The organism is Janthinobacterium sp. PSPC1-1, assembly GCF_049897625.1.
Taxonomy (GTDB): domain Bacteria; phylum Pseudomonadota; class Gammaproteobacteria; order Burkholderiales; family Burkholderiaceae_D; genus Janthinobacterium; species Janthinobacterium tructae.
This window is the reverse complement of sequence record NZ_JAFCWP010000001.1, coordinates 284,519-342,189: the sequence shown is the minus strand read 5'-3', so window position 1 is coordinate 342,189 and position 57,671 is coordinate 284,519. Positions and strand designations below refer to the sequence as shown.

The 57,671-nt window shown below is 63.7% G+C and carries 37 protein-coding genes (1 of these 37 cut by a window edge); 15 read left to right on the top strand and 22 right to left on the bottom strand.

Going from position 1 to position 57,671, the window contains the following annotated elements:
- The 8 genes from ACP7EG_RS01510 to ACP7EG_RS01475 form a co-directional block, all read right to left on the bottom strand.
- Positions 1 to 967 carry the 5' portion of a ligase-associated DNA damage response exonuclease gene (locus ACP7EG_RS01510; RefSeq protein ID WP_426086143.1) on the bottom strand. The gene continues 65 nt to the left of window position 1, outside the view, so the window shows 967 of its 1,032 coding nt (coding positions 1-967); its start codon is at positions 965 to 967; its stop codon lies off the left edge, out of view.
- A gap of 86 nt (positions 968 to 1,053) precedes the next feature.
- Complete coding sequence (locus tag ACP7EG_RS01505; protein WP_426086142.1) at positions 1,054 to 2,724, bottom strand: RecQ family ATP-dependent DNA helicase; 1,671 nt, start codon at positions 2,722 to 2,724, stop codon at positions 1,054 to 1,056.
- Between the two features lie 127 nt (positions 2,725 to 2,851).
- Positions 2,852 to 3,250 (bottom strand): MAPEG family protein, encoded by a 399-nt coding sequence (locus ACP7EG_RS01500; protein ID WP_099762835.1) that lies wholly within the window; start codon positions 3,248 to 3,250, stop codon positions 2,852 to 2,854.
- A gap of 47 nt (positions 3,251 to 3,297) precedes the next feature.
- Positions 3,298 to 6,714, bottom strand: coding sequence for a PAS domain S-box protein (locus ACP7EG_RS01495; protein WP_426086141.1), 3,417 nt, complete (start codon positions 6,712 to 6,714; stop codon positions 3,298 to 3,300).
- Positions 6,711 to 7,835 (bottom strand): hybrid sensor histidine kinase/response regulator, encoded by a 1,125-nt coding sequence (locus ACP7EG_RS01490; protein ID WP_426086140.1) that lies wholly within the window; start codon positions 7,833 to 7,835, stop codon positions 6,711 to 6,713. The genes ACP7EG_RS01495 and ACP7EG_RS01490 overlap by 4 nt, the downstream gene beginning before the upstream one ends.
- A gap of 106 nt (positions 7,836 to 7,941) precedes the next feature.
- Positions 7,942 to 8,550, bottom strand: a complete 609-nt coding sequence (locus ACP7EG_RS01485) for a chemotaxis protein CheB (protein ID WP_426086139.1) — start codon at positions 8,548 to 8,550, stop codon at positions 7,942 to 7,944.
- A 1-nt stretch (position 8,551) separates the two neighbouring features.
- Entirely contained in the window at positions 8,552 to 9,397 is an 846-nt protein-coding gene (locus ACP7EG_RS01480; protein ID WP_426086138.1) for a CheR family methyltransferase, read from the bottom strand.
- Positions 9,398 to 9,527: 130 nt separating this feature from the next.
- Positions 9,528 to 10,520, bottom strand: coding sequence for an aldo/keto reductase (locus ACP7EG_RS01475; protein WP_426086137.1), 993 nt, complete (start codon positions 10,518 to 10,520; stop codon positions 9,528 to 9,530).
- Positions 10,521 to 10,605: 85 nt separating this feature from the next.
- Between ACP7EG_RS01475 and ACP7EG_RS01470 the strand changes: the two genes are divergently transcribed.
- Together ACP7EG_RS01470 and ACP7EG_RS01465 are read left to right on the top strand one after the other, a co-directional pair.
- Positions 10,606 to 11,496, top strand: coding sequence for a LysR family transcriptional regulator (locus tag ACP7EG_RS01470; RefSeq protein WP_426086136.1), 891 nt, complete (start codon positions 10,606 to 10,608; stop codon positions 11,494 to 11,496).
- Between the two features lie 68 nt (positions 11,497 to 11,564).
- On the top strand, positions 11,565 to 12,074 hold the full coding sequence (locus tag ACP7EG_RS01465; RefSeq protein WP_426087118.1) for a GAF domain-containing protein: 510 nt from the start codon (positions 11,565 to 11,567) through the stop codon (positions 12,072 to 12,074).
- A gap of 4 nt (positions 12,075 to 12,078) precedes the next feature.
- On the opposite strand, the gene ACP7EG_RS01460 is transcribed toward ACP7EG_RS01465, so the two are convergent.
- Both ACP7EG_RS01460 and ACP7EG_RS01455 read right to left on the bottom strand, forming a co-directional pair.
- On the bottom strand, positions 12,079 to 12,666 hold the full coding sequence (locus ACP7EG_RS01460; RefSeq protein WP_426086135.1) for an O-methyltransferase: 588 nt from the start codon (positions 12,664 to 12,666) through the stop codon (positions 12,079 to 12,081).
- A 198-nt stretch (positions 12,667 to 12,864) separates the two neighbouring features.
- Complete coding sequence (locus tag ACP7EG_RS01455) at positions 12,865 to 13,758, bottom strand: DMT family transporter (protein WP_426086134.1); 894 nt, start codon at positions 13,756 to 13,758, stop codon at positions 12,865 to 12,867.
- Positions 13,759 to 13,854: 96 nt separating this feature from the next.
- Between ACP7EG_RS01455 and ACP7EG_RS01450 the strand changes: the two genes are divergently transcribed.
- Both ACP7EG_RS01450 and ACP7EG_RS01445 read left to right on the top strand, forming a co-directional pair.
- Positions 13,855 to 14,634, top strand: coding sequence for an AraC family transcriptional regulator (locus tag ACP7EG_RS01450; RefSeq protein WP_426086133.1), 780 nt, complete (start codon positions 13,855 to 13,857; stop codon positions 14,632 to 14,634).
- 81 nt (positions 14,635 to 14,715) lie between these two features.
- Positions 14,716 to 17,184, top strand: coding sequence for a hypothetical protein (locus ACP7EG_RS01445; protein ID WP_426086132.1), 2,469 nt, complete (start codon positions 14,716 to 14,718; stop codon positions 17,182 to 17,184).
- Positions 17,185 to 17,321: 137 nt separating this feature from the next.
- Here ACP7EG_RS01445 and ACP7EG_RS01440 read toward each other — a convergent pair whose 3' ends face one another.
- The 4 genes from ACP7EG_RS01440 to ACP7EG_RS01425 are packed head-to-tail and all read right to left on the bottom strand — an operon-like array spanning position 17,322 to position 19,843.
- Positions 17,322 to 17,966 carry an FABP family protein gene (locus ACP7EG_RS01440; RefSeq protein WP_426086130.1) on the bottom strand — a complete coding sequence of 215 codons (645 nt, stop codon included), beginning with the start codon at positions 17,964 to 17,966 and terminating at the stop codon, positions 17,322 to 17,324.
- Positions 17,967 to 18,022: 56 nt separating this feature from the next.
- Positions 18,023 to 18,421, bottom strand: a complete 399-nt coding sequence (locus ACP7EG_RS01435; protein WP_426086129.1) for a hypothetical protein — start codon at positions 18,419 to 18,421, stop codon at positions 18,023 to 18,025.
- 1 nt (position 18,422) lies between these two features.
- On the bottom strand, positions 18,423 to 19,226 hold the full coding sequence (gene map, locus ACP7EG_RS01430) for a type I methionyl aminopeptidase (protein WP_426086128.1): 804 nt from the start codon (positions 19,224 to 19,226) through the stop codon (positions 18,423 to 18,425).
- Positions 19,227 to 19,243: 17 nt separating this feature from the next.
- Complete coding sequence (locus tag ACP7EG_RS01425) at positions 19,244 to 19,843, bottom strand: TetR/AcrR family transcriptional regulator (RefSeq protein WP_426086127.1); 600 nt, start codon at positions 19,841 to 19,843, stop codon at positions 19,244 to 19,246.
- A 122-nt stretch (positions 19,844 to 19,965) separates the two neighbouring features.
- Here ACP7EG_RS01425 and ACP7EG_RS01420 point away from each other — a divergent pair, with 122 nt between their 5' ends.
- A complete protein-coding gene (locus ACP7EG_RS01420) occupies positions 19,966 to 21,480 on the top strand; it encodes an AMP nucleosidase (protein WP_426086126.1) in 1,515 nt (504 codons plus the stop codon).
- Positions 21,481 to 21,487: 7 nt separating this feature from the next.
- Here ACP7EG_RS01420 and ACP7EG_RS01415 read toward each other — a convergent pair whose 3' ends face one another.
- From ACP7EG_RS01415 to ACP7EG_RS01400, 4 genes are all read right to left on the bottom strand, one after another.
- Positions 21,488 to 21,958, bottom strand: a complete 471-nt coding sequence (locus ACP7EG_RS01415; RefSeq protein WP_426086125.1) for an RES family NAD+ phosphorylase — start codon at positions 21,956 to 21,958, stop codon at positions 21,488 to 21,490.
- Positions 21,955 to 22,431 carry an antitoxin Xre-like helix-turn-helix domain-containing protein gene (locus ACP7EG_RS01410; RefSeq protein WP_426086124.1) on the bottom strand — a complete coding sequence of 159 codons (477 nt, stop codon included), beginning with the start codon at positions 22,429 to 22,431 and terminating at the stop codon, positions 21,955 to 21,957. The genes ACP7EG_RS01415 and ACP7EG_RS01410 overlap by 4 nt, the downstream gene beginning before the upstream one ends.
- 132 nt (positions 22,432 to 22,563) lie before the next feature.
- On the bottom strand, positions 22,564 to 23,034 hold the full coding sequence (locus tag ACP7EG_RS01405; RefSeq protein ID WP_426086123.1) for a DUF1854 domain-containing protein: 471 nt from the start codon (positions 23,032 to 23,034) through the stop codon (positions 22,564 to 22,566).
- 2 nt (positions 23,035 to 23,036) lie between these two features.
- The gene (locus tag ACP7EG_RS01400) at positions 23,037 to 25,319 is read right to left on the bottom strand and encodes an ABC transporter ATP-binding protein (protein WP_426086122.1); all 2,283 of its coding nucleotides are present in this window, start codon (positions 25,317 to 25,319) and stop codon (positions 23,037 to 23,039) included.
- Between the two features lie 467 nt (positions 25,320 to 25,786).
- On the opposite strand from ACP7EG_RS01400, the gene cphA (ACP7EG_RS01395) reads away from it, so the two are divergent.
- From cphA (ACP7EG_RS01395) to ACP7EG_RS01380, 4 genes are all read left to right on the top strand, one after another.
- Positions 25,787 to 27,964, top strand: a complete 2,178-nt coding sequence (cphA, locus tag ACP7EG_RS01395) for a cyanophycin synthetase (RefSeq protein ID WP_426086121.1) — start codon at positions 25,787 to 25,789, stop codon at positions 27,962 to 27,964.
- Between the two features lie 79 nt (positions 27,965 to 28,043).
- Positions 28,044 to 30,614, top strand: a complete 2,571-nt coding sequence (cphA, locus tag ACP7EG_RS01390) for a cyanophycin synthetase (protein ID WP_426086120.1) — start codon at positions 28,044 to 28,046, stop codon at positions 30,612 to 30,614.
- 207 nt (positions 30,615 to 30,821) lie between these two features.
- Positions 30,822 to 33,965 (top strand): EAL domain-containing protein, encoded by a 3,144-nt coding sequence (locus tag ACP7EG_RS01385; RefSeq protein WP_426086119.1) that lies wholly within the window; start codon positions 30,822 to 30,824, stop codon positions 33,963 to 33,965.
- A 214-nt stretch (positions 33,966 to 34,179) separates the two neighbouring features.
- Positions 34,180 to 36,846 carry a TonB-dependent receptor gene (locus ACP7EG_RS01380; RefSeq protein ID WP_426086118.1) on the top strand — a complete coding sequence of 889 codons (2,667 nt, stop codon included), beginning with the start codon at positions 34,180 to 34,182 and terminating at the stop codon, positions 36,844 to 36,846.
- A gap of 71 nt (positions 36,847 to 36,917) precedes the next feature.
- Here the strand turns inward: ACP7EG_RS01380 and ACP7EG_RS01375 are convergent, their stop codons facing one another.
- The 3 genes from ACP7EG_RS01375 to ACP7EG_RS01365 form a co-directional block, all read right to left on the bottom strand.
- Positions 36,918 to 37,739, bottom strand: a complete 822-nt coding sequence (locus tag ACP7EG_RS01375) for a sulfotransferase family protein (protein ID WP_426086117.1) — start codon at positions 37,737 to 37,739, stop codon at positions 36,918 to 36,920.
- A 139-nt stretch (positions 37,740 to 37,878) separates the two neighbouring features.
- Entirely contained in the window at positions 37,879 to 48,864 is a 10,986-nt protein-coding gene (locus ACP7EG_RS01370; RefSeq protein ID WP_426086115.1) for a YDG domain-containing protein, read from the bottom strand.
- Positions 48,865 to 49,015: 151 nt separating this feature from the next.
- Positions 49,016 to 50,674 carry a ShlB/FhaC/HecB family hemolysin secretion/activation protein gene (locus tag ACP7EG_RS01365; protein WP_426086114.1) on the bottom strand — a complete coding sequence of 553 codons (1,659 nt, stop codon included), beginning with the start codon at positions 50,672 to 50,674 and terminating at the stop codon, positions 49,016 to 49,018.
- 328 nt (positions 50,675 to 51,002) lie between these two features.
- Here ACP7EG_RS01365 and ACP7EG_RS01360 point away from each other — a divergent pair, with 328 nt between their 5' ends.
- The 3 genes from ACP7EG_RS01360 (at position 51,003) to ACP7EG_RS01350 (ending at position 53,632) form a co-directional block, all read left to right on the top strand.
- The gene (locus ACP7EG_RS01360) at positions 51,003 to 51,287 is read left to right on the top strand and encodes a hypothetical protein (RefSeq protein WP_426086113.1); all 285 of its coding nucleotides are present in this window, start codon (positions 51,003 to 51,005) and stop codon (positions 51,285 to 51,287) included.
- 44 nt (positions 51,288 to 51,331) lie between these two features.
- The gene (locus tag ACP7EG_RS01355) at positions 51,332 to 52,228 is read left to right on the top strand and encodes a MurR/RpiR family transcriptional regulator (RefSeq protein WP_426086112.1); all 897 of its coding nucleotides are present in this window, start codon (positions 51,332 to 51,334) and stop codon (positions 52,226 to 52,228) included.
- A gap of 81 nt (positions 52,229 to 52,309) precedes the next feature.
- Positions 52,310 to 53,632, top strand: coding sequence for an aspartate aminotransferase family protein (locus ACP7EG_RS01350; RefSeq protein ID WP_426086111.1), 1,323 nt, complete (start codon positions 52,310 to 52,312; stop codon positions 53,630 to 53,632).
- Here ACP7EG_RS01350 and ACP7EG_RS01345 read toward each other — a convergent pair.
- Positions 53,629 to 53,892 carry a PAAR domain-containing protein gene (locus ACP7EG_RS01345; RefSeq protein ID WP_099379104.1) on the bottom strand — a complete coding sequence of 88 codons (264 nt, stop codon included), beginning with the start codon at positions 53,890 to 53,892 and terminating at the stop codon, positions 53,629 to 53,631. The genes ACP7EG_RS01350 and ACP7EG_RS01345 overlap by 4 nt on opposite strands.
- A gap of 310 nt (positions 53,893 to 54,202) precedes the next feature.
- Here ACP7EG_RS01345 and ACP7EG_RS01340 point away from each other — a divergent pair, with 310 nt between their 5' ends.
- From ACP7EG_RS01340 to ACP7EG_RS01330, 3 genes are read left to right on the top strand one after another with little or no spacing between them, the layout of a single operon-like run.
- Positions 54,203 to 56,443: a protein kinase domain-containing protein gene (locus tag ACP7EG_RS01340; protein ID WP_426086110.1), complete on the top strand. Its 2,241-nt coding sequence runs from the start codon at positions 54,203 to 54,205 to the stop codon at positions 56,441 to 56,443.
- A complete protein-coding gene (locus tag ACP7EG_RS01335) occupies positions 56,440 to 57,009 on the top strand; it encodes a hypothetical protein (RefSeq protein WP_426086109.1) in 570 nt (189 codons plus the stop codon). Before ACP7EG_RS01340 ends, ACP7EG_RS01335 begins: the two co-directional genes overlap by 4 nt.
- A gap of 7 nt (positions 57,010 to 57,016) precedes the next feature.
- Entirely contained in the window at positions 57,017 to 57,184 is a 168-nt protein-coding gene (locus tag ACP7EG_RS01330; protein WP_426086108.1) for a hypothetical protein, read from the top strand.
- Positions 57,185 to 57,671 lie beyond the last annotated feature (487 nt).

Here is a 57,671-nt window from a genome sequence, read left to right as displayed (position 1 = left end):
CCGTCTCGAAGCCGCCCGCCTGCCAGCCATTCTGCTGCAGCCAGCGCACCATCACGGGTATCGAGCCGTGCGTAACGATGATGCGCTCGGCTTGCGTGGCCGTGATGGCTTGCATCAGGCCGGACCAGTCGGCGTGGTCGGACAGCACGAACCCCCGGTCCACGCCACGCCGCCTGCGCGCGCCACGCAGCAGCATCCAGCCGCTGGCGAACGCATCGCTGTAGTCGCCGAAGCGCTTCATCCACGGCGAACCGGCCGCCGATGGGGGGGCGATCACCATGGCCGTCTTCAGGGCCGCCTTCTCCGCCACATCGCCGACCATGACGGTGGCGGGCAAGGCCACGCCGGACTCGCGGTAGACCTGCGTCAAGGCCTGCGCTGCGCCATGGCAGATGATGGGGCCGATGCTGGCATCAAGGCCGGCCAGGATGCGCTGCGCCTTGCCGAAGGCATAGCAGAACAGCACGCTGGTGCGCCCTTCGGCTGCATTCCTGCGCCACCACTGGTTGATGTCGTCAACAATTTCCTGCGGCGGCTGCCAGCGGTAGATGGGCAGGCCGAAGGTCGATTCTGTGATGAAGGTGTCGCAGCGCACGGACTCGAACGGAGCGCAGGTAGGGTCAGGCTGCAGCTTGTAGTCGCCGGACGCCACCCACACTGTGCCACCATATTCCATGCGCACCTGGGCCGAACCGAGCACGTGGCCGGCCGGATGCAGCGACACTTGCACGCCGTGGTGTTCGATGGTCTCGCCATACGCGAGACCCTGGATGGAAACGGGGCCCAGGCGCGCGCGCAGCACTTGCTCGCCGGGAGCGGCGCACAGGTAGTGCCGGTGCCCGACCCGCGCATGGTCGGCATGCGCATGCGTGATGATGGCGCGCTCGACGGGGCGCCACGGGTCGATGTAGAACTGACCCGACACACAGTACAAGCCTTCCTTGCGCACCACCACCATGTCCGCCATGCCCGACTCCTTACGAAAAACCGCGTTGGAATGGGCTGATTCTAGCGCTCTTGCGCTCGTTCACTGTTCGACAGCGCACCATGGGTTCAAGCCGGTGCGACAAACTCGGCCATGAAAGTGCGCGTGGTGTCTTCCGGAAACGCAATCGTGACCTGGTCGCCCGCCACCAACAGCACAGTGCCGATCTGGTAACGGGGCACGCGCACGCGGCTGCCGACGGCGATCTGGGACCCTGGCGCCGGCACATGAGCATGAGCAGGCGCAGGCGGCAACTCGTCCAGGGTAATGGGCGCCGCCAGCGCGGGCGGCGACTGGCAATTATCGCAAGTGCAGCAGCGCGCGAAATCACTGGCATCGCCAAAGTAATCGAGCAGAAGTTTCCAGCGGCACAGGCCGCTTTGCGCATACGCCACCATCTGCTCCAGCGCCTGCTTGTCGCGCTCCTGCTTGTCGACATAGATGTGCGCCAGCTGCGCATATGAGGGCGACTTGGCCGAGGGGGCTTTCAAGCTGTAACCCAGCTTGCGGTCCTGGCGCAGCAGCTTGCCGTCTTTCAAGAGTTTCAGGCACACCTTCAGGTGGCCGTCGGAAAACTCGGGCAGGTGCGCTGCCAGCGCAGCGAACGCAAACGTGGTGGGTAATTCTTGCGCAGCCGTCACGATGGCGGCCAATTCTTCCCCCGTGGGATAGTGCTTGGCCAGGAAAAATTGTTGCACCCGCTTGTCTTCCTGAAAATACAGCAAGGTGCAGTCGGCCGGCAAGCCGTCGCGCCCCGCCCGGCCCGATTCCTGGTAGTACGCTTCCAGATTGGCCGGCACCTGCAAGTGGATCACGAAGCGCGTGTCGGGCTTGTCGATGCCCATGCCAAACGCGTTGGTGGCGACCATGATGCGGCGTTCGCCGTTCATGAACAAGTCCTGGTGGTGCTGGCGATTGCGCGCCGTCAGCTTGCCGTGGTAGCACGTGACGCTCTCGCCCAGTTCCGCCAGCCGCGCCGCCAGGTCCTCGACGGCCTTGACGGTGGCCGCATACACGATGCCCACGCCAGCCGTCTCGCGCAGCAGGCGCAAGACGGTATCGTGTTTTTCTGCGGCATTCGTCACCTGGATCACGCGGTAGCGCAAATTGGCGCGGTAGATGCCCGTATTGATGACGTGCAGCTTGCGCGCTTCCAGTTGCGCGTCGATATCGGCCATCACTTCCCCGGTGGCCGTGGCCGTCAGCGCCAGCACGGGCGGACGGCCCAGCGCGCGCAGAGCGGCGGCGATATCCAGGTAGGCGGGACGGAAGTCGTGGCCCCACTGGGAAATGCAATGGGCTTCATCGATAACCACCAGGCTGGGGGGCGCGCCGGCCAGCAGCGACAGGAAGGCGGGACTGGCCAGGCGTTCCGGTGTGCAAAAGATGATGAGCCTGCCGCGCTGGGCGATGCGGGCGATGGCAGCGTCCTCTTCCGCGCGCGGCAGGCTGCTATTGAGCTGCACGGCCGTGATGCCCAGTGCGTGCAGCTTTTCCAGCTGGTCCTTCATCAGCGAGATCAGCGGCGAGACGACCAGGGTCGCGCCCGCTGACAGGGCGGCGGGCAGCTGGTAGCACAGCGACTTGCCGCTGCCGGTGGGCATGATGGCCAGGGTGTCGCGCCCGGCCAGCACGCTGTCGATGACCTCCTGCTGGCCAGGGCGCAGGCGCGCGATGCCGAATACCGAACGCAGCAGTCGCTGGATCTTGCGCTGGCGGGCGCGGCCAGAATCTTGCACTACAGAAATAGTATTCACCATCGTGGTCCGGTCCCTGACATGCCGGCGCCAGTTGCCAGCTTGTCGCCACTTTACGGCCCGGTCTGTCGCCAGGCCATAGGACGTCTGCTACAGCCCGCGTAGGAATTCAGGAAGCGAACAGGATGGCCCAGAACAGCATCAGCAAGCCGGCAATCGACACGCACCACACGAGCGTACGCACGACGGGCACGCCAAACGCGTACAGGGGCAAATACAGCACGCGGGCAGCCAGGTACAGGGCCGCGCCGTACAGGGTCAGCGCGCTTTCCTGCGCCGTCACGTGGGCGATCAGCACGGCGGCGGCGAACAGGGGCAAGGTTTCGAACAAATTCGCCTGGGCCCGCTGCAAGCGGCCCGTGATCTTGCCCACGGGCGGCCCGTCGCCGTCGCGCGCGCTGACGTTATACGCCGTGCCCGTTTCGCGCGTGCGAAATAGCGCCGGTAGCAGGATTTGCACCAGCGCCAGCACCAAAGTACAGCCCAGCATGGTCAGTTCAGGAGTCATCTTTACCTCTGCGGATGGGATAGGCAAGCCGTGCCGGCGCGTGCCCGTCAGGGTTGGTCGAGTGCTGCTTGTAATTCCGTCAAATCATACGGCTTGCGCAAGACACTGGCGGAAAAGCCCAGTTCATCCATCGATTCCTTGCCATAGCCGGTGGAAAAGATGATGCGCATGCCCGGTTTCTCGCGCAGCACCATGCGTGCCAGCGCGATGCCGGACATGCCGGGCAGGCTGACATCGGTAAACAGGATATCGAAGTCTTGCTCGTTGAGCAATTTCCACGCCGCCTCGCCATCGGACACGCCGCTCACCGTGTGGCCCAGCATGCCCACCAGTTCGCACACCATCAGTTGGGAATCGAGATTGTCTTCCACCACGAGTATCTTCATCGATGTCGGCATGTCCCCCTGCGGTTCGGGCGCATGGCCAGTCAGGTCCAGCCCCGGCGTACCGCTTCCCAGCGCGCTGGCCGCCGTGCTGCCGCTTGCCGGAGAGCCGGCCACCGGCGCGCCGGACCGTTCAAACTGGCGCGCGCGCATTTGCTGCTGGCGGTTGGCCAGCACATGGCGCAGCTTGCGCGCCAGCTCTTCGCGCCGGTACGGCTTGCTGAGCAATTCCACCCCCGCGTCGAGCCTGCCCTCATGCACGATCACATCCTGCGCGTAGCCCGAGGTAAACAACACGGCGATGTCGGGCTGCAATTCGCGCGCCTGACGCGCCATCTCCGTGCTGCTGACGGGGCCCGGCATGATGACATCCGTAAACAGCAAGTCGATCTGCGCGCCACTGTGCAGCACGGCCAGCGCGCTTTCGCCATCTTCGGCTTTCAGCACCGTATAGCCAAGCGCGCCGAGCATGTCGACCACGGTGGTGCGCACGCCCACATCGTCTTCCACCACCAGCACGGTTTCCGTGCCGCCCGTGACGACGCCGCTCAACTCCAGCTCCTCGTCCGCTTCGGCCATCAGGGAACGGGGCAAATAGATTTTGACTCCCGTGCCCACGCCAGGTTCACTGTAGATGCGGATATGGCCGCGGCTTTGCGTGACGAAACCATACGCCATCGACAGACCCAGGCCCGTGCCCGCGCCTTCCGGCTTGGTGGTGAAAAACGGCTCGAACGCACGCTGCAGCACGGGGCCGCTCATGCCGCGGCCCGTGTCCGTCACCGACAGCATCACATACTGCCCGGCCGGCACGTCAACCAGCTTGTGCACATACTGTTCGTCGAGCACGACATTGCCCAGCTCGATGGTCAGCTTGCCCGCGCCATCCATGGCGTCGCGCGCATTGATGGCCAGGTTCAGGATGACGTTCTCGATCTGGCTGCGGTCGACCAGGGTATTCCACAGCCCGCCGCCGCCCACCAGCACGATGTCGATCGCTTCGCCCATGGCGCGCCGCAGCAGCGCATCCATATTGCGCACCACGCGGGCCAGGTCGGCCACCACGGGTTTCAACGGTTGACGCCGCGCAAACGCCAGCAGGTGCGACGACAGCTTGGCGCCCCGCTCGACCGCAGCAATCGCCGTGTCCAGGCGCTGGCGCATCAGGCCATCCGAGCCCGTCAGGTGGTGCAGCAAATGCAAATTGCCGGAAATGATTTGCAGCACGTTGTTGAAGTCGTGCGCGATGCCGCCCGTCAGCTGGCCCACGGCTTCCATCTTTTGCGCCTGGCGCAAGGCGTCTTCCGCCTTGGTGCGCTCACCCACTTCCTGTTCGACACGGTGCTCCAGCGTTTCGTTCAATTCATGCAGCGCCTTTTCCACGCGGCGCCGGTCCGTGATATCGGTCTTGACGGCGATCAGGGAGCGCGTCTGTCCCTGCTCGTCCAGCAGACGGCTGACATTGCTCGACACCCACACCTGCGAGCCGTCGGGCTTCAAATAGCGTTTTTCCAGCGAGAAAGACTCGCCCGTTTCCACCAGGCGCTGGAACAGTACGCTGTTGCCGGGCACATCCGCCGGATGCATGATGTCGTTCATGTTCAGGCTCAGCAGCTCTTCGGACGAGCGGCCCAGCATGCAACACAGGGCCCCGTTGACCCTCTGGAAACGGCCATCGAGGCCCAGCTCGGACAAGCCCACGGAAGCCTGGCCGAAAATGGCCGCCATGCGCTCCTGGCTGGCGGTGAGTTCATCCTCGATCTGGCGCCGCTCCGTCACGTCGAACGAGACGCCCACGTAGCGGCGCTGGCCCGGCACGCGGCCAGCCACCACCTCGCCCTGGCGCGCAATCCAGCGCAGCGCGCCGTCGGCAGGGCGGCGGATGCGGTACTCCACATACTCGAGGGGATTTTGCGCCAGATCCAGCTTGCTGGGTCCGACCTTCTGCAAGTCCCGTTCGTCAACCAGGCTCACCAGCAACTGCTGCGTGACTTCTTCCTCGTCGGCAATGCCCCACAGGCGCCGGAACATGGGCGACACCAGCATCGCACCCGTCTCGGGGAACCATTCGAAGGTGCCGATGCCGCCCGCCTGCTGGGCCAGGCGCAGCCGCTCCTCGCCTTCCATGCGCTCGGTGACATCGATGCCCTCGACGAGGATGCCCGTGACCACGCCCTCGTCATCCTTGATGGGCTGGTACACGAAGTCGATCTGGCGCTGGCCCGTCTGCCCTTCCGCCGTCCGCAAATCCACCTTTACCTGGCGCCCTTCGAAGGGCGCGCCCGTGTGGTAGACCTGGTCGAGCAGTTCGATGAAGCCCTGCGCCTTGACTTCAGGCAAGGCCGATTCCACGGTTTTGCCCAGCAGTTCCAATTCTGAGCGTCCCACCAGGCGCAGATAATGTTCATTCGCCAGCTCGAACACGTGCTGCGGCCCGCGCAGCATGGCCATGAAGCTGGGCGCCTGCTGGAACAGGGCGCGCAGCAGCGCGCGCTCCTCGCCCAGGCGGCGGTTGGCCGCGCGCACGGCCTCGCTCTCCGCCTGCAAGGTGGTGTTGAGTTGGCCAAGCTCGGCCGTGGCCAGCTTCAGCTGGCGCCCCTCTTCCATGCGCGCCGTCAATTCCAGCGCCGTGCACAGCACGCCGTCCACCTGACCGTCGGCGCCATGCACGGGCGTGTAAAACAGGTCGAAACAGACATCCGCGCGCTGTCCGCCGCGCAGCAGCGGCAGGCTGCATTCGCGGTGCACCTGCATCTCGCCGCGCAGTCCCGCTGCGAGGATGCGCGCGTTCCAGTCCCAGATTTCGGGCCAGACGGCGGGCACCGTGCCGCCCAGCGCCGCCGGATGGCGCGCGCCGGCGATCTGGATGTAGTCATCGTTGTAAATCATGACGTGCTGCGGGCCCCACATCAGCACCATCGCCATCGGCGAATTGAGCATGATGTCGACGCTGGTGCGCAAATGGGCGGGCCAGCCTTCGAGTGCGCCCAGGCTGGTGGCGGACCAGTCGCGCTGGCGTATCAGCTCGCCCATGCTGCCGCCGCCGGACGGCCAGGCTGGCGCGCGCATGTCGCCGCTCATGTGGCCAGTCCCGCTTGCACGCGCACCTGGCACTGGCGCGGAATGCGCACCGTCGCCAGCGTGCCCTGCGTGGCCGTCGAACTGATCTCGACCGTGCCGCCGTGGGCCTTGACGAACATGTTCACCGTGTACAGGCCCAGTCCCAGGCCCTGCCCCGTCCGGCGCTTCTCGCCCGCTTGCTGAAACGGTTCGAACAGGGTCGGCAGCAAGGCGGCGGGAATCACGCCACGGTTGGCGATGCGCAACTCAATGCTGTCGGCGGCGCGCCCGTCGAGGGCCAGCTGCACCGGCGTGCCCGCCTCGCCATGCGTGATGGCATTGCACAAGAGATTCGAGATGACTTGCGACAGCAAGCCCGCATCGCATTGCCCGTGCAGCTCGCCAACACTGCTGACTTCGACCAACGGGGCCTGGCCGGCCGTCTCGCATTCCTCGACGATGGCGCGCGCCAGCGCCAGGTAGTCATGCGTGCTGCTGCGTAACTCCATCGTGCCGGAACGGATGCGCGCCAGGTCCAGCAACTGGTCGACCATGCGCGCCATGCGCTTGGCGCTGCTTTCGATGCGCTGCGCCGTGACGATCACCTTCGGGTGGTCGCTCATCATCGGCAACAGCATGGCGCCGTTCATCACCACCGACAGGGGCGTGCGCAAGTCGTGGCCCAGCACGGCCGTGAACAGTTCGTTGAGGTGCAGCGCATGCTTGAGTTCATCGAGCTGGGCCGACAGTTCACGCTTTTGCTGGAACAGCTGCACCAGCACCGCCACCTTGCTTTGCAAGGCTTTCACGTCGATGGGCTTGTACAGGAAATCGACCGCGCCCGCCTCGTAGCCACGGAAGCTGTAGCTCGGCTCGCGCGACGCGGCCGTGAGAAAAATCAGGGGGATGCCGCGCGTGCGTTCGCTGCCGCGCATCAGTTCGGCCAATTCAAAACCGTCCATCTGCGGCATTTGCACGTCGATCAGGGCGAGTGCCACTTCATGCGTCAACAGCAGTTCCAGCGCTTGCGCGCCCGAACTTGCTTTCAGGATGACAATACCGGGCCGTGCCAGCACGGCTTCGGCGGCAATCAGGTTTTGTGCGATGTCGTCAACGACGAGGATATGGATAGGTGCGGTCACGGAGTCATCTTCAGGCATCGCAACGGCAAGATGCCATCGTGTTTCGATATGGACATAAACATTGTTTCAATTTTCACATATATTACACGCACTGCCCCACTCCCATTCACTTGTGTTCGCCATCACCGAGCAAGGCCAGGCTGGCGGCCATCTGCGGCAAATCGAGCACGCGGTCGGCGCCGGCCAGCTTGAGCGCGGCGGCCGGCATGATGCCACAACTGGCCCGTTGCGGGTCTTGCACCCAGGCGCCGCCGCCCAGCTGCCGCACGCGCGCCAGTCCCGCCGCACCATCGGCCGAGGCGCCCGTCAGGATGATGGCCAGCATGGCGCGCCGGTAAGTGTAGGCTGCCGTTTCCAGCAAGACATCGATGGACGGGCGCGAAAAATACACGGGTTCTTCCTGCGACAGGGAAAAACAGCCATCGGGTTCGATTTGCAGGTGGTAATCGGGCGGGGCAAAATACACGGTGCCGCCCTGCAGCGGTTCCTTATCCTGCGCTTCGCGCAAGGGCAGCGCGCAGCGCGCCGCATACAGCTGCGGCAACTGGCTGGAGCGGCCCGGCGCCAGGTGCAGCACCACCACCACGGTGGCGCGGCAGGTGGCAGGCAAGGCGCGCAGCACGGTGCCCAGCGCTTCCACGCCGCCGGCCGAGGCGCCGATGGCGATCAGGCGCAGGCCGGCGGGCGGCGGTGCCACGTCGCTGGTCGGCAGCATGTCAGGCACGCTGGAAGATGCGTTCAGCCGGGCTCAGCTCGTTGAAGCTGGCCGCATGGCGGCTGAAATGCAGGCTTTCCTTCATGCCCAGGCCCAGGAAGCCTCGGTTCACCAGCGCTTCGTGGAACAGGCCCAGGCTGCGGTCTTGCAAGTCTTTATTGAAGTAAATCATGACGTTACGGCAGGAAACCATGTGCACCTCCGAAAACACGCTGTCCGTCGCCAGGCTATGGTCGGCGAAGACGAACTGGCGCCGCAGGCGCCGGTCAAAGATGGCGCCCTTGTAGGCAGCCGTGTAATAGTCGGACAGCGAGCGCTTGCCGCCCGCCAGCTGGTAGTTTTCGCTGAACTGGGCGATGCGCTCGACCGAATAGATGCCCGCTTCGGCGGCGACCAGCGCCTCGACATTGATGTCGGTCGCATAAATCATGCTGCGTTCCAGCAAGCCTTCCTCTTCCAGCAGGATGGCCAGCGACCACACCTCTTCGCCGCTGCTGCAACCGGCCACCCAGATCTTGATGGAGGGATAGGTGTGCAGGACGGGCACGACTTTTTCGCGCAAGGCGCGGAAATATGCGGGATCGCGGAACATCTCGCTCACCTGCACCGTAAAGAATTGCAACATCTGCGCGAACATGGCCGGCTCGTGCAAGATGCGGTCCTGCAATTGCGACAGGCTGGCGCAGCCAAAGCGCTGCATGGCCTGGCGCATGCGCCGGCGCAGGGACGCCACGGAATAATCGCGGAAATCGTGCTGATAACGCAGCAGTATTCCCTCAAGTAATAACTTCAGTTCGATATCGAAAATATCATCATCTAGCAATTTGACATCCACCCTTCTATCCATGCAGCATTCCCCCGGCCCCGCACCACTTCGCGGGTGCATGGGGCCAGCCGAAATGCTAGCAGATCGCCGGGGATTATCGCGCAGGAAAAGCGCCAGTTAGGTACGCTGGCGTACACTAAGCGCACATTTTTCAGGCATCCACGCCCTTCATGCCCTCCTCCGTATAACGCGCGCCCGCCGCCATGCCCAGGGGAAAGGCGGCGTTCATCGCCGCCAGTTCCGCCCCATTCAGCTGCACGGCCAGCGCGCCGAGGTTGTCGTGCAAATACGCGATGCGCTTGGTGCCGGGAATGGGGATGATGTCGTCGCCTTGCGCCAGCAGCCAGGCCAGCGCCAGCTGGGCCGGTGTGCAGCCTTTTGCGCGCGCGATGTCCCGGACCTGCGCCACGATGGCCTGGTTGCGCGCCAGGTTGTCGGCCGCAAAACGGGGATTGAACTGGCGAAAATCCCCCGTGTCGAGACTGGCCGCATCGGCGATGGCGCCCGTCAGGAAACCGCGCCCCAGCGGGCTGTAGGCAAAGAAACTGGCACCCACTTCACGGCAGGCGGCCAGCACGCCCTGCTCCGGCTCGCGCGTCCACAGCGAGTATTCGCTCTGCACGGCGGCCACGGGGCAGAGTGCCGCCGCACGCCGCAAGGTGGCGGCGCTCACTTCGCACAGGCCCACGGCGCGGATCTTGCCCTCTTGCAGCAATTGCGCCAGCGCCTCCATCGATTCTTCCAGCGGGGTATCGAGGTTCAGCCGGTGCAGATAGAACAGGTCGATGGCCTCCACGCCCAGGCGCGTTAGCGACGCTACGCATGCCTGGCGGATATACGCGGGGGAATTGTCGACGCGGCGCGTATAACTGCCCGCCTCGCGCGCCAGGCCGCACTTGGTGGCGAGCAGTGCCTGGCCGCGATGGCTGGCCAGGAAACGGCCCAGCAATTGCTCGTTGTGGCCGAAGCCATAGGCGTCGGCCGTGTCGAACAGGGTCACGCCCGCCGCCAGGGCCGCTTCCAGCGTGGCCATCGATTGCTCCTCGTCCGTGGCGCCATAGAATTCCGACATGCCCATGCAGCCCAGGCCCAGTGCCGAGCTGCTCAAGCCGCTATGGCCGATGCGTCGTTGTTGCAGTTGCATGTTGATCTCCCTCTAGTGTCAATGCAGCCAGTCTAGGCCGCGCCGGCTGGCGGGGGAATGTGCAATTTCGTGATACCTTTCTGGTATGAGAACCCTCGATACCCATGCCCTGAGCCTGTTTTGCGCCGTCGCCCGCTGCCTGAACTTTCGCCAGGCGGCGGAGCAATTGCACATGACCCAGCCGCCCCTGTCGCGCGCCATCAAGACCCTGGAAGACAAGCTGGGCGCGCGCTTGTTCGAGCGCGACACGCAGGGCGTGGCCCTGACGCAGGCGGGCCGCACCCTGTTGCCGCAGGCGCTGCACATCCTCGATTTGCTGGATCGGGCGCAAACGTCGCTGCGGCAAGACAGCGCGCCCGCGCGCCTGCGCCTGGGCCTGACGAGTTCCGTGGCAGCCGGCCTGTTCCGCCCGCTGCTGGCGGCGCTGGAAGGGCAGCTGGGCAATGCTCGGCTGGAATTGACGGCGGCGCCCTCGCCGCGCCTGGTGGCTAGCGTGCGCAAGGGCCAGCTCGACGCGGCCCTGCTGGCGCTACCCAGCGCCACCTTCGAGCTGGCCGTGCAGCCGCTGGCGCGCCAGCCCATGATGCTGGCCCTGCCCGCCGGGCACCGGCTGGCGAAGAAGCGCAAACTCAGTCTGACCGATATCGCGGCAGAACCGATTTACTGGTTCGAACGGGCGCGCCAGCCCGCCTTCTTCGACCATTGCCAGCAAGTGTTTCGCCGGCATGGCTTTGCGCCCACCTTCCTGCGCGAAGCACCAGACCACCATGTGCTGCTCGGCGACGTGGCCGCCGGCAAGGGCATGGCGCTGCTGGCCGATTCGTTCCGCGCCCTGCGCCTCGCCGGTGTGGCCTACCGGCCATTGCTGGAGGGCGAGGAGCTGGCGGCCGGCATCGGCCTGGCCTGGCGCGAAGAGCACGGCCATGCGAGCCTGCCCCTGCTGCGCCAGCTGGCGCAAGAACATCTGACAAAGTGAAGGCCGCGCGCGGAGGCGCCAGACGCGCTACCATGACACCTTCCCCATTTTTAAGCGCCACCACGACCATGACGTTTACCCTCAGCGACGCCGCCTACGCCACCGATACCCCAGAAGCCAAGCAAGCCATGTATGCGGACCTGCGCTCGCAGCTGCAAGGCTTGCTGTCGGGCGAAACCGACTTCATCGCCAATACGGCCAACTTCAGCTCGCTGGTCTTCAACACCATGCCGGGCCTGAACTGGGCCGGTTTTTATTTCCTGAAAGGCGAGGAACTGGTGCTGGGACCGTTCCAGGGCAAGCCGGCCTGCATCCGCATCAAGAAGGGCCGCGGCGTGTGCGGCACCACGGTGGTCGAAGGCAAGTCCATCGTCGTGCAGGATGTGCATGCGTTTCCTGGCCACATCGCCTGCGACGTCAATTCCCGCTCGGAACTGGTGGTGCCCGTGTTTGCGAGCGGCCAGATCATCGGCGTGTTCGACCTCGACAGCCCCCTGGTCGGCCGCTTCGATGATATCGACGCGCAAGGCGTCGAATCACTGGTGCGCGTGCTCGAAGCAGCCATCGTCGCAGAGTAAGTAATCAGTTGCCGGACTTGACGGCGATGAATTCGCCCTTGCCGACGGTGGCCAGGCAGGCCGTATAGCGGCTGTCGGCGCGGATGGCCTCGATAAACTCCGCCATGTCCGCGTAATGCGAACTGGCGTTGTCGACCACCAGCACGCCGCCGGCCGCCAGCGCGCGGTCCAGCTGCGGCCACCATAGGGCGTATTGCTGGCGCGCGGAATCGAGGAAGATGAAATCGTAGGCGCCATCGGCCGCATCGCGCAGCACGTCGCCCGCATCCGCCAGCAGCTGGCCAATCACGCCTTGCAATTGCGCGCGCGCAAAGTTGGCATGCGCCATGTCGAACTTGTCCTGCGCCTTTTCCACCGTCACCACGCTGCCGCCCAGCGAGCGTGCCGCGCGCGCCAGCCACAGGGTGGAATAGCCGTTCGAGGTGCCAATTTCCAGCACCCGGCGCGCGCCGCGCGCGTGCACCAGTACGGCCAGCAATTCGCCCGTATCGCGCGTAATGTTGAGCATGCGGCTGGCGCGCTCGGCATGTTCAGCATCATTGGCCAGACCGAACGCTTCCAGTTCGCTCAACAGGGTATCGATGCTGTGCATGCTGTCTCCTTGTTCAAAGCATCAGCATAGCAAAAAAATCAAGTAATCCTCGGGAAATTAGTGTGAATTTATGACGAACAGAACCGGATGCTATGCAAGGCGCCTGTTGCGACGCAGTGCAAGCACTGCTAGCAGCGGGCAACGCTGCAGAGCGCCGGTTATGGAAGTCAGAAATCACAATAATTTATTGGGGGTTACTTAGGCGCTGGCGCGGCGGCGCAATGGATGTTTCAGGGTTTGCACCATCAGCACGCCCAGCAGGGTCACGCCGCCACCGATCACATCATAGCTGTGCAAGGTTTCACCGAGGAACAGCATGGCGATGATCACGGTGAACACGGGCAGCAAATTCATCAAGGTCGTCGCACGGCTGGGGCCCAGCTTGGCCAGGCCGTGCATCCACAAAAACGGCGCGATGATCGAGGCGGGGATGCCGGCAAACAGCACCAGCGGCAAGCCGGCGCTGGTGACGGGCGGCGCGGACTGGCTCAGGTAATACACGAACAGCACGGGCACGGCGCACCAGACCTGGATCAGCAAGGAATGCCAGTTATTCATGGGAATCTTCCAGCGCTTGAGCAGCACGCCGTAAGCCGCATACGACAGGCAAGCCAGCAGCATCAGGGCGTCGCCCACGGCCGCGCCATGGGCGAGCAGCGCGGCCGGGTCGCCATGGCTGAGCAGATAGCCGAGTCCCAGCAGCGACACCAGGCCACCGAACACGCCGCCCACGGTGGGCGCCTCTTTCAACACCAGCACGGACAAGCCCACGGCCAGCAGCGGCATCATCGACGCCAGAATGCCCATGTTGGTGGCCGTCGTCGTCTGCGCGGCGATGTACGCGAGGCACTGGTACATGACCATGCCCAGCATGCCCAACACAAACAGCTTCCCCAGATACGGTTTCACCACGGACCGCTGTTTCCACACGGGGCGGGCAAACACGAGCGCCAGCAGCACGCCGGCCAGCAGCCAGCGGTAGAACGAGATGGCGGCCGGGTCGATCACGCCGACAGCCATCTTGCTGACGATGGTATTGATGGCCCAGATCAGCACGGCAATCACGGGAAACAGATAATGCTTGGCTTTCATGCAAGTAACTCCACTATTCAATGACGGCCATTTTCGCATGGTCCGATTCCATGGATATAATGAAAACCGGACAAACGATGCAAAGAACAGGACAAGATGGCCAGCAACCAGCATTTTCCCGCCGTTTCCGACGCCCTGCCCTATCCCGTGTACTTTCGCCTCGACGATTATCACGCACACCAGCAATTCGATTACCAGAGCCATCCCTGGGGCCAGCTCACGTATTGCTCCACGGGCGTGATGGAAATCATGGTGGCGGGCCAGCGCTACCTGTCGCCGCCCCAGTACGCCGTGTGGATACCGCCCGAGACCTTGCACGACGGCTATATCCGCCAGGATGTCGTGTTTCACTCGGCCTACATCGACGCCAGCCTGTGCATGCAGCTGCCGGCGCAGCCGTGCGCGCTGGTATTGAGTCCCTTGCTCAAGGCCATACTCGGCGACTTCGCCGAAAGGGGCGTCACCACGCCCGCCACCCTGGCCGACCAGCGCCTGGCGCAAGTGCTGGTCGACCAATTGCAGCTGGCGCCGTGCAGCCGCAACTACCTGCCCGGCAGCGACGAGCCCGTCATCGCGGCGCTGCTGGCCGCCCTGCAGGCGGACCCCGGTAGTAACCGCTCACTGGCCGAGTGGGCCGCGCAATTGCATGTGACCGAACGCACGCTGGCGCGCCGCTGCCAGCGCGAACTGGGCATGCCGTTCGGCGAATGGCGCCAGCGCCAGCGCTTCCTGGCGGCCCTGCCCCTGCTGGAACAGGGCGACACCGTGCAGGCGATCGCGCTGGAACTGGGCTACAGCACGGCCTCGGCCTTCATCGCCATGTTTCGCCGCCAGAGCGGCGGCACGCCGGATCAGTTCCGCCGCGGCCTGCGCTGAAAAAGCCGGTCCGCTTTGTCATGGTTTGTCATATGAGGATGCTAAAATCCAAACATCTTTCCAGAGAGCAAAAGGACGCGCATGAACCCCAGCACCGAGACGGCCCATGACACCCCAGGCAGCGAGGATGCGCCGCAGGTGACGGAGACAGCCGCGACGGCGCCAGCGCCCATCCGCCTCGACAAGGAAGACATACCCACCGTGCTGGGCAAGCTGCGCACGCTGGTGCAGGACAAGACGCGTTTTGAGCCGCAGGACATCACGCCGCTGGGCGAGGAAGACGTGCTGCAGGATTTTTCCCTGCAAGCCAATTACGCGCTCGAAGCGCACTTCGAACAGCGCGTCATCAATGGCTACTTCGCGCCAGCGGGCAATGACTCCCGCTGCCAGGGTGGCCTCCACGAGGTGGGAGCACTCGCTCACGCGCAGGAGAAGGAGCGGCTGCGCCGCGCGGCCGGCAAGCTCGACAATGCCTTGCGCCAGGCGGGCCAGGCCTACAATGGCATCGAGGCAGGCGTCTACCTGCCGCACGCCGTCAAGTACTGGCACCTGGACACTTGCAACAACTGTCATGGAAAAGGCCGCATCAGCTGCCACACCTGCCACGGCTTGACCACGGAAACGTGCTGGAGCTGCCACGGCGGGCGCACCGTCAGCTGTGACGCGTATGGCTGCTACGGCAGCGGCAAGGTGTCGTGCTCGTATTGCAGCGGCAGCGGCTCGGTCGCCGAGCAAGTCACCGATTACGTGACGGTGCAGGTGCCCACTATCACCTACAGCAACGGCAGCTCGCACACCAGCTACCACAGCGAAACGCGCACGCAATACCGCACCGAGCATCGCAATTGCTACCATTGCAGCTACGGCAAGGTCACGTGCAACAGCTGCCACGGTTCCGGCAACATCAATTGCGGCACTTGCCGCGCCAGCGGCAGTGTCACCTGCCGTACCTGCAGCGGCGTGGGTGACTTGCGCTGCAACCCCTGCGACGGCTCCGGCAAGGTGGGCAAGGCGGCCTGGGTCGACGTACACGTGGCACCCGGCTACAGCGTCAGCCTGCCCAAGCAGGCGCCCGACGACGCGCGCCGCATCCGCGACAAGGAGAGCGTGCACTCACTGGCGGCCATTGCCAGCAGCATGGCCCTGGCGAAAGTGAGCATTTACAATGAAGACCAGCCGCAGGAAGTCGACGCCCTGTACGCAGGCAAGCTGCGCATCGTGCGCCTGGACGCATCGTGCAACGCCGAAAAGCACCACTTGGTGGCGTACGGCACCGACTTGCGCTGGCTGACACTGGACGACATCGTGGAAAAGCTGCTGCGCGGCGACCTCAAGGCGCTCAGCGACGCGCTGGCCGGCAGCGCCGACGACGGCCTGTTCTCGGCCCATGTGCAGGGTTTGCTCACGCCGCTGCGCGACGTGGCCGCCTCGGAACTGAATGCGGACGTGATCGAGTCTGTCCTCAGCGGCGAGGCAGACCACGCACACGTCGATGTCGTCTCCGCCGAGTATGCGCAGAATGTGCGCACCTGCGTGCTCGGTGCCTTGCGCCAGGTCTACACGCGGCTAGCCAAGCAATTCTGGTGGAAAAGCGCGCTGGCCGCGCTGGCCGCCGCCATCGCCACCTGGTTCTTTGCCGGACGCGGTGCCGCCGCCGTCGCCGGCCTGCTCGTCACGGGCGCCGGCTACTGGCTGTTCAACCGCAAGGTCAAAGCCGTGCTCAGCGAAGCGCTGGGCGGCGAGCAGCAAGCCGCACGCGCCATGGGCATCGCCGGCAAGGGCCGCCGCAATCAGCTGGCGCAAGTGCTGGTCCTCGCCCCGGCCAGCCTGGCCGTGCTGGCCGCCAGCTATGGCTTGCCCGTGCGCGTGCGCCCGGTTTCTGCGCCACCGCAAACGGCCATGGCCTCGGCCCCCGTCGCGCCGCATGCACCGGCCGTCATACCGCAGGACGCGAGCAGCGCCAAGGCCGTCAAGCTGTACGAAAATGGCGACAAGGTGCAGGCACTGGCTATGCTGGAAAGCCTGGTCGGCAAGGGCGACGCGGGCGCGTATGGGCTATATGGCTGGATGCTGCTGATGGGCGAAGGCAAACCCGGCCCCGCCACGGCGCCAACGGTGCAGCAGCGCGAGGCGCGCCAGGTGGCCGCCAAGCCCCTGGTCGGCAAGGGTTTGCTGAAGAACGACAGCTATGCGCTGACGGCGAAGGGCGTGATGCTGGCCGAAGGCTGGCAAGAGCCGCGCAACATGGCGCGCGGCCTGGACCTGCTGAAACAGGCCGCCAACAAGGGCAATGCGCAAGCCATGCATTTGCTGGGCCTGTATCATGTGCGCGGCTACCAGATCCCCGTCAACCACACGGAAGCGCGCAAATGGTTCACCCAGGCCGCCGACAAGGGCAGCGCGGGCGATATCTACAATCTTGGCTTGATGGATTGGGAAGGCGCGGGCTTGAAACGCCCCGACCGCGCCAGCGCCATGCAGCGCTGGAAGATCGCCGCCGCCATGGGCGAGGAGCGCGCGATCAAGGCCGTCGCCCAGGGACAGCCTTAAGGAGCACCTGAGAAAAAGCCCATGGCGTTGTTGCATTGCCTGGCCGTACGTTCGTACTGCCTGCGGCAACGCGCCTAGCCCTGAGCATTTTTCAGGCGCTCCAACAGAATGGCGGCAAGAACCGCCGCTTCCGATTTTTATGCTGCCGCCAGCGCCTGCAAGGCCATCGGGTTCGGCGTCGGCTCGCCGATTTTCGTCAGCAGATTGCGGTCCGTGTGGTGGAACGGCTCGTCCTTGCCGCGGATCAGCATGACCGTGTCTTCATCGTAGCCCCAGGTGCCATCGGCGTGGATATCGACCTTGATGCGATATTCGACCGTGGTGAACGCGTGTTCGAGGAAGGGGTTTGAGCAGATGCCGTACGCCGTCGAATCGCGCTTGGCCACCAGTTCGAAACTGGTGGCGTCCGCCGTCGTCGTGCCGGACGCCATGGCGATCTGGCCGCGCGGGATGGCCAGGGTCTGGATCACGGCGCCCGTGGCCGGCTCCCACAGCCAGTAGCCCACCTGTTCATGGTAGGTTTTTACCTGGTCCGGCTTGGTGATGTGGATGTAGTAGCGCAAGCCGTAGAACAGCTGCGGGCCATTGGTGACGGGGTCGATCGGCTGCAGTTCGATGCGCTCGACGAAAGCCTGCTTGCGCGGGCCGTCCGCTTTCGGCTTGACGTCCAGGCCGCGCGTGCCCGTCCAGATGCCGGCCATGCCCGTCAATGGGCCCAGGTTGTTCAGGGTGTGCACGTCGGCGGACGGCTCGGTGTAGATATCTTCGGGAAAATCGCTCATGCGGAAGTCTTCAAAATGGGGCAACAGTGCTTGCCGCCATTGTAAGACCCACGCCGCTATCCGGGAAAGAGCGCGATGTGGCGTTCGATGAACAGCAAGGCTGCTGTCGCCAGCGCGGGGCGCTGCGATTCAAACACAGCTGCATCGCGCGTTTGCAGCAGATTGGCGGCCACCTCGGGCAGCAGCAAGTCATCGGCGATCAGCACCGCCACCGCTTCAATGTTCGCGTACAGGGCGCTGTCGAAGCCTTCCCAGTCCACATAGGCCAGCCACTCGGCCAGCGTCACCACGCCAGCGACGGGCGGCGCCAGGGCCCCGATGCGATCAAGGCGCAGCACGCTGTCGCTGCGGATGCCTTCCTGCTGCTGCACGGCCAGCGCCACCTGCTGCAGCGCATCTTCGGCGTCGTGCCGGTGCTGGTTCAGCAGGCGCTGCGTCAGGCTGGCGCTGTGCATCTCAGACCAGCGGGTCCGGCAAACCGGTCAGGGTGAAGATTTCAAAGCCCGTTTCCGTCACGGCCAGCGAGTGCTCGAACTGCGCCGACAGCGAACGGTCTTTCGTCACCGTCGTCCATTTGTCGGGCAAGACCTTGACCTGGTAGCTGCCCACGTTGAGCATCGGTTCAATCGTGAAAATCATGCCCGGTTCGAGCACGATGCCGGTGCCGGCGCGGCCATAGTGCAGCACTTGCGGCGTGTCGTGGAAGACCTGGCCCACGCCATGGCCGCAGAAGTCGCGCACAGAGGAAAAGCCCTGCGCCCTAGCCACCGCCTCGATGGCGGCGCCCACGTCGCCCAGGGTCGCGCCCGGGCGCACCGTATGGATGCCGGCCATCATGGCGTCATACGCCGTGTTGACGAGGCGGTTGGCCAGGATGGAGACGGCGCCCACTTTGAAGGTGCGGCTGGTGTCGCCGAACCAGCCCTGGAACTTCGGCGTCACGTCGATGTTCAGAATGTCGCCCACTTTCAGAATTTTCGTTTCCGACGGGATGCCGTGCGTGACCACGTGATTGACGGAGATGCAGCTGGCGTGCTTGTAGCCGTGGTAGTCGATGGTGCCGGGGATGGCGCCGGCGGCGCGCATGAATTCTTCGCACAGGGCGTCGAGTTTGGCCGTCGAGACGCCCGGTTTCACGAAAGGCGCGATGTAGTCGAGCGTGTCGGCGGCGATGCGGCCGGCCGCGCGCATGCCGATGAAACCTTCTTCGTCGTGCAGGGGGATTTTCTTGCCGTGTTCAAGCTGGGTGGAATAGCGCATGGGGATTCTTTTCTTTGTTAGTGTGATGTGGCGTGGGCGGCCCAGCCGCGCACGGCGTCGTGCGAAGCGCGCAGCATGGCGTCGACGCTGGCCGGTATCGGCCGCTCCTGGGTCAGGTAAGGCTTGACGACGGCCACGGGCGCGTCGATCAGCACGAATTTGAGCAGCATGTGATCGAGGTCCAGCTGCGTGGTGGCGGGCATGGCTTCGGCGCAGCGGACAAAGCAGGCGTCGAGCGCCGCCTGCTCCTCTTCCACGGCGGCCAGCAATTGCTCGCTGAGGCCACTGCTGAAATCGGGGCTGTCCGCGCATTGCAGCAGGAAGCGCGCATATACAGGCTTGCGCCGGCACCAGTCCAGCAAGCCGTGCACGCCGGCCCAGGTATCGCCGCCGAGCCAGCGGCTGGCCACTTCCTCGCGGAAATCGCTCTTCACGCGCAGCCAGGCGCGCGCCAGGATGGCGTTGCGCGAATCGAAGCGGTGATACACGGAGCCGATGGGCGCGCCGGCCTTGACGGCGATGGCGGCCATCGACACGGCAGCCACGCCGCACTGGGCGGCGACGGCAATCGCGCTGTCGATGAAGTTGTTTTCGTTGAATTTTGCGAGTCTGACCATTCAAATAGAATACAGATTCTATTTGAATCCGTCAAGCGGCCCCGCCAGGCAAGAAACGCATCCAACGCGACTTGCCCCGCTGCCTTACAATGATATGCACGAACCGCTAAAGGAGAATCCGCTTGCTTACGCCCCCCTTCATCGCCTCCTCCCGCTTCGACGATCCACGCCTGGCGTTGGAACAAGTGCAAGCCATTTACCGCAGCAGCATCGAACACCTGCGCGATGCGCTGCAGCGCTTTGTCGCCGGCGAAGACATGCACGAGCGCGTACGCGCCTGCTACCCCTTCGTGCGCATCCAGACCGACACTGTGGCGCGCGCCGACTCGCCGCTGGCCTACGGCTTTGTCGCCGGTCCCGGCGTGTTTGAAACCACCCTGACGCGCCCCGACCTGTTCGGCGACTATTACCTCGACCAGTTCACCCTGCTGCTGAAAAACCATAACGGCGGCCAGAATGTCCACCTGGAAGTGGGCGTCAGCGCCCAGCCCATCCCCGTGCATTTTTCGTTCGCCGAGCATGACCATATCGAAGGCAATATGGATGCGGGCCGCCGCCTGGCCATGCGCGACCTGTTCGACCTGCCCGACCTGTCGGCCATGGACGACGGCATCGCCAACGGCACGCACGAACCGGCGCATGGCGAAGCGCAGCCGCTGGCCCTGTTCACGGGGCCGCGCGTCGATTACTCGCTGCAGCGCCTGCGCCACTACAGCGGCACCTCGCCGCAGCATTTCCAGAACTTCGTCCTGTTTACCAATTACCAGTTCTACATCGACGAATTCATCCGCCTGGGGCACGCCATGATGGACCGCGCGCCCGACGCGCAAGCACCATCGGACGAAGACGGCTATATCGCCTTTGTCGAACCGGGCAATGTGGTCACGCGCAGGGTCGGCCAGACGGTGGAAAGCGAGGATGCGCTGGGCGCCGCGCCGCCGCGCCTGCCGCAGATGCCCGCGTATCACCTGCTGCGCGCCGATGGCAGCGGCATCACCATGGTCAATATCGGCGTGGGACCGGCCAATGCCAAGACCATCACCGACCATATCGCCGTGCTGCGCCCGCACGCCTGGCTGATGCTCGGTCATTGCGCCGGCTTGCGCACCACGCAAAGCCTGGGCGACTACGTGCTGGCGCATGCGTACGTGCGCGAAGACCATGTGCTCGACGAAGACTTGCCGCTGTGGGTGCCGATTCCGCCGCTGGCGGAAATCCAGCAGGCGCTGCAAACGGCGGTGGCGGAAATCACCCAGCTGACGGGGCATGATTTGAAACACATCATGCGCACGGGAACCGTGGCCAGCACGGATAACCGCAACTGGGAACTGCTGCCGCAGCGCACGCCGGAACGCCGTTTCAGCCAGAGCCGCGCCATCGCGCTGGACATGGAAAGCGCGACGATTGCCGCCAACGGCTTCCGCTTCCGCGTCCCGTACGGCACCCTGCTGTGCGTGAGCGACAAGCCGCTGCACGGCGAAATCAAGCTGCCCGGCATGGCCAACCACTTCTACCGCGAGCGCGTCGACCAGCATCTGCGCATCGGCATCCGCGCCGTGGAACTGCTGCGCCGCCAGGGCGTGGACCGGCTGCACAGCCGCAAATTGCGCAGCTTTGCGGAAGTGGCGTTTCAGTAAGCCTGCGTCAAGGGAAAAACCGGGGATCGTAGCTCCACCGCCTGACGGTGCTGGCGGTGACCGCCGCGGCATCGGCATGGCAGGGGTTGAGCAAGACATTGTATTCGTCGGGCACGATCACGGAAGGCACCAGCAGCAAGGCGGATTTTCCCGCTGCGATCCAGCCATCGCCGGCCCGCTTGCCCGACAAGCCGGCCGGTATGGCATCCCAGCCGCCGGGAAATGGGTCGAGTACCTGGCGCGCATTCCACACGACATCGGGAATGGCGATACGCACCAGGTAACGGTTGAACGGCAGGCCGCCACCCCGCAGGTAATGCACGGTTTCCAGGGTGGCCAGGGCGATACTTGTCGAGCAATACACGACGGGGACGCCCTGGCTGTTCCAGCGGCCGCCCGTGATCCTCGCGCCGGTGCCGCTCAGGTCACTGGCGGGATAGGCTGGCGTCTCGACGGCAATACGCCAGAGCACATTCATGCATAGGCTCCGCTCTGCGTCATGGACAGCAATTGCACCACCAGTTTTTGTCCCTCGAAGGTATCCATATAGCTGGCCGGCGTCGCGCCCGCCAGCGCAGGCAGCGGCTTGCTCAGCCAATCGGAGACCCAGCGCGCCGCGTCAAAGCCGACGGGATCGCCCGATTGTTCGACCATCGCCTGCACCATGCCGATCAGGGTTTCAACACCCAGTACGCGCTCCGATTCATCCTTCGACAGCAAGCTGGCGTCTTTCTCCTTGCGGCTGATGGTGGCACGCGACAACCCCAGGCTGGACAACAGGAATTCCTTGCTCATGCCCATGCGCGCGGACAAGCGGCTGATCGTCGAAGCTGGGATGCCCCGCCGTATCAGCGCAATGCGCGCATCAGTGTCAAAGCCATACAGCGCCATGCCCTCGTATAGCGTTCTCGCTTGCTGGAGCGGGACGGGAATATCAACTTGCTGCGCCATAATCGCCTCCTTTAAGACATCAGTATAGCTCAAATGAGGCAAATCACAAGGTTTGCTCATGCCAAAAAAAATGCCGTTCAGCGCAGGCTGAACGGCATGAGCGGCGGCACTGCACCGCATTCAGGGCGTTTCCTACAGGAATCGATCCAAAATCTTCCGCGTCGTCTTGTCGATATTGAACATGTCGCGTATCAAAAAGTGGATGCCGTGGTTGTCGGCAATCAGCAGCGATGTGGCGCCGATGCGGCGGATGTCTTCCTCGCCTTTCAGCACGAATTGCGTCTCGCCCCGGTCCGTGTCCACATGCCAGGTGCATGGCGTGGCAAAGCTGGAAACGCTTTTCACGCGCGCGATCTCGGGCATGAATTCGCGCCCTTCCAGCTCTTCCTGCAGCAGGCTGCGCGCCGGCTCCGGCAAGGTGTCGAGGCGTTCGATCCACGCCACTTCCTTGCCATTGCCCAGCACCAGCGAAATGCCTTCGTCGGGCGACTGGATGGGGAAGGCGCGCACGGGCGCCACGCCGTCAAAAACCTGACCGTCTTCGGCCGTCATCACCAGCTTGCCGAAGGTGTCGCGGCTTAATGTAAAAGTTGTACTGGCCATGCTTATTCCTTGTCATCCAGGGCGAGTTCGTTGTTGCGCGCCTGTGCTTCGTAGAGGCGGAAATAGGCGCCCTCTTTCGCCATCAGTTCATCGTGACTGCCCACTTCGACGACCTGGCCGCGATCCAGCACCACCAGGCGATCGGCCCGGTGCAAGGTCGACAGCCTGTGCGCGATGGCGATCGTCGTGCGGCCTTGCACCAGGTTATCGAGCGCCTTCTGGATTTCTTTTTCCGTTTCCGAATCGACCGACGATGTCGCTTCATCCATGATCAGGATGCGCGGGTCGATCAGCAAGGCGCGGGCAATCGAGATGCGCTGGCGTTCGCCGCCGGACAGGCCCTGGCCACGCTCGCCCACCATCGAATCGTAGCCTTGCGGCAGGCGCAGGATGAATTCGTGCGCATGCGCGGCGCGCGCGGCGGCGATGATGTCCTGGCGCGACGCGTGCGGCTTGCCGTAGGCGATATTTTCCGCGATGGTGCCGAAGAACAGGAACGGCTCCTGCAGCACCAAGCCGATATTGCGGCGGTAGTCGGACACGGCGAACGAGCGGATATCGACGCCATCGAGCAAAATCGCCCCTTCCGACACGTCATAGAAGCGGCAGATCAGGTTGACCAGCGTACTCTTGCCCGAACCGCTGTGGCCCACCAGGCCGATCATCTCGCCAGCCTTGATGTTCAGGGTGATGCCGCGGTTGACGGCCCGGTTGCCGTAGCGGAAACCGACTTCGCGCAAATCGATCCTGCCTTCGATCTTCTCCAGTTTCACGGGGTGCGCCGGTTCCGGCACGCTCGACACGTGGTCGAGGATGTCGAAGATGCGCTTGGCGGCGGACGCCGATTTCTGCGTCACGGAAACGATGCGGCTCATGGAATCGAGGCGGCCGTAGAAGCGCGTGCTGTAGGCGATGAAGGCGGTCAGTACGCCGACGGTGATTTCGCCGCGCGACAATTGCCAGATGCCGAAGCACCAGATGACCAGCAAGCCCATCTCCGTCAGGAACGAGACGGTGGGCGAGAACAGCGACCAGACCTTGTTCAACTTGTCGTTGACGGCCAGGTTGTGCGCGTTGGCGTCGCGGAAGCGTGCCGCTTCGCGTTTTTCCTGCGCAAACGCTTTTACTACACGAATGCCAGGGATGGTATCGGCCAGCACGTTGGTCACTTCGCTCCACACGCGGTCGATCTTTTCAAAGCCCGTGCGCAAGCGGTCGCGCACCAGGTGGATCATCCAGGCGATGAAGGGCAAGGGTGCCAGGGTCATGATGGCCAGCCACGGGTTCATTGACCACAGAATGACGCCCGTCATGATGATCATCAGCACGTCGGAGGCAAAATCGAGCAAATGCAGCGAGAGGAAGACGCAGATGCGGTCGCTGCCGCTGCCGATGCGCGACATCAGGTCGCCCGTGCGCTTGCCGCCGAAAAATTCCAGCGACAGTTTCATCAGGTGTTCATACGTGGCCGAGCGCAGGTCGGCACCCATGCGTTCGGACACCAGGGCCAGCACATACGTCTTGCCCCAGCCCAGCAGCCAGGCCAGCAGGGCCGAGCCGAGCAAGCCGCTCATGTAGTACACCACCAGCCACGGGTCGATATGCTTGCCGTTCTGATACGGGATCAGCACATTGTCCATCAGCGGCGCCGTCAGGTAGGGCGGAATCATGTGCGCGGCGGTGCTCAGCAGCATCAGCATGAAACCCAGGGCCAGCTGGCCACGGTAAGGGTGGGCAAAGCGCCACAGGCGGAACAGGGTCCAGGTGGACGGCGGCGTGTACAGCACCTTGGCGCAGATCGGGCATTCTTCCTGCTCCGGCTCCAGAGGCGCCTTGCAACTCGGGCACACTTCCTGTTCCGCTTGCAGCACGGGCTGGCCCGTCAGGTGGCTGTCGAGGCGCTCGACGAACTGTTCCAGCACGCGGATCGCATGCAGGTTCTGTCCCAGGGTGAAGCGCCACGAGGCCAGGCGGCCGTGGTCATCGAACAGTTCCAGGTGGCCGACACCGGCGTGGTCGTGGTGCGTCAGGCGCAATCCAGGGCGGAAAGACCAGCTTTTCCAGTCGGTATCGCCCGGTGAACGGGCCAGCAAACGCTTCTCGGTGACAACAATTATGCCTTTTGTGAAACGTAATCGCGCATCGAGGTCAACCTCAACGCTACTTAAAACGTTCTCCCCTGGAGAAAGGTTGCTCTCCACCTCCGCCAGCCAGGCTTCTGCTACCGGCGCCGGCAGCGAGGTGAGGGGAATAGTTGTTGCAGGAACACTCAGTTCAGTTGTCATCGTAAAGCATACTCCGGCTCGAGGCCAAGCCCTTCAGGGCGGGATTTGGGGGATGGGGCAGACGCCCGATCAATGTTTGTGTACTGCGCGATGGCGAGGTAGATGCACCAGTGGCAATTTCCTGTATTGTATCGAATGGATGCCTGCCAGTAAGGAATGATGGCAAAACGGCGCAAAAAAATGAGCGGCCATCGACCAGGGACAAGTATACAACAGCGCGCTGTTGCGCAAATGCTCCAGCTTGGCCCGGAGTCGGTATCTTTATAACAAGTAAGGCAACATTTAGTAACAATTAGAATGACAACAGCAGCAGAATACGAGAAGCAAACGCGACAAGGGACCGCTAAAAGTGGCACACTGCGCATACCCGGGATAAAGAACCAAGCACGAGCCTGAAAAGACTCTGTAGAGCCACCATAAAGTATCTGGCGCCCAGACGCCTGGCTTGTTATCAAGAAACCACTTACATGATCAAGAAGAAGAACATCGAATTTGCCCGCGTCACCCACTTGCGCGGCCCCAACATCTGGACGTATCGCCCGGTGATTGAAGCCTGGGTCGACATCGGCGAACTGGAAGACTATCCATCCAATACCCTGCCCGGCCTGTACGAGCGCCTGGTGGCATGGCTGCCGGGCATGATCGAGCACCGCTGCGGCGTGGGCGAACGGGGCGGCTTTTTCGAGCGCCTGCGCGAAGGCACCTGGTCGGCGCACATCCTCGAACACGTGGTGCTGGAATTGCAAAACCTGGCAGGCATGCGCACGGGCTTCGGCCAGACGCGCTCGACCAGCCAGCGCGGCGTCTACAAGATGGCTTTCCGCACGCGTGAAGAGCACGTGGGCCGCGCGGCCCTGGCCGCCGCGCGCGAACTGCTGATGGCCGCCATCAACGATGAAGCCTACGACCTGGAAGCGGCCCTGGCGCCCCTGCGCGACATGGTCGATGCGCGCTGCCTGGGCCCGAGCACGGCCAGCATCGTCGATGCGGCCACCGAGCGCGGCATCCCCTCGCTGCGCCTGAACGACGGCAACCTGGTGCAACTGGGCCACGGCGCCGCGCAGCGCCGCATCTGGACGGCCGAAACGGACCGCACCAGCGCGATTGCCGAAGGCATCGCCAGCGACAAGGACCTGACCAAATTCCTGCTCAAATCGTGCGGCGTGCGCGTCCCTGAAGGCAGCCTGGTGCGCAGCGCCGAAGCGGCCTGGGAAGAAGCGCAAGACATCGGCGTGCCTGTCGTGGTGAAACCGTATGACGGCAACCACGGCCGCGGCGTGTCGCTCAACCTGATGACGGAAGCGGACGTGAAAGCAGCCTACGCACTGGCCGCGCGCAAGGGCGACAGCTCGGCCGTGCTGGTGGAAAGCTTCATCACGGGCGACGAACACCGCTTGCTCGTCGTCGGCAACAAGCTGATCGCGGCCGCCAAGGGCGAATCCTTGTGGGTCGACGGCGATGGCGTCTCGAGCGTGCTGGACCTGGTGAACACGCAGATCAATATCGATCCGCGTCGCGGCGAAGGCGAAGATTTTCCATTGGGCACCGTCAAGCCGCATGAATCGGGCGAAATCGTGCTGGAACTGCAGCGCCAGGGCATGACCGCCCTGTCCGTGCCGCAGGCGGGCCAGAAAGTGCTGATCCAGCCGAACGGCAACGTGGCCATCGACGTCACGGACGACGTGCACCCGTCCGTCGTGCATGCGGCCCTGCTCGCCGCGCGCGTGGTGGGCCTGGATATCGCCGGCATCGACCTGGTCACCACCGACATCACGCGTCCGCTGGAAGAGCAGCGCGGCGCCATCATCGAAGTCAATGCCAGCCCCGGCCTGCTGGCGCACATCAAGCCGGGCGTGGGCCAGAGCCGCCCTGTCGGCGCGGCCATCGTCGACCACCTGTTCGCCGCCGAGGAAACGGGCCGCATTCCGCTGATCGGCGTGACGGGCACGCGCGGCGCCAGCCTGATCGTGCGCATGCTGTGCAAACTGCTCAACCTGTCGGGCCTGCACACGGGCGCCGTCTGCAGCGAAGGCATGTACCTGGACCAGCGCAGAGTCGTCAGCAGCGATTGCGTGAACTGGGACGCGGGCCAGCGCCTGCTGCTCAACCGCACCGTGCAGACGGCCCTGTTCGAGAGCAATCCACGCATGATCCTGGCCGAAGGCCTGGCCTATGACAAGTGCCAGATCGGCATCGTCACCGACATGGGCAGTTTGGAGAGCGTCAAGGATTTCGACGTGCTCGACGATGCTGGCCTGTACAAGGCCGTGCGCAGCCAGGTCGACGTGGTGGTGCCGACGGGCGTGGCCGTGCTCAACGCCGCCAACGCCCACGTGCTGGAACTGGCCGAGCTGTGCGACGGCACAGTGACCCTGTATGCGCAGGATGGCAGCCTGGCCGCCATCGCGGCGCAACTGGCCGCCGGCCAGCGCGCCGTGTTCGTACGCGGCAACCACATCGTGCTGGCCGAAGGCGGCATCGAAACGGTCTTGCTGTGCCTGGATCTGCTGAAACCGGCCACGGCCGGCAATGTCGACAGCGTGCTGGCCGTCGCGGCCGCCGCCTGGGCCATGAACCTGCCCGTCGACCTGATCTGCGCGGGTTTGCGCACGTTTGACGCCGCACCCGGCTGCATCGGGAATTAATCGGCAACAGGCAAAGCAGCACTCAAGCCCGGCCAGGACGGCCGGGCCCACAAGAACACAACAGGATTACGGTTTAATTATGGAAGTATCTCGCGTACGGGCCTTGCGGGGCCCTAATCTCTGGAGCCACGACACCGCCGTGGAAGCCATTGTTTCCTGCACCACGCAGGAACTCGACATCGCCCAGTTGCCCGGCTTCGAAGCACGCCTGCGCGCGCGCTTTCCGCAACTGAGCCCGCTGCAACCGCTGGGCAATTACAACGCCGCGCCGATGGCGCAGGTGCTGGAACTGGCGGCGCTGGGCCTGCAGGCGCAAGCCGGCTGCCCCGTCACCTTCAGCCGCACCACGCCGACCCTGGAAACGGGCATCTTCCAGGTCGTCGTCGAATACTCGGAAGAAGCCGTCGGCCGCCTGGCCCTGGAACTGGCGCAGCAGCTGTGCCGCGCAGCGCTCGACGATGCGCCATTCGATCTGGCCGGCGCCCTGCACCAGTTGCAGGAACTCGATGAAGACGTGCGCCTCGGTCCATCGACGGGTGCCATCGTCAACGCCGCCGTGGCGCGCAACATCCCGTTCCGCCGCCTGACCGAAGGCAGCCTGGTGACGTTCGGCTGGGGCAGCAAGCAACGCAAGATCCAGGCCGCCGAAATGGACGGCACCAGCGCGATTGCCGAAGCCATCGCGCAAGACAAGGAACTGACCAAGAAGCTGCTCGATTCGGCCGGCGTGCCCGTGCCGCACGGCCGTGTCGCCATCGATGCGGACGACGCCTGGGCCGCCGCCTGCGAGATCGGCCTGCCTGTCGTCGTCAAGCCAAAAGATGGCAACCAGGGCAAGGGCGTGACAGTGAACGTCACCACGCGCGAACAGCTGACGGCTGCCTTCCTCGCGGCGCAGGAATTCCGCGACGACATCCTCGTCGAACGCTATCTGCCGGGCCACGATTTCCGTTTGCTCGTCATCGGCAACAAGATGGTGGCAGCCGCCCGCCGCGACCCGCCGCAAGTGGTGGGCGACGGCCAGCACACGGTGCGCGAACTGGTCGACCAGGTCAACCTGGACCCGCGCCGCGGCAGCGGCCACGCCACCTCGCTGACGAAAATCCGCTTCGACGACATCGCCCTGGCCAGCCTGGCCAAGCAGGGCTACGTGGCCGAATCCGTGCCGCCCGTGGGCCAGCGCGTAATTTTGCGCAATAACGCCAACCTGTCGACGGGCGGCTCGGCCACCGACGTCACCGTCGACGTGCACCCGGAAGTGGCGGCGCGCGCCGTCGCCGCCGCGCACATGGTGGGCCTGGATATCTGCGGCGTGGACGTGGTCTCCGAAAGCATACTGAAACCGCTGGAAGAACAGAACGCCGGCATCGTTGAAGTGAACGCCGCACCGGGCCTGCGCATGCACCTGGCGCCGTCGTTCGGCAAGCCGCGTCCCGTGGGTGAAGCCATCATCGCCGCCATGTTCGCCGAGGGCGACGATGGCCGCATCCCCGTCGTTGCCGTGACGGGCACCAACGGCAAGACCACCACCGTGCGCCTGATCGCCCATCTGCTCACCACCTCGGGCCTGCGCACGGGCATGACCAACACCGATGGCGTGTACATCGAAGGACGCCAGATCGACAGCGGCGACTGCAGCGGTCCGCGCAGCGCGCGCAACGTGCTGCTGCACCCGGACGTGGACGCCGCCGTGTTCGAGACGGCGCGCGGCGGCATGCTGCGCGAAGGCCTGGCTTTTGATCGCTGCCAGGTCGCCGTGGTGACGAATATCGGCGCCGGGGATCACCTGGGACTGAACTACATCACCACCGTGGAAGACCTCGCGGTATTGAAACGCGTGATCGTGCAGAACGTGGCCGACAGCGGCGTGGCCGTGCTGAACGCCACCGACCCTGCCGTGGCGCGCATGGCCAAGAATTGCAGCGGCACGGTGACCTTCTTCGCCGCCGACAAGACGCATCCCGTGATGGCCACGCACCGCGCGCAGGGCAACCGCGTGGTGTACGTGGAAGATGGCAATCTGGTCGCCGCACAGGGCAAGGAACGCCACGAAATCGCCCTGTCGCAAGTGCCGATCACGCGCAACGGCGCCATCGGCTTCCAGGTCGACAACGTCATGGCTTCGCTGGCCGCCGCTTGGGCCGTGGGCCTGGACTGGAAAACCATCGCGCTGGGCCTGAAAACCTTTGCCAATGAAGCCGACAACGCGCCCGGCCGCTTCAATGTATTCGACTACAAGGGCGCCACCTTGATCGCCGACTATGGCCACAATCCGGACGCCATCCTGGCGCTGGTGCAGGCCGTGGAAAGCATGCCGGCCAAGCGCCGTTCGGTGGTCATCAGCGGTGCCGGCGACCGGCGCGACGAAGACATCCGCCAGCAGACGGAAATCCTCGGCGCCGCCTTCGACGACGTGCTGCTGTACCAGGACCAGTGCCAGCGCGGCCGCGCCGACGGCGAAGTGGTGGCCTTGCTGCGCCAGGGCTTGAACGGTGCCAAGCGCACCAGCCATATCGATGAAATCAACGGCGAATTCGTCGCCATCGACAAGGCCCTGGCACGCTTGAACGAAGGCGACCTGTGCCTGATCCTGATCGACCAGGTGGAAGAAGCGCTGGCGCACATCGCCAAGCGCGTCGCCGAAGCGTAAACGCAGCCTGATGGCATACGAGGGCGGCCTGCGGGCCGCCCTTTTTCATTGACACCGCTTTTCCGCACCAGCATGGGGCACGCACAGCCCAAAACGCCCCGCATCGACCTTATCAGCCTGTAAGTTCAGGCATGAAAATTGCTTATAAGAAAACATAAAATCGGCTGACGAGAAGGTGGGGCAGGTATGGTGGGCAGAATCTCGCGCATGATCGGAAAATTGACGGTGGGGCGCAAACTGGCGCTGATCTATTTGCTCGACCTGTCCGCCGTCATCTTCATTTCCGGCATCCTCATCAACGAAAAATACATCGCCATCGATTTCTCGCGCAAGGAGATGGCGGGCAACGACTACATCGCCGCCATCCGCGATGCGCTGCTGCCACTGACGCGCAGCACGGCGCAAGCGGACGCGCAAGCCGCCGCCATCGAGCAGGCCGAGCGCCAGTTCGGCGCAGGCATGCGCAGCGCGCAATTGAGCGGGGAATTCGCCACCCTGTTGCGCCAGGCCGGCGGCACGCCAGCGGCACATGACGGCATGGCGCCCTCGCCCGCCTTTGTGGCCGGACGCGAACTGCTTACACGCGTGGGCAATCAGTCGAACCTGATCCTCGACCCGGACCTGGACAGCTACTACACCATGTCGCTGGTGATCCTGCGCTTTCCCGAACTGCTGGAAGTGATCAACAGCACGCGGGACCTGGCCCTGCAGTTGGCGACAGCCGAAGGCGCGCAGCGCCAGCGCCTGCAGACCCAGTTCCTGATCCTCGAAGGGCGCATGGACGCCACCATGGGTGGCATCGGCAGCGACTACACGGAGGCGTTCGCGGCCAGCACACCGCTGCTGCGTCGGCACCTGGACGGCTCGCGCGCGGCCCTGCAGCAAGCCGTGGCGCAGTTTCGCGCCAGCACACAGGCGCTGGCCGGCACGCCGGCACATGCGAATGGCAACGCCGCGCTGCTGCGGCACGATGCGGCGGCCGTCGCGGCCCTGCAGCAGGCCTGGCGCGCGGCGGAAAACGAATTGCACCGCCTGATCCAGCTGCGCGTGGACGGCTTTTTCACGCGCATGTGGCTGCACCTGGGCACAGCCGTGCTGCTGCTGGTGCTGATATTGGGCCTGGTGTTTTTCGTCGCGCGGCAGATCGCCCTGCCCATCCGCCGCCTGGCGCGCGTGGCGCAAGAAGTGCGCGAAACGGGCGACCATAGCCTGCGCGCCATCTGGGACAGCGAGGACGAGACGGGGCGCCTGGTCAGCGCCTTCAATACCATGCTGCAGCAGCTCGACTTCCAGCGCATGGCGCAGCAAGACCTGGTGGCGCGCGCCAGCGCCGCCGACGCGCAGCGCCAGCTGGTCGACGCCATTCCCATCCCGCTGATGGTCACCTCGATCCCGCATCACCAGGTGCTGCACGCGAACCAGGCCGCGCACGCGTGGCAGGGCGGCCTGGAACTGGATCCTTGGGTGAGCGGCATGAGTCCGCAAGCCCGTTCGCGCTTCTTCCAGCGCTTGAGCGACCTGGGTGCCGTCGATGAGTTCGAGGTGTGCTGGAGCGGCGGCGGCACGCCCACCTGGGCCTTGATTTCCGCGCGCCTGATCGACTACCAGGGCCAGCGCGCCGTGCTGTCCACCTTCACGCCGATCAACAAGATGAAGCTGATGGAATCGCGCCTGGAACTGTGGGCAAAGGTCTTCGAGGCATCGGCTGAAAGCCTGATCGTGATGGATGCCGACATGCGCATCATCACCGTCAACCAGGCCTTCCGCCGCCATTCGCTGTACGAGATGGTGGAGCTGATCGGCAAGCGCCCGGCCTTCCTGCTGTCGCCGCAAAACAGCCATGAGCAGCTCGACAGCCTGCGCCAGACCCTGGCACGGCGCGGCTACTGGCAGGGAGAAATCTCGGTGCAGCGCAAATCGATGGAAAGCTATCCCGCCTGGCTGGTGATGAACGCCGTGCGCGACCTCGATGGCGTCACCACGCATTTCATCGCCAGTTCGCTCGACATCAGCGAACGCAAGGCCAGCGAGCGGCAGATCGAGCACATGGCCCACCACGATGCGCTCACGGGCCTGGCGAACCGCCACGTGTCGAAACTGCGCCTGGCGGCCGCCATCGCGCAGGCGCGCCGCAGCGGTGAAAAGGTGGGCGTGCTGTTCGTCGACCTGGACCGCTTCAAGCACGTCAACGACGCGCTTGGCCACCACGTGGGCGACGCACTGCTGCAATCGGTCTCAAAGCGCCTGCTGCAGCTGGTACGCGACGGCGACACCGTCAGCCGCCTGGGCGGCGATGAATTCGTCGTCATCCTCAACGGCATCGGTGACGCAGAAGCCATCGGCGCGCTGCTCGACACGCGATTGATACCGGCCATGCGCCAGCCGCACCTGGTGGAAGGCAGCACGCTGTATGTCTCGTGCAGCGTGGGCGTGGCCATCTATCCGGATCACGGCGACGACATGGATACCCTGATGCGCCACGCCGATGCGGCCATGTACCAGGCCAAGAGCGGCGGGCGCGATAATGCGCGCATGTTCACGCCGCAGATGCAGGAGCAGCAGTTGCAGCAGCTGCACCTGGAAAGCGACCTGCGCCACGCCATCGAGCGGCAGGAACTGGTGCTGTACTACCAGCCGCGCGTCGATGCGCAGAGCAGCCGCCTGAATGGCGTGGAAAGCCTGATCCGCTGGCAGCACCCGCAGCACGGCCTGATCGCGCCCGACAGCTTCATTCCCGCCGCCGAGGAATCGGGCCTGATCGTCTCCATCGGCGCATGGGTCATCCGCGAAGCCTGCCGCCAGCAGCTGGCCTGGCGCGAGGCGGGCGCGGGCGAGATCGCCGTGTCGATCAACCTGTCGGCCATCCAGTTGAAAAGCGGTACCCTGGTGGCCACCTTGCGCGAGGTGCTGCGCGAGTTTCCCGTCACGCCAGGACAGATCGAATTCGAACTGACCGAATCGATCCTGATGGACAACGTGGACGACACCATCACCACCCTGCACGCCATCAAGGCGCTGGGGTTTGCGCTGTCGATCGACGACTTCGGCACCGGCTATTCGAGCCTGAACTACCTGTGCCGCTTCCCGCTCGACAAGCTGAAAATCGACATGAGCTTCGTGCAGGACATCCACGGTTCGCCGCAAAACCTGGCCGTGACGAAAACCATCATCGGCCTGGGCCATACCCTGGGTTTGACGGTCACCGCCGAAGGCGTGGAAAGCGCGGCCGATGCCGACGTGCTGCGCCACGCCGGCTGCGATGAATTGCAAGGCTTTTATTTTGCCCGTCCCATGCCGCAGGCGCACTTCATGGCCTGGCTGGCGCACAGCGACGCGCGCTGCGCCGCCTGACACCTCCGCTGCAGCACGCGCCGGATTCGACAACGCGCAGTGCGCCGCCAGGGCGCATGAATGCTGCAGGGATACCGGAATCGGTATTGACATCGCAAAAGAAGTCATTTGTGGGGCAAAGTCATTCCCCCTACCATGTTTCCTGAGCAAGTTTCAGCTCTGGCGGCGACTGCCGCAGCGTTCTCAACATAACTAAAATACAGGTGGAGACAAGATGAAGCAATGGATGGCAACGGGCACCCGCACGCCCAAGCAAAACACACGGTTGACCTTGAAGGCCACGGTGGCCGCGCTGGCCGGCGCAGGCCTGCTGAGCAGCGCTTCCGTCTGGGCGCAACAGGCGCCCGCCGTGGAGACACCGGCGGCAGAAGTGGCAGAAACAGCGCCGGCGGCGGCACCAGCCGACAGCGGCATCGCCGTGGTGGCCGTCACGGGCGTACGCCGCGCCGCACAGAGTGCGCAGACGATCAAGAAGAACAACGACCAGGTGGTCGACTCCATCGTCGCCGATGAAATCGGCAAATTCCCCGACAAGAACGTGGCCGAAATCCTCGGCCGCGTGACGGGCGTGCAAATTCGCCGCGAAGGCGGCGAAGCAGGCTCCGTCATCATCCGCGGCCTGCCAGGCGTGGTGACCTTGCTCAACGGCCGCGAAATGTTCACGTCCGTGGGCCGCAGCCTGTACCTGGCCGACATTCCGACGGCCATGCTGCAGCGCGTGGACGTCTATAAATCGCAGGGCGCCGACATGGTCGAAGGCGGCACGGCCGGCGTGATCGACGTGCGCACCAACCGCCCCTTCGACTTCAAAGGTTTTACGGCGTCTGGCAATGTGCGCGCCGAGCACCGTGACAAGTCCGGCTCGACGGACCCGAACGTCAGCGGCATGGTCTCGAACCGCTGGAAAACCCCGTACGGCGAATTCGGCGCCCTGCTCGGCCTGTCCTATCAGCGCAGCAAATACTATGACGAGACGATCTGGAACGCCGAACCGGTGAAGCGCCCGGAAGCGGGCAACATCACGGGCCCCGATTCCGTCGGCATGATTCCGACCGTGGGCGACCGCAAGCGCTATGCGGCGAATGCCGCCTTCCAGTGGCGCCCGAACTCGCAGGTGGAAGTGTATGCGGAAGGCATGTCGACCCTGATCAAGCACGCGTTCGACAGCCAGTTCTTCGTCGGTTCGCTGCCCTGGGGCCAGAACCCGGACATCACCCTGATCCCCGGCACCAACCAGGCGGCCACAGTGGGCAAGATCGACGGCCCATGGTCGCCGTTCACGCTCGGTTCGACCCAGGCGCGGCGCGACCGCTCGATCGGTTCGCAAGGCGCCATCGGCGCGCGCTGGGACATCACGCCGCAGTTGCGCGCCACCACGGAGCTGGCGCGCACGGTGAGCAACTTCGAGCGCGAATTTCCCATCCTCGACTTCCTCGCGCATCCGACCAGCATCATCGGCAGCACCAACGTCAACGGCGGCGCGCAGATCAGCTACCCCGGCTACAACATGCTGGACCCGAAGAACTATACGCTGCTCGGCTTCTACGATAACCACAACCACGACGAAGGCAGCTCGACCGATTGGCGCGCCGACGTCACTTACGACATGGACAGCACGGGCTTCTTCCGCGAATTTTCGGGCGGCGTGCGCCTGGCCAAGCGCAAGGCCGAATCGATCCGCGAAAAAAATGGCCAGGGCGGCCTGACGTCGACCATGTACGCGGATGCGATTCCAGGCCTGGCCTGCACCTCGCACCAGAACACGGGCAACTTCGGCCTGCAAAGCTGGCTCACGCCATGCCGCGACTTCATGCTCAACAACACGGACACCTTGCGCCAGCTATTTACAGGCAGCAGCGAACGCAGCCCCGACGATCCGATGACCCACTTCAAGGATGTGGAAAAAACCAATGCCATCTACGGCAAGGCGCGCATCGGCTTTGACCTGGCACAAGTGCCGGTCGATGGCACCCTGGGCGTGCGCGTGGTGCAGACCAAGCAGGACCTGCAAGGCAATTCCTCGCAAAACGGCATCATCACGCCCGTGCGCGTGAAAACGTCGGACACGGACGTGCTGCCCAGCCTGACCCTGAAAGCCATGCTGCGCCAAGACCTGATCGCCCGCCTGACGGCCGGCAAGGCCGTACAGCGCCCAAACTTCGCCGACTTCAATCCCGGCGTGACCCTGGGCCAGAGCCTGGAAATGGTGCGCCCCACGGGCAGTGGCGGCAATCCCGACCTGAAACCCGTGGAAGGCAAGAACCTCGACGCGGCGCTGGAATGGTATTTCGCGCAGACGGGCTCCGTCACGGCCACCGTGTTCCGCCACAACTTCAAGAATTACATCCTGTCCGGTTCTGCCAAGGAAACGTATGGCGGCATCGTGTACGACATCACGCGCCCGCGCAACACGTCGAAGGGCCATCTGCAAGGCATGGAAATGGCCTACCAGCAGTTCTACGACAAACTGCCAGGCTGGATGAGCGGCCTGGGCCTGCAGGCCAACGCTACCTACATGACGGGCGAACTGGAAGAATTGAATGGCAGCGCACATCCGTTCACGGGCATGTCGAAATGGTCGGCTAACATCGTCGGTCTGTACGAACAGGGACCATGGTCGGCGCGCCTTGCCTACAGCTGGCGCGACAAGTACGTCGACGACTACAACTACCGCGGCAAGGGCATCCACCTGACCGTGGCGCCGACGAAAACCCTGGACGCGTCAGTGTCGTACAAGCTCAACCCGCACACCACGGTGACCCTGGACGCGAACAACCTGCTCGACTCGACCTACCGCGACTACCACGACACGCCGGACTACGTGCGCGATGTGCGCCGCTATGACAAGGTCGTCGGTTTGTCCGTTCGCTGGAGTTACTAGCCAATCCCCCTTTCTTCCTTGCGAGGGTTTTCAGCGCCAGCCGGCAACGGTTGGCGTTTTTTTTGCCTGCTTCAAGTCTTGGCAGGGTAGTACATGTCGTAAAACCAACCGCAAGCATTTTCGAGATACTGCTGGATACGCGGCGGAATCGCATGCTGTTGCGGCGCGCGGATGCTGGAAAACTGACGGTGCGTATATTTCATGCGGTAGTGGCTGTCGCTTTCGCGCAAACCCACGCGCAGCTTGCCCGGATCGATCTGGAACGGTGCCAATCCCAGCCAGGCATACAGATGCGCCATGCATTCGGCCGGGCGTGCCATCATGTCTTCAAACCGTAGCACGTACAACCTTTGCTGTACTGCCAGTGGCAAGTCGGGGATGCCTTGCAAATCGCTCAACGGAGCGCCGATGGTACGATCCTTGCCAAACAGCATGTCGGCCCGTCCCAGCCGGTCGTAATCGGCCAGGTGGTCGATAAAATCGAGCAGGATGGTACGCTGGTGCTGGGCTTCGACCGAACCATACACCTGCCCCAGCTCGCGCACGCAGACGATCAGCTTCGCTTCCGGCGCCAGTTGCAGCAACATCTCCATCGCCTTCAGCCATCCGCGATTCTTGTCCACTACGGCCTGCTTGCCGCAGTCCTGGTACCAGCCGCGCAGGAAGCCGCGCATCGCCGTCGTCAAATGCCCATAGCTGGCGTCGAAGCTGGTATCTAGCTGGGACAGAAAAAAAGGATCGTCGCTGATCGTATGTCGCATGCCGAGCAAGGCATTGCACAATGGCGAACTATTGCCTTCACTGTGCAGATCGGGATGCTGGGCCAGTAACTGGCACAGCAACGTCGAACCAGCACGCGGCAAGCCGGATACGCCGATAAAATGTGGAGTCATTGAATACCTGTGAGATTGTGAAGGCCATTTCGCGATTATAGGAGAGCACGGCGCCAGCAGGTGGCAGAAAAAAATGCCGCTTCGCGTATGTCACGAAGCGGCACTTCCACTGGCAAGCCCGGTTACGGTTAATGCACGCTTACTGGCTTTCGATGCTGGTGTTGCCAGCCGCCACAGGCAGTCGCAGGCCCGTATCGACCACACTCAGGCGCAAGCCCGGCAAGACATTGCTGTTCACCGATGCCGTCGTCAGCACCACCGGCGTGCTGCCCTGCTGCGGCTGACGGCCCTCCAGCGCCACCTGCACCGCGTCTTCCTTGCTGGTCACGGTTTCGCCTTTCGCCACGACATCGGCCTGCACCATATTGCCCTGCGAGGGCGCCACATTGACCGCCGCGATCACGCTGGCCACCGCGCTTTGCAGCGCTTCGGTCGGCTTGACGGTCAGCACACCCGGCGTGTAGGTCAACGCATAATTGGTCGACGTCTGGCCGGCAGCCGACACCAGATAGCGGCCCGATGGCGTAGCGATGCTGGCCGGCGTGCTGAACGCCAGATTGCCGCTGACCTCGTTCGCCAGCGTATCGTTGCCCAGCAAGCCCGTGTAGCTGGCCGTGAAGGCCGGATTGACAAAACCCTGGTCTTTCTCGGCATTGTCCACCTTCACCTCCAGGGCCGCCTGCGTAATGCTGGCCGTGGTGGTCGCCGTGGCGTTGACCGTGTAATTGCCGGCGTCCGTACCGCTGAGCGCAATGCCGTTCACCGTCACCGTTTTGTTGGCGCCGGCGTTCTTGTCGGCAAAGCTGGCGCCGCTGTTGCTGATGCTCAGCACGTCGCCGGCGATACGGTTGTCCGCCAGGGTCACGCTGGTGTTGGTGCTGGTGTCATACACGCGCGGCGCGGCACCCGTGGCGCGCACCAGCAGGCTGGCCGGCGTAATGCTGGCCGTCAAGCCGGTCGGATTGCTGACCGTATAGTTGCTGGCCAGGCCGCTGGCCGCGTCGACCAGGCTCGTGCCCGTCACCGTCACGGCTTTGCCATTGGCCGCGTTCTTGTCGGCAAACGTCGCCGTCTGGCCAGCCAAGCCCAGGGTTTCGCCCGCCACCAGGCCCGCCAGCACGCCACCGGACAATTGCGCCGCCGTATTGCCGTCGTAGACTTTATTGCCAGCCAACTGGCCCGTCAGCGTCAAGGCCTTGGCCATGATGCTGGCCGTCAAGCCGGTCGGGTCGCTAACCGTGTAGTTGCTGGCCAGGCCGCTGGCCGTGTCGAGCAGGCTCGTGCCCGTCACCGTCACGGCTTTGCCATTGGCCGCGTTCTTGTCGCTGAACACGGCAGTTTGACCCACAATGCCCAATGCCTCACCCGCCACCAGGCCGCTCAAGGCGCCACCGGACAGGCTGGCTTGTGCATTGCCGTCGTAGACTTTATTGCCAGCCACTTGGCCCGTCACCGTCAAGGCCTTGGCCGTGATGCTGGCCGTGAGGCCGGTCGGATTGCTGACCGTGTAGTTGCTGGCCAGGCCGCTGGCAGTATCGACCAAGGTCGTGCCGCTGACCGACACGGTTTTGCCATTGGCCGCGTTCTTGTCGGCAAACGTCGCCGTCTGGCCACCAATGCGCAGGCTTTCACCCGCCACCAGACCGCTCAGGGCGCCGCCGGACAGGCTGGCTTGTGCATTGCCGTCGTAGACTTTATTGCCAGCCAGTTGGCCCGTCACCGTCAAGGCCTTGGCCGTGATGCTGGCCGTGAGGCCGGTCGGGTCGCTAACCGTGTAGTTGCTGGCCAGGCCGCTGGCCGTATCGACCAGGCTTGTACCCGTCACCGTCACGGCTTTGCCATTGGCCGCGTTCTTGTCGCTGAACACGGCAGTTTGACCCGCAATGCCCAATGCCTCACCCGCCACCAGGCCGCTCAAGGCGCCACCGGACAATTGCGCCGCCGTATTGCCGTCATAGACTTTATTGCCAGCCAACTGGCCCGTCAGCGTCAAGGCCTTGGCCATGATGCTGGCCGTCAAGCCGGTCGGGTCGCTAACCGTGTAGTTGCTGGCCAGGCCGCTGGCCGTGTCGAGCAGGCTCGTGCCCGTCACCGTCACGGCTTTGCCATTGGCCGCGTTCTTGTCGCTGAACACGGCAGTTTGACCCACAATGCCCAATGCCTCACCCGCCACCAGGCCGCTCAAGGCGCCACCGGACAGGCTGGCTTGTGCATTGCCGTCGTAGACTTTACTGCCAGCCAACTGGCCCGTCAGCGTCAAGGCCTTGGCCGTGATGCTGGCCGTCAAGCCGGTCGGGTTGCTGACCGTATAGTTGCTGGCCAGACCGGTGATGGTGTCGACCAGGGTCGTGCCCGTCACCGTCACGGCTTTGCCATTGGCCGCGTTCTTGTCGGCAAAGCTTGCTGTCTGGCCAGCCAAGCCCAGGGTTTCGCCCGCCACCAGGCCGCTCAGGGCGCCGCCGGACAGGCTGGCTTCTGCATTGCCGTCGTAGACTTTATTGCCAGCCAGCTGGCCGGCTACCGTCAAGGCTTTCGGCGTGATGCTGGCCGTCAAGCCGCTCGGGTCGCTGACCGTGTAGTTGCTGGCCAGGCCGCTGGCCGTATCGACCAGGCTCGTGCCCGTCACCGTCACAGCTTTGCCATTGGCCGCGTTCTTGTCGGCAAACGTCGCCGTCTGGCCAGCCAAGCCCAGGCTTTCGCCCGCCACCAGGCCCGCCAGCACGCCACCGGACAATTGCGCCGCCGTATTGCCGTCGTAGACTTTATTGCCAGCCAGCTGGCCCGTCAGCGTCAAGGCCTTGGCCGTGATGCTGGCCGTCAAGCCGGTCGGGTTGCTGACCGTGTAATTGCTGGCCAGGCCGCCGTTGCTGCCGTTGGACAAGGTCCCGCCGGTGACGCTGACGGCCTTGCCGCTGCCGGCATTCTTGTCCGAAAATGCACCGGCCAGGTCCGCCAGGCCGACCGTTTCAGAGCCCACCAGGCCGTTCAGGGTGCCGCCCGTGATAGTGGCGCCCTCCGCTCCGTCATAGGTTTTGTCGGCCGCCAGTGCGCCGGTGACGGTCAGCACTTTTTGCGTGATGGAACCAGTCACATTGCTCGGATTGCTGACCGTGTAATTGCTGGCCCGGCCCGTGCCGTCAAGCAGGCTGATGCCCGACACCGTCACGGCCTTGCCGTTGCCGGCGTTCTTGTCGCCAAACACGCCGCTGCCGCCCGAGACCACCAGCGTCTCGCCCGTTACCAGGCCGCTCAAACTGCCGCCGGCCAGGGTCGCGGCCGTGGTGCCGTCATAGGCGCGCGTGCCCGCCGTCATGCCCGATACCGTCAGCGCTTTCGGCGTGATACTGGCGATCAGGCCGCTCGGGTTGCTGATCGTGTAGTTGGCCGCCAGGCCGCCGTTGCCGCCGTTAACCAGGGTCGAACCGGTCGCCGTCACCGTCTTGCCGGTGCCGGCGTCCTTGGTATCGAAGGTGGCGCTCAAGCCCGTCACGCCCAGGGTTTCCATACCGACCAGGCCACTGATCGAGCCGCCCGACAAGGTCGCCTTGGTGCTGCCGTCATAGATCTTGTTGACGGCCGACATGCCGGTAATCGTCAGCGCTTTAGGCGTGATGCTGCCGGTGCCGGTCGCGGTGCTGCTCGCCAGCGTGTAGTTGGCCGCGTCAAGGCCGCCCAGTGTCAGGGAAGAGATCGTCACGGCCTTGCCGGTGCCGGCGTTCTTGTCGCTGAACGCGGCCTTGGTGGCGCCGATGGCCAGGCTGTCGCCGCTCACCATGCCATTGAAAGTGGCCGTGGCCGTAGCGAAGGTGACGGAAGTACCACCGTCATAGACCTTGCTGTCGGCCACGACATTGGTCACCGAGCTGATGGTGGCCTGGTTGATATTGGCCGTCACGTCAGTCGGGTTGCCGACCGTGTAGTTGCTGGCCAGCCCGGTGCCATCGCTGATCTGCGCGCCGCTGACAATGACGGCTTTGCCGGTGCCGGCGTTCTTGTCGCCGAAGGCGCCCGACAGGCCGGACAGGCCCAGGGTTTCGCCACCGACCAGGCCGTTCAAGCTGCCGCCGGTCACGCTTGCCTTGGTCGTGCCGTCATAGACCTTGTTGGCGGCCGCCACGCCGGTGACGCTCAAAGCTTTTTGCGCGATGCTGGCCGCAAGACCGCTGACAGGGCCGACCGAGTAATTGCTGGCCAGGCCGCCATTGCTGCCGTTGGACAAGGTGCCGCCGGTGATGCTGACGGCCTTGCCGCTGCCTGCGTCCTTGTCCGCAAACGCACCGGCCAGGCTCGCCAGGCCTACCGTTTCCGAACCGACAAAGCCGCTCAGGCTGCCGCCCGTGATGCTCGCATCGAGCGCGCCGTCATAGGTTTTGTCGGCCGCCAGCGCGCCGGTGACGCTCAACGCTTTTTGCGTGATGGAACCCGTCACATTGGTCGGATTGCTGACCGTGTAGTTGCTGGCCAGGCCCGTGCCGTCAAGCAGGCTGACGCCCGACACCGTCACCGCCTTGCCGTTGCCGGCGTTCTTGTTGCCAAACACGCCGCTGCCGCCCGAGACCACCAGCGTCTCGCCCGTTACCAGGCCCGTCAAACTGCCACCGGCCAGGGTCGCGGCCGTGGTGCCGTCATACACACGCGTACCGGCCGTCATGCCCGATACCGTCAACGCTTTCGGCGTGATATTGGCCGTGAAGCCGGTCGGGTTGGCCATCGTGTAGTTGCTGGCCAGGCCGCCGTTGCCGCCGTTGACCAGGGTCGTGCCGGTGGCCGTGACAGCCTTGCCGGTGCCGGCGTTCTTGTCATTGAAGGTGACGCTCAAGCCCGTCACGCCCAGGGTTTCCGAGCCGACCAGGCCGCTGATCGAGCCGCCCGTCACGCTGGCCTTGGTGTTGCCGTCATAGATCTTGTTGACGGCCGACATGCCGGTAATCGTCAGCGCCTTCGGCGTGATGGCGCCGGTGCCGCTGCCGGTGGTGTTGGTCAGGTTGTAGTTGACCGCGTCAAGGCCTCCCAGGGCGATGCCGCTGACGGCCACCGTCTTGCCGTTGCCGGCGTTCTTGTCGGCGAACGTGGCGCTGGTGGCGCTGATCGACAGGCTGTCGCCGCCCACCATGCCGTTGAAGGTGGCGCCGGTGGCGCTGACGGTGGCCTTGGTGTTGGCGTCGTAGACCTTGTTGTCGGCGACGATATTGCTGATGGTGCTGATGGTGGCCTTGGTGATATTGGCCGTCAAACCGGTCGAACCGGTGACCGTGTAGTTGGACGCCAGGCCGCCATTGGCGCCGCCCGTCAAGGCCGCGCCACTGACGGTCACCGCTTTCGTGGTGCCGACATTCTTGTCGGCAAACAGGCCCGTCATGCTGGTCAGCGTCAGGGTTTCCTTGCCGACCAGGCCGTCCAGGCTGCCGCCGCTGATGATTGCCACCGTGCTGCCATCGTAGACCCGGTCGGCGGCTGTTGCACCGATCACCGTCAATGCCTTCCGGGTGATGCTGGCGGTGGCCGTGGCGCTGGCATTGGTGAGGTTATAGTTGGCCAGGTCGTTGCCCGTCAGCGTGATGCCGGAGATATTGACAGTCTTGCCGGTGCCCGCATTCTGGTCGCTGAAGGCGCCGCTGGCGCTGGACAAGGCCAGATCGTCGCCAACCACCATGCCGGTGATGACGGCCTTGCCGCCAATCACGGCGGCAGTGCTGCCATCGTAGGTCTTGTCGCTGGCGCTCAAGCCGCTGACGCTGGAAATACTTGCCTTGGTGACGTTGCCGGTCACACTGGTCGGATTGCTGACCGTGTAATTGCTGGCCAGGCCGCCGGCATTATCGGCCAGCGTGGCGCCGGTGACGGTGACGGCCTTGCCGCTGCCGGCATTCTTGGTGGCATAGGCGCCGCTCAAGCCGGACAGCGTCAATGTTTCGCCGCTGACCAGACCATCGAGCACGCCGCCCGCCAGGGTCGCGGCAGTGGTGCCATCATAGACGCGGGTTACCGCGCTGGCACCGGTGACCGTCAGCGCCTTCGGCGTGATATTGCCGGTGACGCCGGTCGCGTTGCTGACCGTATAGTTGCTGGCCAAGCCGGTGCCGTCGGCCAGCGTGGCGCCGGTCACCGTCACGGCCTTGCCGTTGCCCGCGTCCTTGTCGTTGAATGCGCCGCTCTGGCCAGACAGGCTCAGGGTTTCGCCGATCACCAGGCCATTCAGGGTGCCGCCCGAAATGGTCGCCTTGGTGTTGCCGTCATAGCCCTTGCTGGCGACGCTCACGCCGCTGACCGTCAGCGCCTTTTGCGCGATATCAGCCTTCAGGCCCGTCACGCTGGCGAGCGTGTAGTTGCTGGCCAGGCCGCCATTGCTGCCGTCGCTCAAGCTGCCACCGGTGACCGTCACGGCTATGCCATTGCCGGCGTTCTGGTCGGCAAAGCTGCCCGACAGCGTGCCCAGGCCGACCGTTTCGCCGTTGATCATGCCGCCCAGGGTGCCGCCCGTAATTGCGGCCGCCTTGGTGCCGTCGTAAGTCTTGTTGCCTGCCGTCACGCCGGTCAACGTCAGGGTTTTGGGCGTGATGCTGGCCAACACGGTGGTATCGACCAGCGTGTAGTTGGACGCCAGGCCGCCGCCGCTGCCATTGCCCAGGGTGGTACGGACGGTGACTACCTTGTTATTGCCGGCGTTCTTGTCAGCAAACGCGGCGGTAGAGCCTGATATCAGTCCTTCGCCGCTCACATAGCCGGTGATGCTGCCCTTGTTGATGGCGGCCGTCTCGTTGCCGTCGTACTCTTTATTATCCACCGCCAGGTTAGTCCAGCTCAAGGCCTTGGGTGTGATGGTGCCGGTAACGCTGGTCGGCGCATCGAGCGTGTAGTTGCTGGCCAGGCCGGTGCCATCGGATAGCGTGCCCAGCGTGACCGTCACCGCTTGGGTGCCGGCGTTCTTGCCGGCGAATTCGCCGCTCGTGGCGCCCAGGTTCAGCGTTTCGCTGCCGACCAGGCCAGTCAGGGAGCCGCCGGTCAGCGTGGCGGCGGTGCCGCCGTTATATTGCCGGGTGGTGGCGGCCAGGCCGGACAAGGTCAGCGCTTTCGGCGTGATGGTGCCGGTCATACCGGTGGCAGTGACGGTATAGTTGCCACCGGCGCTGCCGGTGGTGATCGCCGTGACGGCTTTGCCGGTACCCGCATCCTTGGTATCGAAGGTCCCCGTGTTGAACGTGAGGTTGCCGCTGTCCTGCGACAGTACGCCGGACAGCGAGCCGCCGGAGAGCGTGGCGGCCGTGGTGCCGTCATAGACGCGCGTTTCCACCGTGGCGCCGCTCAGGGTCGCGGCGCGCTTGTCGATAGTCAGGGTGGCGGCATTGGCACTGATGGCATAACCGCGCTGGCCGGAATACAGGCCGCCGGCCGTGATGGCGTAGGTGCCGGCGTTGACCGCGCTGCCCGCCGCGCCATAGTTCAGCGAACCGGATAGCGTGGCATTCGGGTACGAATAAGTGTAGCCCGGCGCCGTCCAGTTGCTGGTGCCGTCATAGGTCTTGCTGGCGTTCGAGGCAAACGTCACCTGCAGCGGCGTCATGAAGGCGCGCAGCAAGGGATAAGTATTCGTGTCGTAGACGATCCACGTGCTGGACAGGTCCCACGACGCCCCGCTGTAGGTGGCCAGCGATTTCATTTGCGCGGTGCTCAAGCCGGTGCCGGTGGCACTGGTGGCCTGGCCCGTGGTGGTGGTGTCCCAGACATTGCCGGTGGCGGTGCCGCCACTATTTGCGCCGACCAGGCCGCCCACGTTGAGGATGCCTGAGACGGCGCCGGTGGCGTAGTTATTGCTCAAGGTGCCGGAGTTCAGGCCGACCAGGCCGCCTACATCGGTCCCGCCGCTCACCGTGCCGGAGGCATAGCTGTTGCTGACAGTGCCACTATTGCTGCCGACCAGGCCGCCGACGTCGGTCGAGCCGGTCACGCTCGCGGTGCTGTAATTGCCGCTGACAATGCCGGCATTGTTGCCAACCAGCGCGCCGGTGTTATCCCTGCCGGTGATGCTGCCGCCTTCCAGGCCGACATTGCGCACAATCGCCGTGCTCGACGTGGCGCCGAACAGGCCGGCGTAATCCGTGCTTGGACGGTTGACAACCAGGCCGGAAATGACATGGCCGGCGCCATCGAAAGTGCCGGTGAACCGGCTGGTGCCGCTGGTGCCCACCGGCACGAAGGTCCCGCCATTCCAGACGTCGCTGCCGGTGCCGGTGCTGGCGGCGTTGATATCCTGCTTCAGCGTGTAATTGCCGGCCAGGTCCATCGCCATCAATTGCAATTGATGCGCCGATTTGATCGTGGTGCTGTACTCGGAAGACAACATCGGTCCGGTGGCGCCTGTCGCGTTGCCCGCGCCGTTGAGCGTGCCGTCGGTATTGACCATGACCCAGTTATTGCCCGACTGGCCGGTGCTGGTCGTAAAGGTGAACGCGCCGAAGTTCGCCCCAGTTTGCATTTGCGTCGCTGTCAGGCCGCTGACAGCAGTGACGGGGGTGGTGTTGGTGCTGCTGTTGACGCCGAGGGCCGCCATCGAGTTCAGCGTCGTATTGAAATAGCCGCCGTTGATCGAGCTGGTGCCGCCCAGGTTCCCGACCACCCCGCCCGGCGTACCGGTGCCGCCGCTGATCAAGCTCACCACGCCGGAAGAATACACATTGGTGATCGTGCCGCTGGCCGGGCTCGAACCCACCACGCCGCCTGTCGCGACCGTGCCGCTGACGGCGCCGGTGGCATAACTGTTGGCGATGGTGCCCCGGTTTTCGCCGACCAGGCCACCGTATGCGCGAACGGTGCCGGTCGTAGCCGCGGCCGTCACCGATCCGGTCGAGTAACTATTGGTGATGGTACCCTTCAACATATTGCTACCAGCTACGCCGCCGACTTGCCCAGCGCCGGCGATGGCGCCGGTGTTATAGCTGTTGGTGATAAGGCCTATGCCGGAGTTGGTGCCATTGACGGGGGTGATGCCGCCCGCGCCGGTACCGGCAGTCACGGCGCCGGTGTTGAAACTGTCGGTGATGCTGCCCAGGTTGGTGCCGACGAGGCCGCCGGCAGCGGCTTTATTCGAGGTCACCGTGCCGCTGTTATAACTGTTGCTGATGTTGCTGCCGCCGACGGCTTTGCCGACCAGCCCACCGAGAGCGCTGGGGCTATTTGTCGTCACCAGTAGCGCGGCGTTGTTGTAGCTATTGCTGATGGTGCCGGAATTTTTCCCGACCAGGCCGCCCAGCGCCACGATACCGGGGCTGGTCAGGGTACCGCTGCCGACATAGGCATTATTGATGGTGCCGCCATAATTGAAGCCGACCAGCGCCCCCACATTGCCGTAGCTGCCGCTCGCCACGTTGGACGTGATCGCGACCCCAAGCAGGCCGATATTGCGCACATTCGCCGCAGAGTTGATCGTGCCGAACAAGCCGACAGAGCTGTTGCTGGTGGTGGTGCCGCTGCTCAAGCCGGTGATGACATGGCCCAGGCCGTCGAACTGGCCGGTGAATGGCACGGTGGTGGTGCCGATCGGCGTGAAGCGGTTGGCGCCCCAGACCGCCGTGTTCGCCGTGCCGCTGGCATCGATATTGGCGCCCAGCACGAAGTTGCCGGACAACGCATTTTTCAAGCCCTGCAAGTCGGTGCCGCTGGTGCTGGTGGCCGCACCCAGGCTGTTGATCACCATGTAGGTCGTCGCCGTCACCGTATCGCTGCCCAGCTTGGTGCTGAAGTTCAGCCCCGATGGCAGATCCACTTCCGCCTTGACATTGTAGGTGGATAGATTGCCGGAGGCGACGCCACTCTGGCCATATTCCAGTGCTAGGCTGGCCGTGCCGGAGCCGCGCAGCGGCTGGTTGATATTGATATTGTTTTGCGCCGTCATCTTCAGCTGGTTGGCCGACCATGAAATCGTGTCGTTGACGTTGATGTTGCCCAGCGTGCCGCTGCCGCCCGAGATGCTCTGAATCTGGACACTGGTGCTCTTGAGCGCATTGGTATAAAACGCGCCAGTCTGGTCGCCGCCGGTCGCCGCGATGGTGTAGTCGGTCGGATCGATCAGCCAGGTGCCGGTCAGGCCGTGGCTGGATGCCGTCGTGACCTTCAACGCATCGTCGATCTTCACGTGCGCGGCCGAGGTGTCGATAAAGCCACCCTTGCCGCCGGTTGGCGCGCTGGCGTCCAGCGTGCCGCCCGCGTTCACCGTGCCGGTCTGCATGTCACCCAGCAACTTGATCGTGCCGCCGCGTGTGTCGATGGTGTGCGCCTCGATCACGCCCGTGCTGTTGACGACGGTTTTCAGCAAGTCGCCGGCCGCCTGCGCCGTCAATACCACGCTGCCGCCATCGGCCCGGATCATGCCGCCATTGTTGACCAAAGCGCCCACGGCGCCCGCGTTGACGGCGACATTGAGCAAGCCGTCGCCCGCCACATCGAGCGTGATGGCGCGGCCCGCCGCCAGGGCCACCGAGCCCAGGCGTGCCTGGATCGTGCCCTCGTTCGACACGTTCGCGCCCAGCAAGGCCACATAGCCGCCCGGCGCGCTGATGCTGCCCTGGTTCAGCACCTTGCCGGTACCGTTGCCGGAAAATTGGTACTTGCCCGACATGAAATCGCTATTCGAAATATCCAGGGTCGAGGCCACCAGGCCCGCCGTGTTGACGGACGCGCCCTGGCCGAACAGCACACCGTTCGGGTTGACGATAAACACCTTGCCGTTGGCCGACAAGTTGCCGAGGATGGTCGTGCCATCGCTGCCCAGCACGCGGTTCAAGGCCACCGCATTGCTGTTCGGCTGCACGAATTGCACGGACTCGCCCTTGTTGATATTGAAGTTGGCCCAGTTGATCACCGCGTTCTGGCTGCCCTGCCGGATCACCGTGGCGCCCGGCGCGCCGTTGATCGTTGCCTGCCCCGCCACCACCGTGCCACCCGCCGGCCCCGCCAGCGCCAGACTGCCGTAGCCCAGCATCAGCGCCGCCGCCATGCTGGTCAAGGCGAAATGCGTCCCGCCCCCGCTGCATCCTGGCATCGAGCGCTTGCCGGCGGATTTGACGTTTTCGGAAACGGCGGCGTAGGCGCCCGTGGCCTGGTTCCAGATGGAGCGGTAGATGCGGTTCATGGCGGTGTCCTGGTGGTCTTGATTTATTTGCTCATTTACTTACAACATCTAAAAAACCGTAGCGAGCGGATGTGAGTTGCGGCTGAGAAGCGCAGCTGTGCGCACGCACAGTGAGCATCGCAAGCCGCAAATCGCGACGCGCAGTAGGTTTTTAGAAGTACTTGACGGCTTGCAGCCAGAAACGGCCTGCGGAGTCCGGTGCGGAGGTCGCCTTGGCATTGCCCAGCTTGTGTGCGTAATACGCTTTCAGGACGAGCGCATTGGCGCCCGTCCACGTCACGCCCAAGCCGGCGCCGCTCAGGGTGCGGCGGTTCTCGCCAGCGCTCCAGGCGTCGCGGTTCAGCTTGACGCTGCCCGTGTCGGCAAAGGCCAGCACCTGCAGCTGACCGGGCAAGGCCGTGAAGGCAGTGAGGTTCTGGCGCAGTTCCAGGTTCAGCACGTAACCCTGGTCGCCATACGCCTCGCCACCCGGATAGGCGCGCACGCCGCCCATGCCGCCGATGCCCATCTTTTCAGAGACGTCGAGATTTTTCGACGCCGCCTGGCCGCTGAGGGTGCCAAACAAGCTCGTCTCGCCGCCCAGGCTTTGCAGGCGCGCCGCATTGAAAGCGAGCTTGTGGAAGCTGCCGTGGGTGTCCACCGTCAGCCTGTCGATCATGCGCGCCTCCGGCGTCTCGATGTCGATCTTGCCCGTGGTGTAAGTGATGGAATACGTGCTCACGCCACCGCCGCCCCAGCCATCCTTGGCGTCGCCGTTCAGGTTCAGCATCCACACCCTGGCCGTCTTGTCGTTGACCGTGCCCGTCGATTCCGTGCGATCCTGGAAGGTCTTGTCGTCGTAGCTGACTTGCGCATACAGGTTGCTGCTGCGCGAGCGGATCAGCGGATAACTGCCATACGCACTGGCGATCTTCGCCGTGCCCTTGGCGTCGAGCACGGCAAATTCCTTGCCCAGCTTGTAATCCATATACGTGTAGGCGCCGCCCAGGCGCAGCAAACCGGCCTGCCCCTGATACGCCAGGCGGCCGTAGTTCAAGCCGTCGGCCGAGGTAAACGCGCGCACGCTGGCCACGTCGCCGATGCCGGCCAGTTCATTGATGTTCAGGGTGGCGCCGATGCGGTTGCGGCCCGTGTAGCGGTTGCCCTGGTTATCGACGTCGATGCTGCCGTTGAAACGCGATCCCGGCTGCACCTCGACGATGAGGTCGGACGCGCCCAGGGACGCACCCGGCGCCAGGGTCGAGCTGACCTGCAAGCCCGGCAAGTCCGACAGCAACAGCAAGCGCCGCTCCAGCGGCGGCGTGGAAATCACTTGCCCGTCGAGACCGGCCAATATCGTGCCAGCCAGGCCGTCCGACAAATTGCTCTGGTTGCGCAGCTGCACTTGCCCATACTGGCCCGGCAGCACGGTGATTTGCACCACGCCATCCTGGATGTCTTGCGCGGGCAGATACGCCTGCGCGAGGAAATAGCCACGGTTCTGGTAATAGCTGGCAATTTTTGACGCCATGACGCGCAGCTCGCCCAGGGTCAGCTCGCTGCCCGGCACGAAACCCGTGCTGGCGATCAGTTCGCTTTCAGGAAACACGGGCGGCGCCGCGATCTGCAAGCGCTGCACCGTGATGCGGGTGGTATCGCCCAGCGTGGTGGCCGGTACATTGCCCTGCTGCACGCGGATGGCCGGCGGCGCTTTCGGCAACTGGGGCGCGACGGGAATCTGCTGCAGCTGGCTGCCTGCGCTGGGGGGATCGACAGCGTATGCGTTCTGGATCAACAGCAGCAAGGTCAGGGGCAGGAGTTTGGTGCGCAAAAGAATCCTCTCGATTACGATAGGCGGGGCAATGAAATTGCCATATAGACATATATATTTATATATATTTAATAATTTTAGCATTGCCTATATAAAACCTGACTATCTTTATTTGCCTCAAGCCAAGAATTGTAGGAATGAATTATTTTGGCTCACACAAATTAGCAGGCAACAGGGCGTGCCAGAGGGGCATAGGGGTGGCGCCCAATTCACCGTCCTTCTTTTGCCTTGTGGAATTTATCCGACACATGAATTGATTTCGCACAAAGTGCTGGCGCCGCAGCGCTTTTATTCTGATAGCTTGACCAGCGAACCCGGCGGGGACGACATGCGCGATGCACGGTACGTCGATACACAATTGTTTCAACCCGACATCCCGGTGCGGCTCGACATGCGCACGGCGGCGCTGGTCGAACATGCGCTGGCCTTGCAGGAAATGGCCGGCACGGGCGCCGCCGCGCTGTTCCTGCATTGCCACGACGTGCCGCTGCCCACCGCCTTGCGCGTACTGACGACGGGGCCGCGCCGCAAACCGGCCGGGCCGCACCTGTTTGCCCGCCTGCGTCCGCGCACGGCCGCGCTGGCGCAAGGCTTGCCGCTACCGGCGCGCTGACGAATCCTGTACCATCGCCGCAACCTATTAACTGAGGCACGGCGATGCAGGCAGCGACACCCCACGACTCCTATGCGGCACTGATGGACCTGATCAAGGCGTGCCATGCGGAACTGAGCCCGCAATTCCAGGCCGGCGCCCGCTACCTGGCCGATCATCCGGACGAAGTGGCCGTGTCGTCGATGCGCAGCATCGCCGCGCGCGCGCAAGTGCAGTCGGCTGCCCTGGTGCGCCTGGCGCAGCAACTGGGCTTTGCCGGCTGGCCGGAACTCAAAGCCATCTTCGTCGAGCGCCTGCGCGCGGGGCCAAGCGGCTACGCGGCAAAAGCCGGTACGCTGGCCGGCAAAGAGGGAAAAGAGCGCGACCTGGTCACCGAAGTATTCGCGGTGCAGCAGCGCAACCTGGCCGCCACGGAGAGCGCCAACCACGCCGCCCTGGATGCGGCCGCCAGCCTGCTGCAGGCGGCACCCCGCGTGCACGTGGCGGGCTTTCGCGCCGCCCACCCCATCGCCTATACCCTGCACTACCTGTACCGGCTGCTGCGCCCCAGCGTGCAGCTGCTGAGCGGCCAGGGCGGCACGCTGGAAATGGATTTGCGCGCCCTGCAAGCGGGCGAAGCCGTCGTCGTCGTCAGCTTCGCGCCGTATTCGAGCGAAGCGCTGCTGGTGGCGCAGGCGGCGCGCCAGGCCGGCTGCCTGGTGGTCGCCATCAGCGACAGCGCCATGTCGCCGCTGGCCCTGCAGGCCGATGCCAGCATCGTCATCGCCGTCGACAGCCCCTCGTTCTTCCCCTCCATCGTGGCCGGCATCGCAGCCGTGGAAAGCCTGGTGGAATTGCTGGTAGCGCGCGCGGGGCCCGATGCCGTGCAAGCCATCGGCGCGGCGGAAAAACAATTGCGGGCGCTGGGCGCGTACGCAAAAACATCAAATGATGTAAATTAAAAATAAATACATCAATCGTTGCATTATGACGCAGCGCATCCTATACTCGGCCATCCCCCTTGCCGACAAGAAAGCGATGCCATGAGCCATGTCTTCCACCGCAGCCTGACCACCACTTACCCTGTCGCCATGGGCGGCGACGGCCCTTACCTGATCGATGCAAACGGTAAACGCTACCTGGACGCCTGCGGCGGCGCGGCCGTCTCTTGCCTCGGCCATTCGGATGCGGCCGTCATCGCCGCCGTGCAGCAGCAGATTGCCAGCATGGCGTATGCGCACAGTTCCTTCTTTACCAGCGAGCCGATGGAGCAGCTGGCCGATTTTCTCGTCGCCCGTGCGCCTGCCGGCATCGACAGCGTGTATTTCGTCTCGGGTGGCTCGGAAGCGGTGGAAAGCGCGCTGAAAATGGCGCGCCAGTATTTCGTCGAGCGGGACCAGCCGCAGCGCCGCCACGTCATCGCGCGCCGCCAGAGCTATCACGGCAACACCCTGGGCGCGCTGGCCACAGGCGGCAACGCCTGGAGGCGCCAGCAGTTCGAACCGCTGCTGATTGGCGTGACCCACGTATCGCCCTGCTATACCTGGCGCGACCAGCAGGCGCATGAAACGGATGCTGATTACGTGGCGCGCCTGGGCCAGGAGCTGGAAGACCATATCGCCGAGCTGGGCGCGGACAACGTCATGGCCTTCATCGCCGAACCCGTCGTCGGCGCCACGGCCGGCGCCCTGCCCGCCGTCGCCGGCTATTTTGCGCGCATGCGCGCCATCTGCCAGCGCCACGGCATCCTGTTGATTCTCGACGAAGTCATGTGCGGCATGGGCCGCACGGGCAGCCTGTTCGCCTGCGAGCAGGAAGCCATCACGGCCGACCTGATCTGCATCGCCAAGGGTTTGGGCGCCGGCTACCAGCCCATCGGCGCCGTGATGGTATCGAAGGACATCCGCGAGACCATCCGCGCCGGCACAGGCTTCTTCCAGCATGGCCACACGTATATCGGCCACGCTACGGCCTGCGCCGCCGCCCTGGCCGTGCAGCGGCAGATCGAGGAGCACGATTTATTGGCCAACGTGCGCGCCATGGGCGGCTTGCTCAAGGAGCGCCTGCACCAACGTTTCGATGACCATGCGCACGTGGGCGACATCCGTGGACGCGGCCTGTTCCTGGGCCTGGAACTGGTCCAGGAGCGCGCCAGCAAGCGGCCGTTCGACCCGGCCCGCCGCCTGCACGCGCGCATCAAGGCGCACGCCATGCAAAATGGACTGATGTGTTACCCCATGGGCGGCACCATCGACGGCCTGCACGGCGACCACATCCTGCTGGCGCCGCCCTATATCATCGACGCCAGCCATGTCGATGAAATCGTCGACAAGCTGGGCACGGCCATCGACGCCAGCCTGAGCTAACCGCGCCCGCTGTTGCCCACGGTAGACATCAGGCTGGCGCCGCAGCTGGTCTTGTGCCCGTCAAAGGCCACGGGCACGCCATCGATCAGCACCTGCGGATCGCCCTCAGCGATCACGCAGCGCACGTGGCCCTTGATCGGACACACGCAAGGGTCGCCCTTGCGCGCCACGGCCACGCCCAGCACCGTACTGTTCGGCGCCGCCCCCACCACCTTGCCGCCATGGCTGGTGGGGTCGTTCAAACGGATCACGCCACGCATGCTGCCTCCTGTTCCTGTCCAGCGCATACCGCGGCACAGGTCCATACGGTGCCGCTCCCATCTGCATTATCGGGCGCGACGAAACAGTCGTCATTGCGTTCGAGCACATTGACGGCTTGCCCGCCGCCGAAATGGCAATCGCCTGCATTGGCAACTTTTGTTCACTCCTTGCCAATATTAATTGACTTATTCGAAACAATCGTTTTAAATCAGGAGGTTACTCAAAATCAATCATCTTGGGCATTCAAGCATCGCATTGACCCTTTTCGATGCTTGCCGTCCACGCTGATGCACTCTGAAGCCAAGGTATATGGAACTGCTCGACTCCCTGCGTCAGACCCCGTCGCAAGACGACACGATCAGCGGGCACTATGAAGTGCGCCGCTTGCTGGGCGAAGGCGGTTTCGGCCATGTATTCGAAGCCTGGGATGCCAAGCTGTGCCGCAGCGTGGCGCTGAAGCGGTTGAAACCGCAAGCCGACGTGCTGCATCCCGAAAAACTCATCAATGAAGCGCGCCTGGCCGCCTCGCTACGCCATGCCGCCTTCGTGCGCATCTTCGCCATCGAGGGCCAAGGCACGAGCCAGTCCATCGTCATGGAACTGGTCGAAGGCCAGACGCTGGGCCAGTTCATGCACAGCGGCAAGGCCGACCTGCAAGCCGCGCTCGACATCGCCTACCAGATCGCCGACGCCATGGACGAGGCGCACGCCATGGACCTCGTGCACGGCGACCTGAAACCATCGAACCTGATGCTGGAGGCAAGCGGCAAGGTGCGCATCCTCGACTTCGGCCTGGCGCGCCACATCGACCCGCAAGCGACGCAAACGACCACCCTGTGCGACTTGCAGGGCACCATCGCCTACATGGCGCCCGAACGCCTGATGGGCCGCCTGCCCGACACGCGCGGCGACGTGTATGCCTTGGGCGCCATGCTGTACGAAATGCTGGCCGGCCAGCGCCACTTCGCCCACCTGAACGGCCTGGCCCTGGCCGCCGCCCACATGCAGGCGACGGAACCGTGGCCCGATCTGCCCGACTCCGTCCCGCCCGCCATCAACGCCCTCGTGCGCGCGATGACGGCGCACGACCCGGCCGAACGGCCACGCACCATGCGCGATGTGCGCGAGGCGCTGGGCGCACAGCGCGGGGAAGCTGTCGCCGTGGCTGCCCCCCTTGCCGACGAGACGCCCGCGAAAGAAGAACCGCCCGCCAGCGTCTCCATCCGCCTGCCCCTGCCCCGCAAGCGCACCTTGAAATGGGGCGCGGGCGTGGCGCTGCTGGCGATACTGACAGGATGGCAACTGCCCAATATCATTCCTGCCGTCAAGTCGTTCGTCACGGGCGAGAAAGCACCCGCGCCGTATTCGGAAATGGCCAGCATGGCGGCGGGGATGGAAGCGTTGCGGGTGTATGATCGAGACAGCAGCCAAGAAAAGGCTATTGAGCACTTCAGCGCAGTGCTCAGGCACAATTCCAATAACGCTGCTGCCTCCGCCGGCCTGTCCATGGCTTTCGCCCTGCGCTATGCCGGCAATGGCCGCGACGATACTTGGCTGCAGCGCGCCGATGCCAGCGCTCAACAAGCTCTTGCACTAGACAATCAATTGGCACTGGCCCATGTTGCACATGCTTATATACTTGAGCTTCAGGGAAAACAAGACCAGGCGCTAACTGCCATAGCAACTGCATTAAACCTCGACCCACGCAATCTGTTGGGTCTTGCTGGCAAAGCACGTCTACTCATCCGTGTACAAAAATTTGACGCTGTCAAACAGGTGCTCGACATCGCTGCCGCCATATACCCAAGAGAAAGGCTATTTCCTTTAATACTGGGCACGTCGCTGTATCGCCAAGGTGACTACTCCGGTGCCGAACTGGCATTTCGTAAAAGCATAGAGCTTGATCCTCAGTCGGTAAATGCCTATGCGTATCTGAATGCTGTCCTCCTGCGTCAAAACCGTAATGATGAAGCCTTGCGCGTATTACAACAGGGCTTACAGTTTCAAGCAAATTGGGAGCTTTATACCAATCTCGGAACTTCTTTGTTTGCCAAAGGTGACTATCTTGGCGCCATACAGGCATTTGAAAAAGCAGTGTCTTCAAGCAAAGGCAATCCTGGTACCTATCAATTGTGGGCAAATCTTGCAGATGCACAACGTTGGATACCTGCACAGGCTCAGGCTTCACGTCGCTCTTATCTGCGTGCCATCGAACTGCTCTCTCCCATTTTGGCGAGAATGCCCAATGATGCCACCGTTAACTCACGCATGGCCTTGTATTCAGCCTATGTGGGCGCAAAGAAAGAAGCCGTGGAAAAGGCAGCTAGGGCCATCGCCATCGCCCCAAGTCTGCCCGATATTCAATTCCGGGCGGCCTTGACGCAGGAGCTTATCGGCAACCATGACGCAGCCATGACGGCGCTGCTTGAGGCCGTCAGACTTGGCTATCCTATCAATCTGATCGAAACAGCACCCGATCTGTTGAACCTCAGGCGAGATGCTCGCTACCAGCAATTTATTATCAATATTAAAAGAGATCGTAAAACATGACTCCTGTAAGCCCTTGGATGAAATTATCCATACACTTTGATGTAGACCAAATCACAAACCAACTCGACTACAGTTTCACTTCGTGCGACGGCACAGCTGATCCACGCCACGGTCCTTATATGGGCGGCGTGCACTTCCAGCAAGGCCAGCATGTTTACCTAGACGTCACTTGCTGCGGCTCCAAGGAGAGCGGCTTCACGTCGTTCCAGATCGTCGATTGCTGCATTATTACAGTTCCACAACTGACGCAAATCGGGCCGAATGTCCCGACGGTCTATGCCCCCCCATCGCCATTCTTGCAAGCCGTCGGCGCCACCTATAACTTCCCGCTGGACTTCGAAGCCGAGGTATTGCTGGGTGAGTCGGAAAACACTGCTCTGCCGCCACTGCGCCGCATACGCCAGCAATGGAAGCATAGTCTCGATGTCGGTTACGCAACGGGCCGCTGGGAATTATCTTTCGTCATCACCGTACGCATCATGCGCGGCGAGGGCGTGCAGCCAGAACTGCGCGTCTTTTCCTTTGACCCTGAAAGCTCGGTAGGTGGATCGATGGGCCTAGGCTAATCCTGCAATGCATAGCGACGTTGTCATCGGTGTGCGCCATGCTCCTGAACTTCATGAATTAACTTTCAACATTAAGGTGAATAGCATACAAGAATTGAACTTTGAAGAAATCGAGGTAGTATCCGGTGGCAATATGCCTGAAACTTCGGTGGGTGGCAACTCCGACTGGAGCTAAACGAGCAAGCCAGATTACACTTTAAAGGTAGAGGTAAAGAAAGACGCAGGTCTTTCTGCCTCATCTTGGCACCGCAAGAAAACCATCTTGCGATAAATTTAATTTCGCAAATCCACCTAAAAATGGAGCAACAGAGATGCAAGAATTAAACTTTGAAGAAATCGAAGTAGTCTCCGGCGGAGTCATGCCTGAAAGCTCGGTCGGTGGCGATATCATGATGTAATCCCTATTTTCCGAGCTAAATCAGCAACTCGCCGTACTGGATCGGTGGATCAGCAGAATTACAAGCTACACCTCCGGCAACGGCTGCCGAGGTTGGAATTGCCTAGATTAATCTCTAACATTGAAGTAAACAACATGCAAGAATTAAACACATACGAAATCGAAGAAGTATCCGGAGGCAACATGCCGGAGAGTTCCGTAGGTGCGGCGCTAGGTCTCGATTAATACCATCATGTACGGCGATCTTTCCAGCGACAAGAATCAA

What these genes read in the sequence shown, in the direction of transcription:
- ACP7EG_RS01455 (WP_426086134.1), bottom strand. Translation starts at nt 13,758, where the DNA reads ATGAAAGCCAAGCATTATCTGTTTCCCGTGATTGCCGTGCTGATCTGG.
- ACP7EG_RS01370 (WP_426086115.1), bottom strand. Translation starts at nt 48,864, where the DNA reads ATGAACCGCATCTACCGCTCCATCTGGAACCAGGCCACGGGCGCCTAC.
- ACP7EG_RS01385 (WP_426086119.1), top strand. Translation starts at nt 30,822, where the DNA reads ATGATCGGAAAATTGACGGTGGGGCGCAAACTGGCGCTGATCTATTTG.
- ACP7EG_RS01470 (WP_426086136.1), top strand. Translation starts at nt 10,606, where the DNA reads ATGAGAACCCTCGATACCCATGCCCTGAGCCTGTTTTGCGCCGTCGCC.
- ACP7EG_RS01480 (WP_426086138.1), bottom strand. Translation starts at nt 9,397, where the DNA reads ATGGATAGAAGGGTGGATGTCAAATTGCTAGATGATGATATTTTCGAT.
- ACP7EG_RS01400 (WP_426086122.1), bottom strand. Translation starts at nt 25,319, where the DNA reads ATGACAACTGAACTGAGTGTTCCTGCAACAACTATTCCCCTCACCTCG.
- ACP7EG_RS01450 (WP_426086133.1), top strand. Translation starts at nt 13,855, where the DNA reads ATGGCCAGCAACCAGCATTTTCCCGCCGTTTCCGACGCCCTGCCCTAT.
- ACP7EG_RS01415 (WP_426086125.1), bottom strand. Translation starts at nt 21,958, where the DNA reads ATGAATGTGCTCTGGCGTATTGCCGTCGAGACGCCAGCCTATCCCGCC.
- ACP7EG_RS01500 (WP_099762835.1), bottom strand. Translation starts at nt 3,250, where the DNA reads ATGACTCCTGAACTGACCATGCTGGGCTGTACTTTGGTGCTGGCGCTG.
- ACP7EG_RS01465 (WP_426087118.1), top strand. Translation starts at nt 11,565, where the DNA reads ATGACGTTTACCCTCAGCGACGCCGCCTACGCCACCGATACCCCAGAA.
- ACP7EG_RS01435 (WP_426086129.1), bottom strand. Translation starts at nt 18,421, where the DNA reads ATGCACAGCGCCAGCCTGACGCAGCGCCTGCTGAACCAGCACCGGCAC.
- ACP7EG_RS01495 (WP_426086141.1), bottom strand. Translation starts at nt 6,714, where the DNA reads ATGAGCGGCGACATGCGCGCGCCAGCCTGGCCGTCCGGCGGCGGCAGC.
- ACP7EG_RS01355 (WP_426086112.1), top strand. Translation starts at nt 51,332, where the DNA reads ATGCAGGCAGCGACACCCCACGACTCCTATGCGGCACTGATGGACCTG.
- ACP7EG_RS01440 (WP_426086130.1), bottom strand. Translation starts at nt 17,966, where the DNA reads ATGAGCGATTTTCCCGAAGATATCTACACCGAGCCGTCCGCCGACGTG.
- ACP7EG_RS01340 (WP_426086110.1), top strand. Translation starts at nt 54,203, where the DNA reads ATGGAACTGCTCGACTCCCTGCGTCAGACCCCGTCGCAAGACGACACG.
- cphA (WP_426086120.1), top strand. Translation starts at nt 28,044, where the DNA reads ATGGAAGTATCTCGCGTACGGGCCTTGCGGGGCCCTAATCTCTGGAGC.
- ACP7EG_RS01350 (WP_426086111.1), top strand. Translation starts at nt 52,310, where the DNA reads ATGAGCCATGTCTTCCACCGCAGCCTGACCACCACTTACCCTGTCGCC.
- ACP7EG_RS01380 (WP_426086118.1), top strand. Translation starts at nt 34,180, where the DNA reads ATGAAGCAATGGATGGCAACGGGCACCCGCACGCCCAAGCAAAACACA.
- cphA (WP_426086121.1), top strand. Translation starts at nt 25,787, where the DNA reads ATGATCAAGAAGAAGAACATCGAATTTGCCCGCGTCACCCACTTGCGC.
- ACP7EG_RS01405 (WP_426086123.1), bottom strand. Translation starts at nt 23,034, where the DNA reads ATGGCCAGTACAACTTTTACATTAAGCCGCGACACCTTCGGCAAGCTG.
- ACP7EG_RS01475 (WP_426086137.1), bottom strand. Translation starts at nt 10,520, where the DNA reads ATGCAACTGCAACAACGACGCATCGGCCATAGCGGCTTGAGCAGCTCG.
- ACP7EG_RS01345 (WP_099379104.1), bottom strand. Translation starts at nt 53,892, where the DNA reads ATGCGTGGCGTGATCCGTTTGAACGACCCCACCAGCCATGGCGGCAAG.
- ACP7EG_RS01425 (WP_426086127.1), bottom strand. Translation starts at nt 19,843, where the DNA reads ATGGTCAGACTCGCAAAATTCAACGAAAACAACTTCATCGACAGCGCG.
- ACP7EG_RS01375 (WP_426086117.1), bottom strand. Translation starts at nt 37,739, where the DNA reads ATGACTCCACATTTTATCGGCGTATCCGGCTTGCCGCGTGCTGGTTCG.
- map (WP_426086128.1), bottom strand. Translation starts at nt 19,226, where the DNA reads ATGCGCTATTCCACCCAGCTTGAACACGGCAAGAAAATCCCCCTGCAC.
- ACP7EG_RS01445 (WP_426086132.1), top strand. Translation starts at nt 14,716, where the DNA reads ATGAACCCCAGCACCGAGACGGCCCATGACACCCCAGGCAGCGAGGAT.
- ACP7EG_RS01485 (WP_426086139.1), bottom strand. Translation starts at nt 8,550, where the DNA reads ATGCTGCCGACCAGCGACGTGGCACCGCCGCCCGCCGGCCTGCGCCTG.
- ACP7EG_RS01330 (WP_426086108.1), top strand. Translation starts at nt 57,017, where the DNA reads ATGCATAGCGACGTTGTCATCGGTGTGCGCCATGCTCCTGAACTTCAT.
- ACP7EG_RS01335 (WP_426086109.1), top strand. Translation starts at nt 56,440, where the DNA reads ATGACTCCTGTAAGCCCTTGGATGAAATTATCCATACACTTTGATGTA.
- ACP7EG_RS01460 (WP_426086135.1), bottom strand. Translation starts at nt 12,666, where the DNA reads ATGCACAGCATCGATACCCTGTTGAGCGAACTGGAAGCGTTCGGTCTG.
- ACP7EG_RS01360 (WP_426086113.1), top strand. Translation starts at nt 51,003, where the DNA reads ATGCGCGATGCACGGTACGTCGATACACAATTGTTTCAACCCGACATC.
- ACP7EG_RS01410 (WP_426086124.1), bottom strand. Translation starts at nt 22,431, where the DNA reads ATGGCGCAGCAAGTTGATATTCCCGTCCCGCTCCAGCAAGCGAGAACG.